This window comes from Paenibacillus beijingensis (assembly GCF_000961095.1).
Classification (GTDB): Bacteria; Bacillota; Bacilli; order Paenibacillales; family Paenibacillaceae; genus Paenibacillus_O; species Paenibacillus_O beijingensis.
Genome location: NZ_CP011058.1, coordinates 2,499,793 through 2,557,463 on the forward strand (window position 1 = coordinate 2,499,793; position 57,671 = coordinate 2,557,463).

Here is a 57,671-nt window from a genome sequence, read left to right on the forward strand (position 1 = left end):
TGCAGCATGGCTCGAAGCTCCAGCGAATAGTGCTTCACAGGTGTTTTAATATCTCCGATAAAAATTTCACCGTAATCATGACTGCTCGTTATTTCGTACAGCTTTTTCCAATCTACAGCGACGCCATGACTTTCTTCAATATCCGCCAATGTTTTGGCATATTGAACGACCTTCCAGGAATGAGCGGATACACTATGCTCCTGAAATTTGAATTTACCCGGGCAGCGGATAATTCGCTCTAAATCGGTTAGCGATTGGAAATAAGTATGAATCCCCATATAGTGAATTCCTTTCATTGGATGAATGAATTGCGCGATGTTATATGCAAAGTATAGACTCCCTTTGTTAAGGGATAATTAACTCCAGCAGGAAGTTATTACATTACAAATATTCGAGTTTAATAGTTTTGGTGACATCAAAACGGTCACTAGCCATGGTTCACCTTCATTAAAATACAAAAGCCTTGACCAAAAATGGTCAAGACCCCATTTAGCGGACAATTAAGAAAAGCCCTACTTGACCATCTGGTATGTTGAATGGGTTTGTTTTTTTGCACTTACAAGGTCGCAAGCAGTTTGACGTTTCAATTGCCCTGCACCGTAATGGAACGGGAATTTTCTCCTATAACCAAAAAATCAAATTGCCGCATCCAATAATAGAGTGGTAATATTATGCAGTATAGCGCTATCAAATGGAACTTGAAAAGAACCTTCAAAGGAGAGCTGGTGTTGTGCGGAAATATGCCGCCTATACGGTAACAACACTGAAAAACACACAGGTTTACAAGTTTGATCTGCTGTTGCGCGTCATCAATTCATTCATTCTTGTTATCGCTTTTCGCGAAGTCTGGAAGGCGATCTACGCGAACGGAGATGGGCTTGCCGTATCGACGGGGGTCACTTCGCAAGAAATGCAGACCTATGCGATGCTGGCCGTCATCCTCTTTGCCATCATCCCTCCCTCCAACGCCTATGAAATCAGCGACAAAGTCAGGGACGGCTCGATCGTATTCGATATGCAGAAACCGTGGGACTTTCAGTTGATGTATCTTGCCAGAGCGGCGGGCTCTTTTCTTTTCGGTATTCTCTATATCATCATTCCTCAAATCATCGCCATCTTTTTGTTTTTTCACATTGACTATCCGACCGGACTGCAGGCTGTCGCTTTCGTGGTGAGCGTCCTGCTCGCTTTTCTGCTGTCCTTCCTGATCAATTTTATCGTCAACATGACCGCGATCCTGTTTACCGAAATATGGGGGATCGAAGTGTTCAAATCCGTCGTCACCGACATTTGCTCCGGCGCGATGGTCCCGCTCTGGTTTTTCCCGGCCGCAGTCGGCCGCGTCTTGGAGTGGCTCCCGTTTCAGGGGATTTTCAACATTCCGCTTTCCTTGTTCATCGGGAAAATAGCAGGCTCCGCCATCTGGGAGCAGATTGCCTTTCAAGCCGGCTGGTGCCTGATCTTGCTGCTGTTCAGCCGGCTGCTTCTCGCCTGGATCGAGCGCAGGCTGGTCATCTCGGGCGGTTAAACCTTTGTAAAGGCGGGGTCTTTGTTGATCGGCAAATATATCAAGTTGTATGTTGAAATTCAGTCGGCCAATTTGCGCTCGCGCATGGCGTATCCGTTAAATTTCGTCATCGGCGTGCTGAGTATTACGTTTCTCGGGTTGTCTTTCATCCTGGTTTCCTGGGTCATCACGCAAAAGGTTCCGATCATCAACGGCTGGGGTACCTACGAGCTTATCTTCATGACCTCTCTCTGGAGGACGACGCACGGCATCTTCGTCGCATTGTTCGTCCAAGTCTGGTGGCTGGACTCGCTGATCCGGGGTGGCGAATTCGACCGCTACCTCGTCAGGCCGCTCAACCCGATGTTCTCCTTCGCCACGCACAGTATCCAAATTTACGGCTTCGGCGATATGCTGGCGGGCATCATCGGACTTGCCATTTCGATGGGACACATTCCCGGCTGGACGCTCGGAAAAATCGCGTATTTGCTCGTCCTCGTGATTAGCGGCGCGGCGATCGAATGGTCGCTGCAGATGCTGATCGGCTGCATCGTGTTCTGGACGCTGCAGGGCGGGGCCATGCGCCATATTCTGGATCTGCTGCTGGCGCAGTTTACCCGCTTCCCGCTGTCCGTCTATAACGGCGGCTTGCAGGTTCTGCTGACGTTCATTTTACCGGTCGCATTTATCAGCTACTATCCTTCTTATTTCTTTTTCGGCGACCGGTCGAGCATCCCGTTTTCGCCCGTGTTGATGTACTTGACGCCGATAGTGGCGCTGCTTCTGGTCTTGATCACCTATTATGTCTGGAAAAAAGGGTTGGACGTCTATAAGGGAGCGGGTACATAAATGGATATTATCGTCGCGAAGAACCTGGTTCGGCAGTTTCATTCCAAACCTAAGCCGACAGGCTCATTCAAGCTGCTTAAAGCCATCTTCTCCTTTCAAAAGGAGACGAAGAACGTCGTCAACAATGTGACGTTTACCGTACGCAAAGGGGATATCGTCGGTTACATCGGTCCGAACGGGGCGGGAAAGTCGACGACGATCAAGATGCTTTCAGGCGTGCTTGTGCCGACCTCCGGAACCGTTCATGTCAACGGAATGGAGCCGCACAAGAACCGCAAGCAGCACGCCAGGCATATCGGCGTCGTGTTCGGACAGCGCACCCAGCTGTGGTGGGATCTGCCGCTCATCGAATCGTTCAAGCTGCTCGGTAAAATTTATGACGTTCCGAAAGAGCGCTTTGAGCGCAATCTGGAGATGTTCACCGACATTCTCGACATGTCGTCTTTTCTCAAGACGCCGGTCCGGCAATTAAGCCTGGGACAACGAATGCGCGGGGACATTGCCGCAGCCCTGCTGCATGAGCCGGAAATTTTGTTTCTTGACGAGCCGACGATCGGTCTTGATATTATGGCGAAGGAGAAAATCCAAACCTTTCTGCAGCAGATCAACAAAGAGAAAGAGATTACGATCATCTTAACGACTCACAACCTGGATGATATCGAAAAATTGTGCCGCAGAGTAATCTTCATCGACAAAGGAAAAGTGCTGTTCGACGGCGGCACGGAGGAACTGGCGGCGGAGTTCGAAGGCCATCGCTACCTCGTCGTTGATGCGCCGAATTGGGATGAAGCCGCCTGGAGCGGGCCGCCCGTCGAACGGAGGGAAAATAACCAGCTGTTCTTCCGGATCGAAGACGACAAGCAGGTCGCCCCGATGATCAAGCAGCTCACCGACCTGCTCGACATCCACAACCTGACCGTCCAGGAGCCGAAGATTGATGATGTAATCAAGCAATTGTATAAAAGAATCGAGCAATAACCGGAAAACCGGAATCCCTTTCTTGCCAAGGGGTTTGGGCCTTTTTTTGGACAGGGGCTCGAAACAGGCCGTTGATTCACAGAACCGGTAATGTTACGATAGCTAACATGACTGGAAAGATAGAGGAATCTATGGGACTGAATTGCGAATCAATAATAGGAGATAGAGATTAATTGGAGGTGAAGGAGGCCGGATGTCGGCATACTACTATCTAGCAAAAATGCGGGTGCTTGCGACATTAGCATACCGCTTTGAAGTATTCGTCTCGATCGGCACGAATGTAATGATGATGCTTGCAACGTTGTTTCTGTGGAAGACAGCGTTTCAAGGAGTTTCGTCCAGCATTTTAAATGAACAGCAAATGCTCGCGTTCACGCTCATCTCGGTCGTTTTGTCATCGATGTTCGTATGCAACGTAGCCAATAAAATCAACCAGCAAATCCGCGAAGGCGATATCGCTCTCGATCTCGTCAAGCCGGTCAGCCTGCTCATGTGCTATCTCGCCGAAGACATTGGCAGTTCCATCAGTTCGCTTGTGAACAAAGCATTGCCGATGTTTCTTATGCTTGCGGTGTTGTTTCGCGTACCGCTTCCAGTCAGTCCCGCTGCTGCGCTTCTGTTTCTGGCAAGCGTGCTGCTGAGCTACGCCATTCTGTGGCTGCTTAGCGCACTTGTCGGTTTGACCGCGTTTTGGGTTACGGAGCTTGGGCCGCTTGAAGTGGTTAAAGATGCGATCGTCCGTATTTTGTCCGGCAGCCTGATCCCGCTGTGGTATTTTCCGGGTTGGGTGCAGCATGTGCTCGCTTTCACACCGTTTCCGTATACATACCAGTCGCCGCTCGGCATTTATGTAGGGAAAATCGATTCGCTCGCCGCGCTGCAATCAATGGGGATACAGGCTGTATGGATCCTTATTTTGGGTTTGACCGTACATCGGGTATGGATCCGTGCCAAGCGTTCGACGATGGTACAGGGCGGTTAGTCATTGTTTGGAAGGGATGAAACCGGCATGTTCGAAATGGTTAGACATCACGCTGTCGTCGCAGCTTTTTCACTAAGAATGGCGATTCAGCGGCAGCTTGAATACCCGCTGTTTATGTGCAGTTGGTTCATCATGAATCCGATTCAATGGTTTTCCGGTATCTGGATATTGCAGATTATCTCGACGCAATTCGCATCGTTAAACGGGTGGGACTTTTCTGAGCTGACCTTCCTTTATGGACTCGGGCTGCTTACCCACGGACTGTTCGTCGCGCTGTTTATTCAAACGTGGCATATTGAGTCGCTCGTGCAGCGCGGCGGCTTCGACCGGATGCTGCTGCGGCCGATGAGTGTATTGTTTCAATTTCTCGTATCGAACTTCAACTTTATCGGGCTGACCGATCTGCTTCCCGGTGTTATCATTTTTGCGATTGGATGCTCGAAGGTGCATTTTGCGTGGACAGTGCCAAACGTGATCATGCTTCTCCTCGTACTAGCTGGAGGAACGTTAATTCGAGCTTCTCTATTTATGCTGATGGGCAGCGTCGCATTTTGGACGAACGCGTCGCGCTCACTGACCAATCTTACGATGATACTGCTGGATCGGACGACTGTATATCCGTTCACGATATATCCTCGTGCGTTCCAGATGCTGCTCACATTCGCGATTCCGATTGGCTTTATCAGCTTCTATCCGGCTGAGGAGTTTCTTGGTCAGCCTCAGTCGATTTCGCTGCCGTTCGGCCTCGCCGTGTGGACGCCGATTGTCGGCGTGTTGATGTTTGCGTTCGCGCAGATCGTGTTCCGCCTCGGATTGAAGCGTTATGAAAGTGCCGGCTCTTAAGACATGGGAGGAGACAAACGACGATGGCTCTAATCGAAGTGCGCGATTTGGTAAAGGAATATGTACTTACGACGAAAAAAACCGGGCTGCGCGGTTCGTTGCAAAGCTTGTTCTTTCCGGACAAACGCAGGGTGCACGGAGTGGACGGCATCAGCTTTGATATTGAGTCGGGTGAGATTGTCGGGTATATTGGCCCGAACGGGGCAGGGAAATCGACCACGATCAAAATGCTGACCGGCATCTTGCACCCGACGTCCGGCACGATCCGGATTAACGGCATTTCGCCGCAGAAGGATCGGAAAGCGGTCGTCTCGCAGCTCGGCGTCGTGTTCGGTCAACGGACACAATTATACTGGGATTTGCGGCTCGGAGAATCGTTTGAGTTATTGAAGCGGATTTACCGGATCGATGATGAGACGTTCCGGATGAATTTGAACACGATGGCCGATGTCCTCGGTATCGACAAGCTTGTCGATACACCGGTTCGCCAACTGTCGCTCGGACAGCGCATGAAGGGTGATCTGGCCGCTGCGGTTTTGCATTCACCGTCGATTCTATTCCTGGACGAACCAACCATCGGGCTTGATGTGGAATCGAAGCATGCGGTGCGCGATTTCATCCGCGAGATCAACCGTCAGCGCGGGACGACGGTCGTCCTGACCACGCACGATCTCGACGATGTAGAGCAGTTGTGTGAGCGGTTAATCGTCGTATCGGGCGGCAAAGTCGTCGAAGACGGCCCGCTGCGCACCATCGTTGGCAGGCTGGCTCCGTTTCGCGTTTTGGAGCTTCAGTTGGAGCGGGCCGCAGCGAATTTGCAGCATTCGAAGGCGGAGATTTTGCGTCAAGACGGGCTGCGAGTGTCGTACCGGTTCGACCGTAACCTCGTGACCGCGGCCGAGTTGATTGCCGATCTGTCACAGCGGTTGCCGATTCAAGATTTGAAAGTGAAGGAGCCGGACATCGAAGATGCGATCCGCGAATTGTATCGCGGAAACGTGGCGTATGGATGACATCATTAATCATTAAGTATGTTAATGTAAATCCACATCCCCACGAGGGTGTGGATTTTGCTATTTTTTCACCATTACATGAAAAAAAGACACCCGATAACCAGGTGCCTTTAGCATTACAGTAATTACCCTCTGCGAATTTGACCGCGAATTTCTCCGTCCGGATTCTGAATCGTGTGTACATTTACATAAGCGTTGCCTCTTCGAATCTCGCGGACTAGATCGGAGATCGTTCTTCCGCTCAATGGACCGACAAGATCCCGGCTGGTCAATACCCCGCGCACAACTCCCCTTCTGGTAGAGATGCCGAACTTGGAGGGACCGAATAAAAAAGCGACGATCGGGCCGTTTTGACCTGGACGTCCAAGATGAATATGGGCTTGAGTCATACGGGTAATATTGCGGACAACGAGCTGAAAACTCAGTCTAGTGCCGCTATCGTTCAGTTGAAAGACGGCATTTCCGGTTGCCACTGTCCGAACAGGGGGCACCTCATTGCGTCCCGATAAAATAGCCCTGAATGTTCTCATTTTATTTGCACTCCTTTAAATGTGGATAGGGTACAATATTCCACTACCTCATGAACGGAATGTGCAGTTACCCAAGGCTTGTTTATTTTGGGGTCAAATGGATGTATTCGAACAGGCGGGGAACCCTATGGTTTTGTTGTTTCGAAGAAAAAGCAGCAATCGCAGAGGTTCTCTGTGACGACTGCTTTTTCATAGATTCAGCATCAAAAGTCCGGGAAATTAATTTCCTTTACAACGTTAATTTGCTTTATAATTAAACATAAATGATATTAATTAATCTCATCATATTCAATAATTACATTTTATGAAAAGGGCGAACCGCATGGAAGAAAAGGACTGGCTGATCCTGAAAACCGTTTATCAGAAAAAGAATATTACAAAGGCTGCGGAACAGCTTTATATCTCTCAGCCTGCACTGACTTACCGAATCCAGCAGCTGGAGAAGGAATTCGGCGCCAAGATCGTTTCCCGGGGTAAAACCGGTGTGGAATTCACTCCTCAAGGCGAATGTCTGGTCAACTATGCCGAGCAAATGCTGCATGAGCTGAGAAAGACCAAGGAACGAATCTTGAACATGAACGATCAGGTCGTAGGCACGCTGCGGCTCGGCGTTTCCGGGAGCTATGCCCGGTACTACCTTCCAACTTTGCTCAAAAGCTTCGTCAGCCAGCACAACGGAGTCGAGATTAATGTGAGAACAGGCTGGAGCTCTCAAGTTTTGTCTCATGTCCAAAAAGAAGAAGTGCATATCGGCATTTTGCGAGGAAGCCATAGCTGGTCCGAGCAATCGCTGCCGCTGACTCGAGAGCCTCTTTGCCTTATAGCTAAAGAACCGATCGATCTCAATGCTCTTCCAAGTCTTCCGAAGATCAATTACGTCATTAACGATCCCCGCTTGAGGCAGGACATCGAGAAGTGGTGGCTGGAAAGGTTCTCCTCGCCGCCTCTTATTACGATGGAGGTCGACAGCATCGAAACTTGCGTTGAGCTGGTGAGCAATGGACTGGGCTATGGAATCGTCCCCAGTATCAGCCTGCAAAACCACAAATCGTTATTTGTTCAGAATCTTCAGACAAAGGACGGTGGACAGATCATAAGAGAAACGCTGCTCGTGTACCGCAACACTTCCCTGGAGCTTTCCGTTGTCAAAGCATTTGTCGATTTTATCAAGAGTAATCTTGAGAATGCTGTCGGTTGAAGGGCTTGCTGAATATTCTTTTTAACACAATCGGTACTATGAACAAGACGAAAAATACCCGAAACAGCTGGTAAGCCGCAACCTTGGAGACGTCGGCATGAATGGCTGCGGCAGTGACGCCCATTTCCGGAAGGCCGCCCGGTGCGATGCTCAGAAACGCCGTCACAAAGCTGATAGGCTGGGTCAAGCTCAGTACATATGAGATCGCGAGCGTCATGCCCACAAGCAAAATGCTTCCGGCAAGACTGTACGGCAGGAGGCGGCGCCAGCCGCTTAACGCCTTAAGCTTGATGCCCTGCCCGAGATAAATGCCGATGCACAATTGAGCGATGATGATAATAAGCTGCGGCAGGTGCGGAAATTCAATACCTGACGCCGAGAAAACGGCGGAGGCAATAAGCGGTCCAATCAGCCAAGGATTCGGAAATTTGAAGCGTACGGCGAAAATGGCCGATAGGCCAACCAGCACGACGGCAGCCGCTATCATGAGCCACGATGGATCGGCGGCCGGCAAGCCGGCAAGTGTCTGGGACTGGGCAAGATTGTCCGCTGCGTCCGCATCGGCCAGCCCGTGTACCGCGAGGAAAGGTACCATGAACGTCACAACCAGCATCCGAATCGTCTGCATGAACGTCACGATCGTCGGTTCGGCGCCTTTAATTTCCTCGCTTAACGGAACCATTTGCGAGATGCCTCCGGGAATGCAGCCCATGATGCTGCTTGGCATGCTGATTCCGGTCTGTCTTGCGATCAAGAAGGCAAACACCAGACTGGAACCGGTCAGCAAAGCGGTAGACATGACCATCGAGGGCAGCGAAGCGGCGATTTGCCGGGCGCTCTCTGCGGTAAACGACAGCCCCATGCTGTAGCCTAACAGTATCTGTCCGCCGTTTCGGAAGCCGGTCGGCCAATACAGCTTTTTCTTGGCGGCAATTTGCCACACCAGAACGGATGTTAGCGGTCCGAGCATCCAGGCGAGCGGAAAATGCAAAAGCGCAAAGAGAAGACCTCCTGCAGAAGCAATGATAACGGATTTGATTAGCTGCAATAAGTGCGTCTTGGTAATGCCTTTCAGACTAAACATGTTGTAAACCTACTTTCACAGTACAAGTAAAATAGCGGGGCCGGAGAAGAAGGGTGCATTGCGGGCGACTGCGGGCGGCACACAGCGTGTCGCATGGTGTGGCGCCCGCATAACGGCGATCGGCCATATGGCTGTGCACCAGTGAGCGCAGGCGCTGCGAACCGGCGGATTCCAGCACGTTACGACATCGGAGTGTAGCGGCAGTGCAGCACAGTATCTCGGTAGCGGTGCACCAGTGGATACCGGCATCAGTGCACCGCCATATCCGCGCATAGCCCCGCTGCCGTCTCGATGAGGGCTTTACAAATTTAATGCGTTTACCGCGCGTTCGATCCGCACTAAAGCCTCCTTCAAGACGGCCTTGCGGCAGCCGATGTTCATGCGCAGGAAGCCTGTTCCTTCGGCGCCGAATATGGTGCCGTCATGCAACCCTACCTTGGCTCGCTCCAGCATAAATGTCCGCAGCTCCTTCTGCTCCATGCCCAGCTGCCTGCAATCCAGCCACATCAAATATGTCGCTTCCGGTTTGATGACTTTGATGTTTGGAATGTTGCGTTCGAAGTAATCCATCATAAAGCGCACGTTTTCAGCCAAATATTCGACCAGCTGATCCGCGTAATAATCACATTCGTTATAGGCCGTTTCAAAGGCAAGCGTGCCGAAAATGGTGCGTCCGTCGGCTTTGTTCGCAATGATTGTCTCATGGTAGGCTTGGCGCAGATCTTCGTTCGGAATCACGATAGCCGCTGTGCGAAGCCCCGGAGTATTGAACGTTTTGCTCGGATTCAGGCACACGATGCAGTTATTTCGGATCTCCTCGGACAAAGTTGGAAAAGGTATATGCCGATGTCCTTCGTACACGATATCGGAGTGAATTTCATCCGACACAACGATAACGCCATGCTGCAAGCACAATTCGCCGATGCGCATCAATTCTTCTCTGGTGTATACGCGCCCTACCGGATTATGCGGATTGCATAACAGCATCAATTTGGTTTGCGGGTCCTTTAGCTTTCGCTCCAGGTCCTCAAAGTCGATTTCATACCTGCCGCTATTGAGCAGCAGATTATTCTGCACTTTGGTTCTGCCGTTGTTGGCAATAATATGGTGAAAAGGGTGGTAAACCGGCGATTGGATCAACACCTTGTCCCCTTGACGGGTAAATGCCTGAATGGCGTTCACCAGTCCGGCAACTACCGCGGGGGCGTACTCGACCCAAGCGGTGTCGATATCCCAATCGAAGCGCTTTTTCAACCAGCGCTGGACGGACAAGTTAAAGTTGTCGGCGCTCGTCGTGTAGCCGTATACGCCATGAGCCGCTCTATCCACTAGCACATCGACGATCGGCTGCGCGCATTTGAAATCGGTATCGGCAATCCACATCGGAATGACGTCCGGCGGGTATAGATTGTGCTTTTTTGAATCGGTTCCTCGAAGCTCGATCACTTCATCAAAGTTATGCTTGATGTTGTTCATGGTCCAATCCCTCTTCAGTAATTTAAATAATTTTCTTAGGAAGCGGAAAGCTGGCTCAGAAATTTTTTGGTGCGCTCGTTTTGCGGGTTGGTGAAAATGTCCTCAGGCGGACCTTGCTCGATTATTTTCCCGTCGGCCATAAAGACGACCCGGTCGGCAACCTCGCGGGCGAACGACATTTCATGCGTGACGATAATCATGGTCGTATCCTTATCGGCAAGCGAACGCATGACGTTAAGCACTTCGCCGACCAGCTCCGGGTCCAGGGCGGAGGTTGGTTCATCGAACAAAATGACATAAGGCTCGACGGCAAGCGCGCGGGCGATTCCAACCCGTTGCTGCTGTCCGCCGGATAACATCGAGGGGTAATTATCGAATTTTCCGGATAACCCGACCATCTCCAGCAGGCGCTCGCCAATCACCTTTGCCTCGCGCTCCTTCATTTTTTTGGCGACAAGGAGCGATTCGATCACATTTTGCAAAGCGGTTTTGTTTTTGAACAAGTTATAGTTTTGGAATACCATGGCGCTCTTTTGTCTCAGCCGGTACATATCCTTCTTGGCCAGCTCCCGCATATTCACCACGACATCGTCGATGACAACCGTTCCTTCCTCGGGCACTTCCAACAAATTCAAGCATCTCAGCAGCGTCGATTTTCCCGATCCGGAAGGACCTATTATCGCAACGACCTCCCCTTTGTTAATTTCCAAATCAATATGATGCAGCACCTGGAGATCATTAAATTTCTTTTGCAAGCCGCTCACTTTAATCACGGGAGGTTCCTCCTAACGGTAAGGTTTGCTTAATTTGACTTCGATCTTGGATTGAATCATCGTAAAAATCACGGTAATGACCCAGTAAACAAGAGCGACCGCCAAAAAGCTTTCGAAAAATTTATACGTGGCTGCGGCGGACATTTTGGCTTGGGCAAAAATTTCGGCTACACCTACGGTGAAGGCGAGCGACGTTTCTTTCACCAGAATAATAAAGAAGTTTCCAGTCGAAGGGATGGCAATTCTTGTTGCTTGCGGCAGCACAATTCTTCTCATCGTTTGCCACTTGGACATGCCGACCGATAACCCGGCTTCCAATTGCCCGCTGTCGACCGAAGTAATCGCCGCTCGGAACACTTCGGACAAATAAGCGGCATTTCGGAAGCTGAGACCAATGATCACCGCCGTGAACGCATTAATGAAGCTCATCGACGGGAACAGCTGGGGAAGTCCGAAATAAAACAGAAAAATTTGCACCAGCGTAGGCGTTCCGCGGAAAAAGGAAATATAGAGGTTTGCCAACGGGCTGATAATTTTGATTTTGCTTTTGGTAATAACGGCCAGAATCAAGCCTAGTATAATGGCAAAGAACATGGCGATCAGCGCCATAATCAGCGTGAGATGGACATACTTGAGCAGCTGCGGAAACAGCTCCAGCATATATTTCAGATCAAAGTTCATGGAATGTTTCACCACCGGATGAGATTTAGATTCAAGCTGATGACGCTTTACGGAGTTTTTGGTTTGCTGATATCCTGCTTGTAATACTTCATCGACAGCGCAGACATCGTTCCGTCCTTTTGCAGCTCTTCAAGAGCTTTGTCGAACTTCTCCTTCAATTCTTTGTTTTTGTCGTTATTTACGAACGGATAAGCGATAATGTAATCCTCAAACGGCTCTCCCGCGAACTGCAGCGGCAATCCGGATTTTTCAATTTTGACAAGACCGCTTGCTTTGTCGACTATGTAGGCGTCTACCCGGCCGTTGGCAACGTCATAGACGATTCCGCTCGGATCCTCGTACGTCACAATGTTCATTTTGACTCCGTTGTCCTGATCAAACTGGCGCAGAAATTTTTCCTTGTTCGTTCCGAGTCCGACCGCTATTTTTTTCCCTTTCAAATCTTCCAGCGATTTAATGGATTCATTCCCTTTTTTGACGACAAGCTGGCCGCCCGAGTATACATAAGGAATGCTGAACATATACTTTTCTTTGCGCTGATCCGATATTTCCACCTGATTGGCAATCGTATCGACTTTACTCGCTTCCAGCATGCCGAACAAACCGCTGAAGTCGGAAACCGTCCATTCCACCTTGTAACCGATTTTGTCTGCGATCGCATTCATGGCCGCAATATCAAAGCCGTCCAGCTCCTGCTTCTCATTCTTGAAGGAGTGCGGCACGCTTCTCCCCGATGTACCGACCCGCAGCACTTTTTCCTCGCTTTTCTCCGCCGCTTGCGCATTCTGCGCTTCGGCTGCCGGGGCGGCGGTTTTCGCACCACACGCGGAGCTTACTAAAACAACGGCGGTTAGCATACTGACAACAAACGACTTTCTAATTTTTAGCATAAGATAATATTCCTCCTATAAGATGTAATGTATTATGACATAAAAAAATGTAATCTCATAATAATACGTATAAAGTCATAAATATAATAGATAATTTTTATTCTCCGAAATAAAAGCAGGTTATGAATACATCGATAAATATGATGAATGTTACTGCGATCGACAGTTGCCTTCTCTAGGTTCACCTTGAAGGATTGATATATCGTTTGGACGAGCTCTTGGCTCCATCACGATTTTTTTTATGACTTAAGAACTAAGTCTTGTGATCTTGCATCCCCCTGATTGTACGATTACTCCAAGTTATATATTTACACCTAATATCAGCTCCCTTTGACAAGAGTTAATCGAAACTATATATTTAATTGCAATTGTGAAGAAAAAAATAACATATTGCCAAACTTCGACATAAACCATTATACTAACCATGTATTCGACATATAGGTATTTTATCCCAAAGATAAAGGCAAAACCTTTGAAAAAAGGTGACGCAAAGCCATGGGTCTAACGTCCTTACGGACCATGATCGCCAGGCCGCCAAGGGACAACCTTAATTCTATTTAAGGTTTTTTTTCCTGGGCTTGCGCGATGCCGCGCACACCCGGGATTTTTTATTTTCTTTTATTGATGGAGGGTACCAGAATGAGTCGTATTGGCAGCAGGATCAAAGCGGTAATACTGAGTGTCATCATTGCCGCAACCGTCTTGTCGGGCATCGGACCGGCAGGGAGGGCATTTGCGGAAACGACTGGAAATCTTGTCATTGGCGGAAATGTGCAGGAGTGGATGTTGGATGAAACGAATCGGTCCATCTATGCAGCGACAGATGACGGTAAGCTATTATTCATCGATTTGAGCGATTTTACGCTTAAGGGCAATGTCGATTTGGCGGGCGTTCCGTCGGATGTCAAGATGGACAACGGTCAATTGTATGTGCCGATTCCGGCATCCAAGCAGGTTCAAATTGTGGACATCGCGTCCCGAAGCATTGTCAATACGGTGACGGCCCCCCATATCCCCCAAAGGGTCGCCGCCAAAGGGAACAAGCTGTACTATGTTGAAAAAGACAGCTTCAGTTTCATTTATTCCTACGACCTTGCTTGCAGTTCCGCCTGCGAACATCAGGTCGATGTTTACCCCCACAATTACTATCAGGCCGATCTTGCCGTTGATCCGGCGGCGGACAGGCTGTATGTCGGTGAATCGGGTTTGAGCGGCAGCGCGTTGGTCGCCTACGACATCGATACCGAGACGATCGTCGATCAGTCAGGGTACAACGACGATTATGGATTTTCTTACCCTTCCCGTACGCTTATCGTGGATGGGCAGCAATTATTTTATGCCGGCAGAGAGTTTAATAAAGCCAATTTGAAAGAAATATACGGCACCTTTAAAGATTTGAAATTGACCGATGTCAATAACCGTTATGCGGTAGGAACAGACCCGGCAGGCTCCTCCGTTGTCGTCTTTGACCGGAACATGTTTCAGAAAGCGGGCTCGGTTCCCGTCAGCGCGAGTAAAGCGCTTATCGGGCCGCAGAATGAGCTTTACACCTTCATATCCTCTTCGAAGTCGATTCAAAAGATTGTCGTATCATTGGCTTTGGATATGGAGCAGCCTGCGAAGGAAGACAACCGCTTAACGCTTCTGAACGAGCTGACAGACTTGGCTTACGATGAAGCACACGATCAGGTCATTGCAGTCAGCCGCGACAGCAACAAATTATTATACATAAACGCTTCTGCGATGACGGTAACGAAAGAAGTTTATATCGGTTCAATGCCGACCGACGTCGATCTGGCGGGCGATAACGTTTACGTGGCGCTCCATGGGGCAACGCATGTGGCTGTGACGGATGCGGTGTATAACGAGGCGTCCTCCGCGGTTCATCTCATCCCGCTGAATGAGGAGCCCAAGTCGATCGCAGTCGTAAACGAAAGCGAATTGTTCTTCACCCGGGATAACGACAACATATCCGGTCACGATCCGATTTTTCACCGGGTGAACGGCACCGTCTCGAAGGTCATGCTGACCGGCAATCCCGTTGCACCGACCTATTACGGCGCCGATTTATTTTATGACGCCGCCTCGGACAAGCTGTTTGTATCCGAAAAGGGGCTTTCCTCTTCGGAAACGGTCGCGCTGCAGCGGAATTCAGGCACGTTCGTTGTATCCGCAACGTCTCCGAGTTTTTCTTATCCGAAACAGGGGCTGATCATGGATGGTGTGTATGCCTACTACGGAAAGACGAAGCTTCAGGCAGACACATTAACGGCGGCGTCTCCCGCCGTCACTTTCGATACGGAAGTACTGGCGGCCAAAGGACAGGATGTCATTACAGCCACATCCGTCTATCGTAACGGTGTGTTATCGTTCAGGCTTCCGTTTACCGCCGATTTCGCGCTTCTCTCGAAAGGCGGCGATGCGGTCTGGTTGTACAGCAAAAATACGAAATCGTTATACCGCTATACCAGCATCGATGAAATCAAAAAGCCGCGCGTTCAAGCGACGAACCTGAGTTTTTCCGATTCGGATCAGACGGTTGGAGAAATAAGCGGAAATGTGACGTTCCGCGGCGCTTCGGACCAGTCGTATGTGACGGGATATAACGTCTATTTGACGGATTCGTCGGGAAAAGCTATCAGCCGGCTCGGTTTCGTCCCGAAAGGCGGAACTGCCGGCGATGTATCGCTTACGGTTCCGGAAAATACGGCTTTGCCGGATCAGACGGCAGCGATACAGGTGAAGGCGGTTAACGAATATGCCGAGAGCGACCGGTTCGTATCGATCCCGCTTTGGGATGCTCCTTTTGGACCGTTAATCGGTTCGTTTACGGACTTGGATCCGGCCGCACATCAAGTTGCAGGGACATTGAAGTGGGAAACGTATAAACCGGAATCGAGAATTGTTGCCGGGTATAAGGTAACGCTGCGAAATGGCACTGAAATCGCGGATATCTCCGCAGGTAAGCCGTATGAGATTGAATTGAACGCGGAGCAAATGCCGGGGACGTCGGAGATGCTTTATGTGACGGCTTATAACGCAGGCGGAGTCCGGGCTCCCAGCTCGCTCGTAATTCTATTCGGAGATCTGCAAACGGCAGAGGCGATCCGTCCTCAGGGCAGCGTATTTATCCCTGCTCCGAACAGACCCGGGTTCACGGATATGGATAACGCCGCGGGCCGGATCGGCGGAACAGTCCATTGGGATCGGAACGATGAACATATGGTTCTTGGATACCGGCTTTATTTCACCGATTCCAAGGGCGGCAAGAAAGCGTTGATCGGTGAAATGAAAGTACTCGGCCTGCCGCTCTATGGATTCGCGCTTCCTTCCGGAACGGTCATTCCGCAAGGAGCCAGCGATATCGCCATCTATCCATATGACACGAACGGAGAAGGGGATGCCGCCTACGTCAACATCCGCGATAGCGGGGACGTCGACACGATACCTCCGACCGTTACCGTCAGTGAAGTTCTGGACAATTCCACCAGCGTCAAGGGTGTTACCGAGCCTTACGCTAAAGTTGAATTATGGAAGACGGACCAGCTGCTCGGATCGGCTCAATCCGATGAAAGAGGCGAGTTTGCGATACCCATTTCGCCCCAGCCGGAAGGAACGAGCCTGACTCTAACCGCGACGGATCAGGCTGGAAACCGTGGTCTCCCGCTGACGATACGGGTCACCGCACATCCGCAAGAAACGGGCAATTCACCGGTTACGGACGGGTCAGTCCCGTCAAGCAGCACGAATCCGGCTGCTCCGCCAACGGGCACCGAAGCAACCGCAGGCACAATCGCTGCAACCACCAGAACGGATCAGTCCGGACGCCTGGTGGTGACCGCTGTTGTTGATGCAAACCGTTTCATGCAGCTTGCTGAAGCAAGCGGAACTTCATCCAGGCTGCTTCTGGATGTAACGGCTCACGGAGACGCAGTGAACACGGAGATAGACGCCGGATCGTTCCAATTGCTCCTTGACCGCAACGGTTCGGCGCTGCTGACCGTAAGAACTTCTCTCGGCTCGGTCGAACTGCCGGCGGAACTTGTCGTGTCAGCGTTAAATCAGCTGAACCTTGCACCCGCTGGCGCCGTGGTAACGATAAGTATAAGCAAAGCGGGCGTGAGCCAGACGGAGGAATTGGATCGAACCATTGGGGCTATGGGGGGAGTGCGGCTGCTTGAGCCGGTCGATTTCAGCGTAACGGTAACGGCAGCGGAAGGGACACCGATCGAAATCGCCAACTTCACAACGTTTGTCGGCCGAACTCTTCAGGTTCCTTTGTCGAATGCCGCATCGTTCGCGAATATGACCGGGGTCGTTTATAATCCCGCAACCCATTCGTATTTTCCAGTCCCGACGATCTTTGCCGATACGGACGGCAACGTGACGGCAACGTTGTACCGTCAAGGCTTCTCCGTCTATTCGGTCGTCAAGAATGAAAGAACGTTCAGCGACTTGTCCGCCGGATATTATGCCAAAAAAGAGATTGAAACGTTGGCTTCAAGATGGATCATCAATGGGTATGCGGACGGATCTTATCGTGCATCGGACGCGGTGACCCGCGCGCAATTCGTGCAAATGCTGACAAGAGCGCTCGGTATATTGCCGAAGCAGACGGCGCCTTCATTTCATGATGTGAAACCGGCCGCGTGGTATGCCGGCGCAATAACGGCCGCTGCCGAGGCTGGTTTGGTGAAGGGTGATTCCGATGGAAGCTTCCGCCCGAACGATCCGATCACCCGCCAGGAGCTTGCCGTTCTCATTGCAGGGGCGATGAAAGCCGCAGATAAGGCACCGGAATCCACCGATGCCGGAGAGCACCAAATGATCACGTTCCAGGATGGGCAGAAGATCGGAACCTGGGCATCGGATGCGGTGGCATACACTGTACAAGCAGGAGTGCTCAAAGGGTTTACCGGAAATACATTCGCCCCGGATCAAACCGCGGACCGGGGGCAAACCGCCATGGCTCTGTACCGGATGCTGAAGGCGCTTGGATGGATGAATTAAACTCGTTTTACACAGCCTGTCGGCAATTGTCGGCAGGCTGGTTTTTTATTCCAGTACTGGGCCAGCGCTTTGGAAGCCGACTCCAGCATGCGGCGTTTCAGATTATCGCCTTCGATGATTTTCACCCGTTTCCCAAGAAAACGGATCTTGGACAGCAGAAACTCGCTCTCATCGGCGAAAAAGGTGACCCGGATCCGGTATGTATTTGCGGTATCGTCGTAGCTTACCGTTTTGTCGAAGCAGGAGAACGCGTACAGGATTCGCGACAGATCGTTGCCATACTTTCACCCTGTTCGCGGAATGCTTATTGGGCGAAAATCAGATTGTGAAGCCGAGGCAGGTTGTTTATTCTATAGCTGACATGCTGTAGGGAAGGATCGGGGCAGCGGGGGTCTTTTTTTGATCCCTTCAAAGTACATATCTAATTAAGATCACAAAGCGGGGTGCGAATGATGAAAAACGGTAAACAATGGCACAATAAGAAAGCTCAGCAGGAGAAAAACCGACAGCAGGCAGATACCCGAGTCACGAAACAACGGAACGGTCGGCCGTATCATTTATCGCTTAGACCCTTGAAGTTGATTGGGCGATGTTGTCCCTTATGTACGTGTATCGTGCTATCTGAACCCGGATTTCTCTTTCCCTGATGAAAAGCAGCGGCGGAACCGGCGACAGATAGCTTTTTATTTTTCCCGCAGCCGTGCCAAATTCCAAAAAGAAAGGAAGAAGCCTGCCTTGCGTTACAGGTGACACTTATGAAAAAACGACAATTCCCTTTTATTCACGAAAAAGTATTCCGGAACTTCTCGGAGAGAAACATGCCGCTAAGCGTGGTGTATGACCGGATTCAGAGCTTCATGCGAACCGATCCGTGTGCGGCATTTAAGCTGATTATCGGAACGGACGCGCAGGTCCATGCCGGGCATACGAAGTTTATTACGTCGATTGTTATTTTTCGCCCGGGTCGCGGCGCCTGGTTCTGCTACCGTCAGGTGATCATTCCAAGGGAGATCCGGTCGATCAGGGAGAAGCTGACGCTGGAGACGACGTTCAGCCAGGAGATTGCCACCTACTTTGACGACGCGAAGCGCGCCATGCTGGAGGACATCATCCTGCCGCATGTCTATCAAGGCGCAGGTCTGCAGCTGTTTATCGATATTGATGCGGGCACGGATGAAAAGCGGAATCAAACGTCTGCGTTCGTGGCGGATATGGTCGGAAGAATCGAGGCCATGGGGTTGTCGGCAAGAGTGAAACCGGACGCGATTGTTGCATCTTCCGTTTCCAACCGTTTTACCAAAATACCTTATCGCGGTCATGCTGCCGCGGTTTCAACTTAACCCCGTTTTTCATCATCGTCATACTTTCGCCCTGTTCGCAAACCCGAAGATGAGCGAATATAAAAGCGTGAAGCCGGCATGGACTGGACAAGATGAGGCGGAATCACTCTGCCTCAATCATTGCCGGCGAGGCGCCGGGGAGGGTTTCTTCGCTACTTAAGCACACCAGTTATTCCAAGGGCATTACGGCAGGTTCGAGTCCTGCAGTCAGCCTTCCCCGTCTATTCCTCGCCGGAAGCGGTTTTGCCTCCGGCAAAACCTAGCAAATCGCTCCGAAAAACCTTCCGATGATCTAACGGAACTGGGTGCTCTTATTTTGCATTAATGAGCCCATTTGGATAGCTAACGGAACTCACAGCTCTTAATCTATTTAAATGGTCTATTTTCAGACCGAAAAACCGAAATAAGGTCCGATACTTCCGTTAGATTTTCAAATCGAACAACATGAGCAGAATAACGTCAACTGCCTCCGTTAGCAGCCAAGAACAACCCGTAATGGCAACGGTTTTTCGGGATCGTTCTACTAGCTTGTGCTCCGCTTGGCGGTTATGGATGCCTGTTCATTCACGGCCGCTTGTCATGATTGGAGTAATGTCGCCATACTTCGGCCATGTTCAATGGACTTGAAATGAGCGAAGATAGAAACATGAAGCACGTCCCGGGAGGAGAAAGAGAATATGAAACTGGCAGAAGCGCTTGTTCTGCGAGCAGACAGCCAAAAGAAAATCGCACAGCTGAAACAAAGACTTGAAAGGGTTGTGAAGGTCCAGGAAGGCGAAGCTCCGTCGGAGGATCCCCAGGCTCTCATCGCCGAACTGGAGCAAACGTTGACCGAACAAACGAATTGGATACGAAAAATCAAAACGAATGCCCTGACTTCCTTCAACAGCGAGCTTAGCATCTCGGATGCTTTGGCCCAGCGGGATCGGTTGATGCAGCATCGGAAAATTTTAAGCGACATCCTCGAGCATGCGTCCATTAAGCATGACCGGTTCAGCCGTTCGGAAGTGAAGTTTGAACGGACGGTAGACGTTGCGAAGATTCAAGCGCAAACCGACGAGTTGTCCAAAGCTTATCGGGAGTTTGATTTTCGCATTCAAGAAATGAACTGGACAACGGATTTGATTGAGGAATAGCTGCGAAGGTAACCCATTTCGGCAAAGGCGAGCATAACCCGCCAACGGGAAGTTGGACCTCCTAGTTAGACGAAGGGCCATGTCTAAAACAATGACCGATGAGCCCAGTATTGTAACAAGAATGCGCCTAAAGCATGGAAGTAATGTGTACCGCTTATTGTAACGACCGTGTGCTGATTTGCCAAGATGGGTGAGGGCGGGGAAGGGGATTTGCAGCTGATAGTATCTATAGAATTGTAGCACTTATATGGCTTATCAAACAATAGATGGCGTGCGCGTCTGGGGCAATCCCGACCCGGGCGCGTTGTCGCAAGCCAAAACATGCGCGGAGCACGGGAATGTTGTTCAAGCGCTGCTTATGGCCGATCATCATAAAGGCTACAGCCAGCCGATCGGCGGCGTTGTCGTGTATGACGGGCAAATATCGCCTTCGGGAGTCGACTACGATATCGCGTGCGGCAACAAAGCGGTTCGGACGAACTAGCTTGCAGCGGATATAAAACCGAAACTGCCGGCAATTATGGACCAGATAGCCCGCAGAGTCTCCTTCGGGATCGGTCGCGTTAACAGTGAGAAGGTGGACACGAGCTGTTCGACGATCCGGATTGGGGTGTGTATGCGGCCATCGGGCGGCAAGAGCACGACAAATTAAAGGCGTTGGTTCGTGACCAGCTCGGGACTGTCGGCAGCAGCAATCATTTCGTGGATTTATTCGAGGAGGTCGGGACGGGACGGCTGTGGATCTGGAACCATTTCGGCAGCCGGGGGTTCGGTCATAAGACGGCAAGCGGGTTCATCAACTACGAAAATCGCGATTCGTTCCACAGCACCGTGCACGGGGCCGGCCGGATCATGAGCCGTACGCAAGCCGCCGGCAAGATGAACTGGAAAACCCGTACCCGCTCCGGCGGGCAGATTTCGACGGAACAAATGATGCAAGCCGTTCGCGACTTCGGCGTCGAGCTTCGCGGGGCCGGGACCGACGAAAGCCCGTTTGTCTACCGTAACCTCCAGGAAGTGCTGGATGCGCATGCGGAAACGATAGAGGTTCTGCATGTACTGAGGCCAATCGGGGTGTGCATGGCGGGGGCGAATGAGTTTGATCCGTATAAGGACTAAAGCAGGAAAGAGACCAGCTGCACTCTCGTTCTTCACCTGATAAGGAAAGGTGGGAGGGCAATCGGATATGACCGGGCTTCACAAAGACCGTAAGCGAATGGGCTTATCATCTTTTTGAAGCCCGCCGAAAGTGCCGTGACCTTACATCACGATCGTCCGCTTCCTGGACAGACGGTTACTGGGCATAATCGCCCGTATAATTAATGAGAGATACATCCGATACGCCTTCAATTTCGGACAGTTGGTTGACGAATGACGTATTGTCGTCACGCAGTCTAAGCTCGACGGTCAGTTCAATCATATCCTTGCGCACCGTTTTGGAACGCAGGGTGTAGGTGAACTTACTCAGCGCCGTCCTGACATTCTGGGCTGCGGCATCCGAATGCCGAATAATGAGCAGATAAGGCTGCTCGCGAAGCTTGCGGCGGGATAGCCAGAGCAGGGCGGCGCCGACGGCCAAAGAGCCGATCAGAGCGACGGGATACAGCTGGGCGCCGGTTGCGATCCCGGCGGAGATCGCCCAAAACATGTAGACGATATCGAGCGGGTCCTTCACCGCGGTCCGGAAGCGGACGATACTGAGCGCGCCGACCATCCCGAGCGACAAGACAATGTTGGTGCTGATCGTCATAATAATAAGCGACGTAATCATCGTCATCAATACGAAGGTGACGTTGTAGTTATAGCTGTACACAACGCCGCGGAATGTTTTGCGGTAAATATAGAAAATGAACAATCCGATCCCGAAAGAGGCCAGCAGCGACAGCAGAATATCGACATACGACACATTGCGGAAGGCGTCGAGATGAAGGACGCTTTTTTTGAATAAGTCTTGAAAATTCGTAACATCGTTCATGATGCAAGTTCCCCTTTACGGTTTAAAGTGAAGCATGGCGGCTTCCCGGCAAATGACATATTTGGAAATGGCGGAACGGTTGCTGGTGCTCGGAGCGGCGAGGGACCGGATCGCATCGGGCAAGTAACGGTCGTATTTCACTTCCAGAATCGTGCGGGACGTGTCCAGTGCTTCCCGCAGCACGAGATGGGGCGAAAACAGGTCGAAGGAGCCGATTCCCGCGCTCAGTTTTTTGTCAAACGTGATGCGCACATTTCCGTATGGGTAAACATAAGCCTCGCGGATGTAATCCACGATGGCTGCCGGACGGAAGCCGCGCTGCGTGATCTCCATATAAAAATCGCGCAGCAGCGGATGTTCCTCATGACGCAGGAGCGAAGCGTCCCCCTCGAGCAGTTTGACATAAGCGTCGCGGGTAAGCGTCGCGCCTTCTTTGTTCACGTAGTCCCCGTATTTGCTTTTCCGCTCCAGCCGGATGATGGAATCATCCTCGTTATAGATACGGATTCGGTATTTGCGCCTGCCGAATATGCCGTCGTTTTTGTCATATAGGGCGTGATCCTGGGGACCGTCGAAATAAAGGCTGCGAATGTTGTACCCTTCCGGGCTCCTTGAGTTGGAGTCCAGAGGGAGCACGGCGGAAATACGCTGGCGGATCGTCAAGTATTCATGTATATGCAGGAAATATTTTAACTCGTGGCGGAGTTTGCGTCCCATAAATTCCATCGGGTCTAGTTCACCTTCACTTCCCGTACACCGAAATATTTAGTCCCCTCGATATCCACATGCGTGTCAAAGGCAATCTGGCTGTGTCCGTTGCCGTCGCTGACGGTAACCTTCCAATAATAAGTTCCCGGCTGGAGCGATTTCAGCTGAACGGCGGTTCCGCTAGTCGTCTGCCGCTTGACGACGGACGTAATGGCGGGATCCTTTGCGAGTGTCCACTCGTAAACGAGATCGTCTCCCTGCAGGTCGAAGGAACGCTCCCATGGAAACGTAACCGTGTCTCCCTTCTGCAGAATATCGCCGAGGAAGAACGGTTTGGGCCGGAGCAAATCCTCCTTGAACCGCTGCATGGAACGCGCCGGCGTGGAGGCGATTTGCCGGTATTGCTCATCCATCCGGCCGAATTGAATCGGCAAGAAGCCGATATCGGGATAATTCTTCATGACAGGCTGGACAACGGGGGCATACCGGGACAGCAGCCTGGAAACCGTTGTTTCATTAATATAAGATTGATAAAGCTCATTCATCTTCGCTTCAAGCAGTCTGACATTCTCTTCGCTGCGGAAGAAGCGGTTGTGCAGCTTGACCCCCCAATAATAGCTGATCCCGGTTGCATAAGGGCTTAATCTTCCCTTCAATCTCTCGAGTTCCCATCCTCCGTCATAATCCCACGGCAGAAAGTACCACTTATTGGAGTTTAAAGGCGAATAGATAAGGAAGTTATGCGAACTCGTATCCATATTGTCCATCAGTATGTTGGAAGCGACCCAAGTCAAATAGTTGTCCAGATCAAAATGCTTCTCCATCACCTGGTTAATCGGGATCGAGAGATTATTGACATCATCCAGCATCCCGAGCAGCTTCTGATGCTCTCCATAACCTTCGATGGACAGCCTCGTTTCGAACTTGGCCTTATTGTAGGCAGGATCGTCATGTGCCTTCAGCTCGTCCGGATAACGCAGAAACTCGAACATTTCGGCCTTGTACAGATAGCCGTACGGGTCAAGCCGATGGGTGCGAAGAAACCGTTTGTTCGGCTGCTCGACATGAGTGAACAGCCCGTAGTCCTGAAAGCCTGTGCCGGCGGAACCCCGGCTGTCGCTCAAATCCTTGACGAACAGACGGATAAACTGGGTGCGCAAACCGGCCATATCCGGGATCGTTTCGAACAGGTCGAAGCTCAGTTTATTGCGCACACGCGAAGGATCGGGAGAATGCTTGTTCAAGTTAAGCGTTCGCTGGCCGCGCCAAAGACCGCCCTGGTCATCGAGCTTGATTTTATAGGACCGTTGCGCTGAGTAGCGGGTGGAGTTCCCGCGCAGACCGATGGTGGCATTGGCTTCCTTTGCGCTGTAGCCGTAACCATCCGCGGCAGGGCCGCTGCCATCCGGCGAGCCCTCCTGCACGACCGCCTTCAGCGTTCCTTCATATTCCCCGCCTTCCATACTGTTAAGCCGATACCAGTCGAACGGATTCGGCCCGCCGCTTTCATCGGGGAGAACCGTCACATAGAAAGCGGTGATCGAGTTGTCCTGATCGCTCTCATAAAGCCGCTTGTCCTCCACCAGCTTGTCCGGCGTAACGGCGGTTTGCGGCGGCTTTTCCGCTTCTGTCGCTTCCAAGGTTTCATTCGTCGCAGAGTCGTTGGTACAAGCGCCGAGAAGCACGGCCAATGCCAGCAACAGCAGCATGGTCATTGGCGATTTGGGCAGCTTGCGGCGCGAGAGGGCGGAAGGCCGTGGCAGTGTTGAAATAGGCTGCGCACAGAAAGTATGGTAATCGATCCGCTCGGCATACCAGACGATTCTTGCGAGCGAGGCGCAAAGCGCGGCCATCGAGGCGGCGAGCATGCCGAAGCCATGAGCCTCCGCATGCATCGTCCATGCGCTTAGGGCGGCGTTTAATATAACAAATGAACTGCTGATCATAAGAACACCTTTCCGGTCGTCGAAGTAAAGAAGTAGAAGCATAATGACAAAAGCGATGATAAACAGATAATAGCTGAGTACGAGCACCATATAGATTTGCAGCTGCCCGGTGGAGAATCCGATCATCGGCAGCAGCTGAAAGCCAAGGGCTACGGAAATAACCGAGAAAATTAACTGCACCTCCATAATGAAGGCAATCTCCCGCATAAGCGTTTGCTGCATTTCCTTGCGGGCGGAAGCAAGGTCCGCAATGGTGCCTCCGGTCAGGATCAAGGTGTAATACTGTTTAAATTTCTCATAAAATGTCGTCTCCACCACCACGACAAACGTAACCAGCGTCGGCAGCACCGTAAGATAAGCATAGAACACCGGCGTATCGTAAAAGGGAGAGATCCGGTAACCGCCGGCGATCGCTTCATTCATCGGTCCCAGCCAGTATACAAAGCTGTGCACATAGACGCCGGCGTAGAAAAAGGTGCCAATCATCATCAAGGAAGGGTACCGGCGGACATAAGCCAGAAAGCTGAAATAAAGGCGGCAGTCGCGAGGCGGCAGATTCTTCTCGAGATGGATGCTTGTCAGCAGAATGACCGGAAAAAAGCCGATATCCATGGCAGCAAGCATGCCGGCCGCTGTCTTCCAGGGCGTAAACTCGGCCAGCAGCCAGGCACAGGCGATGCCTGCCAGCGCTCCGATGAGAAAGCTGCGCGTAATGCGCTTGTAGTCCTTCAGCACGGTCAGGAGCACGGCCTGCAGCCAGAGGACAATCAGCTCGCTGAACAGCAGCAGAGCGGCCATCTTATAGCCGGCGGGTGCCTGCACCCCGTGCAGGAACAGCCAAGCAACCAGCAGGCCGAGCGGCAGGCAAAGGGCGGACGAGCCGTAATAGGAAGACAGCAAATGCTCAGGCTGTTTTTTAAAGAGCATATCCGCCATAAAGCGGCTCAGCGTCATCGACAGGCCGCCGGTTATAAGGACGGAAAAAATGAAAGCGTAGACGACCGTCACCAGGAACAGCTCTTTGTCCGCATAGCTTCCTCCGGCGCGGGTCAGCAGAAAGTTGATGGCGATCACCATAATCATGCAAAGAACCATCGGACCGACGACGGTCATCGATGAGTAGCCGTAAGCCCGGAGCTGCCCGAACAAACTGTCGGAGCGGTATAACTTTCTTAATTCGAAGCCGATTCCCGCCATGCTGCCGCCTCCTCATACTGTTGGTACAACCCGCGGTAGTCACGGATAAATTGCTCATGCGTATACCGGGCCCGCACCCGCTTATAGCCGTTTCGTCCCATTTCTTCCCGCAGCGCGCGGCTTTTGCAGAGCGAGATGACGGCTGCGGCCATCTGGTCATAGTGCATCACCGGGACGACCACTCCGGCTTGACCGAAGTGATCGCTCACGCCGTACAGCAATTCCCGGCAGCTGCCGACGTCGGTCGTGACGCAGGGCTTGCCGGCCGCCATCGCCTCCAGTACGGCAAAAGGCATCCCTTCGCTGATGCTGGACAACAAAATGATATCCATCCGCGGAAGGTACTCCTGAACATTGACCTGGCCCGTGAAGTGAATATCGCGGACGCCAAGGTTCCGGACGAGCTGCCTGCATTCCTCGGAATACGTCTCGTCTTCCTCGGATGGTCCCATAATATATAACTCGGCCGCTGGGATTTGGCGTTTGACGAGCGCAAAGCTGTTGATCATCGTCTTGATGTCCTTGATGGGCACAAGCCGCACAATGGCGCCGATCCGCACCTGCGCATCCTCCCGCTCCGCGGGCGAAGGCGTTTCGTCCGCCATTTTCACCCCGTTCGGAATAATCCGTATTTTATTCGCGTCGCAGCCGATTTCAACCTGGATGGCGCGATTGCGCTCGAACAGCGAAATCACTTGATCGCTCATCGTATAAGCCGCTTCAGATAAATGGTAGAAATACTCGATCCACAGATCCTTGAAATAACCGAGCACCCAATCGGCCTTAATGATTTCCTCCTCCCGTTCCCGGGAGTAAATGCCGTGTTCGGTGAGCAGAAACGGCTTGTTGTACAGATGTTTGGCTAGCGCTCCGATGACGCCGGCATAGCCGGTCGAAACGCTATGGTACAGGTCGGCCTCCGGAATGGCGCTGCGGATCGTAAGAAAGAGCGGCAGCATCATGGAGCGGACGGTCCAGAACATTTCGGTAAAAGGAACCCGTGTGTACCGCTGCTCGCACAGTTCGACCACAAGGTCGAAAAAATGCTCGCTCATCATAATATCGGCGGCGGAAAGCTGCTTGTTCAAGCGCAAAAGGTCAAAAATCCCGGGCCAATCCACCGGTCCGTCTCCGCTGATCAGCGAACGGAGCGATTCCTGCTCACGGGCGTTCGGCCGAAACCGGTGCCGTTTGCTGCGCTGCTCATGCAGGTAACCGTCCAAAAAAATTTCGTGCACCTCCGTCAGGTTGGAAGGCAGCTTGTATTTAAACTTGCCGCGCTGCTTTTCCTCCGCGCCGATGGCAAACATAATAAACTCATGCTCCGGCAAATTTTGGGTAAGCGAGTGGATCCAGCTCGATACCCCGCCGGTGACGTACGGATAAGAACCTTCGGCAATCAGACAAATTCTCATGGTTAAGCCTCTTTCAGTTCAATGGTAAACGTTGGCTCCGATGCACGTACAAGGTAGACGCCGTCATCAATTTTGCGCACCTCGCAGTCGGAGAGACGGGCGATTTTTTTGGTCGTGCGCAGGAAAAACGACAGATTGCCCCCGTTCCCGGACACCGTCCCTTCAATGGAATTGCCGTTATGCTGCAATTGAATGCCGCTCGTCAATACGTTCTCTACAGCCACGGCTGCCTGGGCGGAAGTCTTGGCTTCGAGCCACGGATACGTCATCTGCAGCTCTTTCAGCATATCCGAAAAGTGCTCATATAACGACTCCCATTTCATGTCGTGGTTCCGGTCCTCGTCGATGAGATCGTCGGGATGGACAAAATGGGAAAAGTAGCCGTGCAACGTAAGCGCCGAGGCCGCGAACCAAGTCCCGTAGGGCTCATTCATATACCCGGATGTAATCCTCGGCATTTCCAATACCCCGTCCTTCGCCAATTCGAACTCCTGCACATAAGAGAAGCCGCTGGCATCCTCGCCGTACAGCGAGGCGACGACGGCGACCTCCGGCCAGCTTCGCTTAAGAGCCTGTCGTCCTTCCGGCCCCAATACATTCGAGGGCGGGACATAGGTCGATAACGTGTAATTCGGAAAGGAAGCTTTCGCAAAACGGAGAGCCTCGTCAATCGACAGTGACATATTTTCCGGCGAAGACCATGCTTTGTATCCGTAGTTTCTTGCCGTCGTTTCATCCATCGTAAGCGACTGGTGATTGTAGCCGTGCAGACCGAGTTCTCCGCCTTGCTTGAGCAGTTCGCGTCCAAATGCAATCAGCCCCTCGCGATCCGAATCCTCGGGCGAACTGAAGGGTGCAGCTACATTGTGATTGTAGGACTCGATGATCACTCCGCTGTACTTGACGTTGTATCGGCTCGCGGCCCGCAGCATATCCTTCCACCAGACATTCCGGTAAAATTCGGGCAGATCTCCTTTATAACGAGGAGAGATGTCCAGTTCGGTCTTCGCCGGCAAAGGGGCGGGAAAATCATCGATATACATCACCTTGGCGTTGAACACCGGATAGATAAAATCCGGCTGCAGCATGGAAATGGCACCGGCCAGCAGGCCGCGGTTGATTTTCTCCTGCAGCATCGTCCCGTTGAACACCGTGAAGCTGCCGCTTCCATAGCGGCGGCTCCAGAGCAGCGGTGTTCCGTCCGAAGTGGCGGCATGGATATGGCTGTCGGAATCCAGCTCGACTTGCAGCACGGTATTGGTTATGAAATCATCATCGATATGGAGGCCGGATTGTCCGATAATTACGTTATCATAAAGCCGAATACCAGTTTTCGACACCCAGTTGCCTGTATCCAGAATACCCAGTTTGCGCGACAGAAGGTAGTAGGCATCATCCGGCTCCGGCACAATCGTGAGAAGAACCGAACCTCCTTGCTCCACATAGGATGCGAGCCGATTGATATCTCCGATAAGGCGCAGAGACTCTAAGGAAATAATAACCGCCTGGCAGCCCCGGTAATCTGCACCCGCCTTACGGATGTCGGTCATTTGGACCGGTTTTTTCATATAACCGAGCACCCGGGATGCCTGCCCGTTCACCTTGGAGCTGAAAGCATCCGAACCGTTGTAAACCAGACAAAAAGGAGACCCGCCCGGCTGGGGAATGCCTGCCGAAGCGGCAGCCCGCATGCGCTGAGCCAGATCCCGGTTATCATTTTGGTTGCCGAATTTTTGGAAGAAGCTGGATTGTGTGAGCAGCAGGACGACCGCAATGACGGCAATGCCGCCAATAATCATATAGATGCTCGGGTTCAGCCGTATTTTTTCTCGAGCCATATCCTTTTTTACCCTCCTTTCGACCAATACCGGACAATGGTGATCGACTTATTGGACAACCGGATCGGTGAACGCTTGAGCTGTTCCAATGCCGCTTCAAGCTTATGGGGCAATCGGAGGACATAGTAGAGCTTGATCATGACAAGATAAGCTTCTTCCTTCTCAGGAAAACGTTCCATATATCGACCGGCCGTCTGTTCGGCCGAAGCATAGTCCCCGATTTCCAAATCCGCGTCCAGCTTCTCGATATAAGCGGTCTCCGCTTGCGGATCGGCGTCGATCCAGTGTCCGAGCACCTCCGAATAGGTTTGCCGAAGCTGAAGATAGGTCTGTCTGTCCAGAAAGCCGCTGCGAATATAGTCCCTCAGCACCTCGGCATAGGAGGCAAGCACTTCACGGTCGGTGCGGTTTTCTTCGTACTGAACCGCAAGTGCCTGAATGGTCAGGTTCAGCTTGCGCTTGATTTCCATAATGGCGCTTGCCGCGTAATGAGAGGTTTCGGTATCTTCATTGCTCACGGCAAGACGGAGCATTTCCAGGTGATCCAGCGACTGGGTTTTAAGCATATCGATCACGGCCTGTCTTCTCGAAGGCAGGTCGTTGATTGCAAGCGCCTCTTCAATCGAAACAACGTTCAGTTCCCGTTCCGTTTCCGGAGTATGCAGCTGTATGGACGCTGCTGAAGGAACGTCAAGAGAAGCGGCAGTCAACAATTCATTGAGCTGAAGTTCGCGCTGGGCGGTGTCCGTATCCCGTTGCGGACGCCTCCGGAAGAGCGGCAGCGTAAGGCCGACGACCGGGAAGGCGGCTGCAAACGAGAAGCGAACCCAGGCTTCCCGGGGACTGCGCCGGAAGCGCAGACCGATCATCAGGGCGCAGACGAGCAGATAAGCGATATAAAGGGCTTCAAACATACTCGGGACCTTCTTCGACGACTTTCATGTAAATGTTCTGTTTCTGGAAGCGTTCCAGCACAAATTGCGCTTCTTCCTTGTTTGTGTTGCTGAGCAGCACCAGCAGTTCACCGTTTCGGCCCATCCCCATATAATCGGTTTCGCGCAGCGACGCAACGATCCGGTCGGCGAGTTCGTCGGTACTGGAACCGTCTGCAAGCGACGTCAGCAAAATAAAGTCGAGGCCGTAGCGCGAGCTGGCCTTCTGCTTATTTATCACGATTTCGGCAAACACCTCGTGCCGGAGAACTTTGCCCTGCATCCCATCCACGTAGCGGATGGTGCCGACCGCTTCAATATACGAATGGGCGCGCGTCAACGCGGATGAAATGAGATCGACGGCGACTTTGAACAGATTTTGATAGTAAAGAGTGAACCGCTCGAACTCGATCGTATGGACAGAGACGAGGGCAACCGTCTGCCCGGCGCTGATGACGGGTGCCGCCAGCAGCGGGAGATCGGCCTTAAGGTCTTTGTTGACAAATAGCTGGTGGCTGACCAGCAGCTCGTTCAGATAGGGATAATCCTGCACTTTGACGGACTTCGCCACGTCAGTCATGCCGCTCGAGTGTGCTGCCAGCCGCAGAAAGTTCCCCTGCTTGTTGACCGTATGGATGGTGACGCTGTCCGTATTCATAATGGATTCCAGTACGCCGACTGCAGCGGTAAAAATCTGTTCGGGCTCCAGCGTCTCGAGCTCTTTCGTCACCGCATGCAGCTTGCCGAAGCTGTGGCCGTTCGTCAAAATTTGCTGCTGCAGCTCATCCTTGATGAGGCGTGTTTCATCAAAGATATGATGCAGAAAGCTGTACTTCTCCTCTGCTTCCAGCAGCTTCTCCTCTTGGCTCCGCAGCTTCCGGGTACGATGGTCGATGGAATATCCGACCACGAGTCCGGCAGACAGATAGACGGCAAGCTGAAAGAAAAATTCGGAGCTGTAGGTCAGCGCGATCAAGTCCCGTCCGGATTCCAGTTCCCGGTATATATAAAGCCCGAAGGCGAGTACCGTCGCCGGCATCGATTGGCGGCTTCCGTGCAGAAGGCCGATCAGCAGAATATACAGCAAACTATAGTCAAACGAATAGGATGAGACAGGCTGCAGCTTCAATGTGATCCAGAGAAGCACCGCAAAACAAAACAAATTCTCCAAGGAAGGCAGGAGCGGCTTTGCAAGCTTTGCAAGCTTCGCAAGCCGGTTCTTTAGATCAACACGCGTCTTGGCTTGTTCTCCCGGCTTCGCGTGATCCGCCCTATGGTTCTGCTTGAACCAGTCATAGGTTTTGCGGAGGCCCTCCTGCAGTGAATATTTGGGCACCCAATCGAGACTTTGGAAAATCCGGCGGTTGTCGAGCGCGGAACGGTATATATCACCTTCACGGGGCTGGCTGTAGGAAACGTCGATCGCGCCATGAAGCTGCTGCAGATGCTTGATCAAATCGGTAACCCGGTTTTCGGTACAGGTGGACAAGTTGAAAACGCCGCTCAACGAAGAATAGGAGGCGCGGTAGATCGCATCGGCTACATCTTCCACATAGATGAAATCCCGCGTTTGCCCCCCGTCGCCGTAAACGTGAATTTCTTTCTGAGCCAATACGCGCTCAATGAAGATGGATACGACCCCGCCTTCGCCGCCATTGCCCTGCTTTGGCCCGTAGACGTTGGAGAACCGAAAGCATAAGGTGTCCAGGCCGAACAGGTCCTTCCATTTTTCACAGTAGATTTCTCCAACCATCTTGTTGATTCCGTAAGGGGAGATGGGATTAAGGGCTGCATCCTCACGTATGGGAACCTCATCTGGAGCGCCGTATACCGCCGCGGATGAAGCGAAAATAAACTTCTTTATGCCGTATTTACGGGCCAAAGTGAGCATATTGGCGAGGCCGAGCACATTGGATTTGGCATCCAGCTCCGGCTGAATCATGGAGGTGGCCACACTTACTTGCGCGGCTAAATGGACGACGACATCAAAACGGTGGGCCCGGAAAATTTCGTCGCAGTTTCGATCCTCTACGTTCAATATATATCCCCGATGCTTGAATGGAACGTTGCTTTTGCTGCCGGAGGACAAATTATCGAGGATGAATACCTGGTCCCCCTCTTTATGAAACCGTTCCGCCACGAAAGAGCCGATAAATCCATACCCGCCGGTAATTAATATTTTCATCCATCAATCTCCCTTAAACGGTCTGATGTACTTTCAGGCTAGAATATTCTAGCAGTTATAAACATTTCTTAAAAGTATAAAATAGAAAAAGATGTAATTAAAGAGGTTAATCATTTTATTTACTATTGCTTCTCTATCAGCCTCTATTTACAATCGGATAAAGCATTATCGATGCGGATTGCCGCAGGAACATAAAACGGGGCGAGGACCGTATAACGAATAGAAAAAAGGAGCGCAACATGAATCGAAAATTTTGGTGCCGGACAGCGCTGCTTCTTCTGTCTGTGGGTATCCTGAGCGGTTATTCGTGCACGGTGCCGGCGAAGGAGGAGGCGGTCATCAGCAGTTACCCGTTGGAAACGGATCAGGTACTGAATAACCCTTACATGGGCTTTGTCGTGGACGCCAGAGACAACAATCGGGCAAGCCAGCCGTTCCGGCTTGTGCATGCCAATCTGTTTTGGAGGGAACTGGAGCCGCAGAAGGGGGTCTACAACTTCGAGGAACTGGAGCGGAAGTTCCGGTTCGAATACTGGAGGCAGCAAGGTGTAAAGCTTGTCATGCGAGTTGTGCTGGATTATCCGCGGGAAGAAAGCCATATGGATATTCCCGACTGGCTTTATGAGGAGACCGGTCGTCAGGGCGTATGGTACGCCATCGAGTACGGACGGGGATTCAGTCCGGATTACACCAATCCGCTCCTCATTTCATATCATGCCAAGCTGATCGCCGCTCTGGCAGACCGTTATCGGGACGACCCGTTTGTCGCCTTTATCCAGCTCGGAAGCATCGGCCATTGGGGCGAATGGCATACGATGGATCACGGACCGAACCCGATCGCATTTCCAAAGAGAAGCGTTACCGACCGGTACGTCATTCCATATTTGCAGGAGTTCACCGGCAAACACCTGTTGATGCGCCGGCCGACCGCCATCGCTGCGAAGCATGGAATGGGTCTGTTCAACGACGCCTTCGGCAATGAAGAAACGATTGCCGGCGGATTCCGGGATTGGTACATGAACGGTTACACGTCCTGGCTGACCGGTGAAAAAGAACCGGCAATGCCGGATTTTTGGAAAAAGTCTCCCAGCGGAGGGGAATTTAGCGAGCGTCTGGCCGCTTTTTCGGATGACCGCATTGAAGGGACGCTGCTTCAGGCCAAGCTGACTCACGTGTCCTGGATGGGGCCTTCCGCTCCCTGGAGGGCGGAAGCCGGAGGAGCCTATCAAGAAAATATCAATCGTTTCTTGAACGCAATCGGGTACCGCTTTGCCGTGACCAAAGCCGAATATGAGCAAGAAAGGAAGCCCGGCGAGACGCTGCATGTCAGGTATGTCATGGCCAACCGGGGCGCAGCACCGTTTTATTTCCGCTGGCCGCTGGAATTGAGCCTGTTCGATCAGAACGGCAGTATGGCGGCGTCAGTCCGCAGCTCCGCCGATATTCGCGCCTGGCTGCCGGGATTGCACCGCGGGGCTGTCTATTTAACCGTTCCGGCGGATCTGGCGCCCGGCACCTATGGGGTGCATGTTGCCATTTTGGACCCCGAAACAGGGAAACCCGGCATCGATTTTGCGATGGAGGGCCGTCAGCCGGACGGCCGGTACAGGCTCGGCACCGTAATGGTTGTCCAATAAGGAGAGAGGCATTCCATCCTTCCAGCCGGATGAATGAAGAACCAAGCGCATGGATCACGCGCTTGGTTCCTATAACGGCAGTCAACCGTTGGTTATTTCGGCAAAAATTCCGTTGTGAAGGCTTTTGTAACATCCTGCTCCTTCTTGAGAAGCTTGAGCTCCAACATTTGCTTCATCATCGTTTCCCAATGCTCTTTCGACATGTAGCCGGTTCCATTCACAGCCGCATCGCCGCCGTATACGAGATCCTCCATCGTCTTGGATGCGTAGGTCATCGCTTCCGCATTCAGATCCGGATTTTTCTCTTTAATAAACGGATTTACTTCTTCATAGTGGTCTTTATAGTAGTCCCAACCTTTAATGGAAGCTTCAACATACGCTTTCACGATATCGGGATGGTCTTTTATGTATGACTCGGTCGTAATCAAGATGTTATCGTAGGGTGCATAGCCGGAATCGGCGATCCATAGCAATCCGACTTCGACGCCTTCCTGCATGACATAAAAGGGCTCGTTTGTTCCATAGACCTGCGTGACAGACTTTTTGTCTGCGGTGAAGTTGGCCATCTGGCCGTTATAGACCATGTCTTGAACTTTGTCGAGCTTGTACCGGTTTTTAATATATTCCCAGTATGCAATACCGGGTTGCGTGTACACTTTGCGCCCGTTCAGGTCGGAGAAATCTTTGATCGGTTCCTCTTTGTGGTACATCAGAGCTTGAGGCGTTTTTTGAAAAATACCCGCCAATCCAACGACAGGAACCCCTGCCTCTCTCGCCATCAATAAGTCATCCGCCTTCATCATAGCGAATTGCACTTTACCCGAGGACAACAGTTGTACGGGATTGATTTGCGGGCCGCCCGGCTCGATCGTCATATCCAGCCCTGCATCTTTATAAAACCCTTTCATTAAAGCTGCAAACTGTCCGCCATGCTCGGGTTGAGGAAACCAACCTACGATCTGCGTCACCTTCGTCAATGACTTGCTCGCGTCGTCAGAGCTGGATGCAGAGGTGGTTGGTTCATTCGACGGGGAAGCACTCGAAGCGGGGGCGCTTGATGATGGAGCACTTGAATTGTTGGAGCCGCACGCCGTAACTGCAATTACCGTAAGAAGAATCAAGCCGGTCAAAAAAAATGATTTGTGCATTTCATGTCCTCCTCGCAGGTTTGTGTGACCTATCATAACTTCGCGTCTTTCAAGGTGTCAATTAATGATGTTATAGTTTATAACATAAAACTGTATCTTTGTTTTAAATTCCAAAAAATCCTCGAATTTTGTTTCCTGATACGAAAGACTTTCTAACACTTGTAAAAGCTATTAAATTGTGTTGTTGTTATTAAGTGAATTTGTGTAAATTATGAGTTATACTTCATAACATAAAAGAAAGGTTGTGGAATTAAATGAAAAAGCGAACCGTTTTGATTACCGGCGGCAATCGTGGAATTGGGCTCGCAATCGGTAAAAGATTTCAATCGGAAGGAGATCGGGTTGTGATCCTGGATTTACCTGATGTGCCAAGCCCAGAGGCATTAAACTTGGTTTCCGAGAACGGAGGCGCATACTTTACCTGTGACATTTCCAATAAATCGGATGTCGACCGCGTTGTTCCCCGAATATTGGACAGTTTCGGCTTTGTAGACGTTCTGATCAACAATGCAGGAATCCTTAAATGGGCCTCTTTTCTGGAAACGACGGAAGATGATTTCGATTCCACCTTTAATGTCAATGTAAAAGGTATGTATCTGGTCACCCAGCCGTTCGCCCGCGAAATGGTTGCCAGGAAAGAAGGAAATATCATTAACATGGCTTCCATGGGAGGAAAATGGGGGGCTACGCTTCAGTCCGCCTACTGCGCAAGTAAAGCAGCCGTTATCGAACTTACAAAAGTCATGGCTATGGAGCTCGGCCCCTATAACATTCGGGTAAACAGCCTATGCCCGGGAATCATCAAATCCGAATTAGGGAAGGGCTCGCCAAGGTCTGCGGACAGCTGGTTGGATAAAACGCCATTAGGCCGGCTCGGGCTTCCGGAAGATGTGGCGGACGTCGCTTATTTTATCGCCTCCACGGAAGCCCGTTACATGACGGGGCAGGCCGTAAATGTAACCGGCGGGATGATTATGTATTAACCAAACCGGCACTCAACCCGAGGAAAGGGAGGATATTCATGAATCTCACTGTCGAAGAAGCCCTTCTTCTGTATCCTTTATCCAAAGCGAAGCTCGTTGCGGGCGCCAAAGGCGCGAATCGCGTCATCAGATCGGTTAATATGATGGACGCTCCGGATGTTTTCAACTGGGTAAAAGCAGGAGAAATGCTGTTCACTACGGCGTTTGCCATCAAAGACACACCCGACGATTTCCTGTTGATGCTGCGTAAGCTGAACGAACGGGGATCGGCCGGTCTTGGGATCAAACTTGGGCGCTACTGGTCCCAAATCCCCTCTATCGTGATCGAAGAAGCCGACCGCCTTCATTTCCCCGTCATTGAATTGCCATTCGAGTTTACGTTCTCCGATCAGATGAACGCTTTAGTTAAAGCTGATATCGAGAAAAACACAAAGCAACTGCACGATACGCTCAACAAACAGAAAAATCTGATTCGCTTTGCCATTCAGCCGGGAGATTCGCCCAACCACTTTCAGAAGATCGGGGAAGTTTTAGCGCATCCGATCGTAGTCATCGGGGCGCGGGGACAAATCCTTTACTGCACTAGCGATTGGCCGGAAGCCGCGATCCTGAAAGGATGGCCTTGGAGTCCGAAATCCGAGAAAGCCCGTACACCCAACGGTTTGCGCTACACGGTCCCTTTAATGCAAGAGGGGGAATGCTGCGGTTTTCTTCTTGTTATGCCGCCTGATGCAGCCATTGCCCAAGAAGACGTAGGACTCTTCCATCAAGCCGCCGAAATATTATCCTTCCATATGAACCGCCTGCAAGATGAACGCCAAACCGTATCCGGATATCGCTGGACGTTAATACTGGAGCGTTATCTCCAGGGGGAAATGACGCCGGAGCGCTTTCTTGAACAGGCCAAAGCGGCCCGCAATAAGATTGAAGCGGCCGCTTACCTAAGCGTCAAGACCATTCCTATACTTGAGTTCCATCCGGAAACAGATATCAATAAGGGACTCCATAAAATCCGTCGGGATTTGATGTACCATCCTTATCTGACGGGAATCGATTCCCATCACTTGTTTCTCGATTCCGGAATGGTATCCCTCTTCTCCATCCCGGAAGGGGACATTTCCGTCTCCGAATGCCTTCACCGGATTACTAAGATATACTCGGAAGTGTTGGAACTAACGGAAGATCCCGGTTTCCGTTGCGTGATCAGCAAACCCAAATTTAGGCTGGAAGCGATACGGGAAGCATACGAGGAGTGTAATGAAGCGATAGCTATCAGTGATCGTTTGTCGATAGACAATAGAGTCACGATGTTCTCGGATCTTGAATTTAATACACTCTTCCGGCATATTCCCAGAGAAGCAATGAAAAAGTATTGCACGAACCTGCTTCAACCCCTTCTGCAGAAGGAGGAATACTACGTTACCGAGATGCTGCATACACTTGAGGCTTATTTTGCGAACGAAGGATATATCAACGATGCGGCGAAGCAATTGTTCGTTCACCGCAATACAGTGCTTTACAGGCTTGAAAAAATTAGCGAGTTGCTGGACGTGGATTTGCGAAAAACCAGCGATCTGTTGCAACTGAAACTGGCTTTTATCTTTAGAGAACTTCTGCAAGCGGACGAATAAAATCATGCTCGATAGGCGGTCAGTTCATTATTGTCCACATTCTCAATATTATCAGTTGTTTCGTTTAGGTGCACAACTGCTATGATGGAATTGGAAGCGCGCTTAAGCCAACTGAAGAAGGGGGAATCAGCATGCACAGCTTTAAAGGATTGGCGCATATCGGGCTGTACTCGGGCGATGTCGAAGAGACAATAAATTTTTACACGAGTAACTTCGACTTTCAAGTGGTGAATGAGAGGACCATCGAAAAACCTGACCATCAATGGGTCAAGGTAGCCATGCTCGCCCTGAACGGCATGACGCTTGAAGTGATTGAGCACTCCGACAAGTCGCTGCATAAGACGGGAAACGGCGGCTGCGTCGATCATGTGGCGATCGAAGTGGAGAACTTGCCTGAAATCGTCACCGCGATACGCGCCAAAGGACATCAGTTTCGAACGGAAGAGCCGGTTGTAAATATGGAAATGCTCGGCGGGGCCAGGTATATTTACCTGTCGGGTCCAAGCGGTGAAAGCATTGAATTGTTCGAGTTATTAAGTCGGAACGTCCATTGACGGTCAGATAATTAGCTGTGAATTTTTCTTCCAAGTGCTTGGAGACTGGTTCGTCACCTGTTTAAACACTCTCGAGAAATACCGGGAATCGTTAAAACCTGCCGCATACGACACATCCTGAATACTGGCATCGGTGGAGGTCAGCAGTTTTTTGGCGTAGTTGATCCGTGCCTCGTTCAAGTAATGAAGAGGCGTACTTCCCGTGTAAGTTCGAAAAACCTTATGAAGATACGATTTGCTTACATTCATGATCGAGGCCATTTGCTCGAGCGTAATGTCCAGGCTGCAGTTATGGGTGATATAATGCAGTAATTCATAGAACGTTTCTTGCAGCGAAACATTGGAAGCGGTTTTATAATGGCGGATAATGTGGAGAATAATGTTCTCGGCATAGTTTCGGATCATGCGGTCGCTCCCGACCCGCTTGTTGCTGTGCTCGTAGTCAATTTGTTCGAACAGCCAGCGAATGATCCCTGATTTGTCCCTGAGCTGGAAAGAACAGCCTTGCACCAGGGAACGGTACTTGATATCAAGCTTGATGGTCAGCACCTCTTGCGGAGTCAATACGCCCTGATGCTCGCAGCCGGGTTGGTAGCCAACCAGATCATATACCCGGGACTCAATCGTTTTGTCGTTCAAACTGATGATTTGCTCGCCTTTCAGGAAATAACTGAGCTCCAATGTGTTGTGGCTGTGCCTTGACGTATTGGTCGTCTTGGCGTCGTATCGGCGGCAAGATTCCAGTGCGATGGAGTCCATATCGATGCTCGTCAGGAAATCCAGTATTTTGAGCTGCGATTCGCTTGTCACCATAGTCAATTCCCCCTGAAATTTATGATAACGCTTACTTTTATTATACGAAACAGGAGTGATTTGAAAATGGGATTTACGATGAAAAAATCCTCTGCCAAGGCCATCCTGAGCGCAACCGTCCTCTTGCCGCTGGCTGCCGCCGGTTGCGGGCAAAATGCACCGTCTGAAGCAAATCGCGCGTCATCCCCGGGAGCTTCACAAACGGCAGTAAGCAGCAGCGGCGTTACTTTGTCCCGATCTAATGAGGGAGAAACGATCACCTTTCTGACTTCCGGCACGCCATGGATGACCCCTCTGATCGAGAAAATTCCGGAATTTGAAAAGCTTACGGGCATTACCGTTGACGTGCAGCAAATGGTCGATACGCAATTATCCAACAAAGTTTCTGTAAGCGCTTCAACTGGCGGGCATGACCTCGATCTGATCTATTATCGGCCGCTGCAGGAAGCGCTGCTTTTCATCAAAAACAACTGGCTAGAGGACTTGAGCGGATATATTCAGCAGGACCCGGACTTCCACTACGAAGACTTCTTCCAAGCCGGGCGGGACATCACCAGCAAAGACGGCAAAGTTTACGGCATTCCGACGATGAGCGAACGCACGATGTTTTTCTACAATACCGAAATGTTCAAGGATGCCGGTCTAAGCGGCACGCCGAAAACGTACGAGGAGCTGGAGGAGTACGCCAAGAAGCTGCATGATCCGGACAATAACCGGTATGCGTTTGCCGTTCGGGGCGAAGGCAACAGTGCGGTGACCCAATTCGCGGCTTTCTTGCGGGGCTTCGGGGGCGACTTCATCAAGGACGGCAAAGCGGCGATCAATACGCCCGAAGCGATTAAGGCGTTCGAGTTCTATGGCAAATTGGTACGGGAGTACAGTGCGCCCGGCGCGATCAGCAATATTTGGTCGGATTCCCTGGCACTCTTTACGCAAGGACGTGCGGCGATGTACATCGATGGAGACGTCCATTATGCCGAAACGGAAGATCCGGAGAGCTCCGTCGTGGCAGGCAAAGTCGGCTTCGGTCCATTCCCCGCAGGTCCGGCAGGTTCAACCCCATCCAGCATTATTCCGTGGGCGATCGGCATCAGCAGCGGGTCGAAGCATAAGGAGGCAAGCTGGGAATTTATCAGGTGGGCAACAAGCAAAGGCGTAGATCTTGAACTGGAATTGCAAGGCAACTCCAGCGCCCGTGATTCGACATGGAAAAATCCGAAGGCCGAGGCGGTATTCCCGAGCGGAATGGTCGAAGTGATCAAGGCGAGCGGCGCTTCCGGCAATCCGATCGACAGGCCGTACCTCATTAGCGGGGGCGAGGCAAGAAGCATCGTTGCCCAGGTGCTAACGGCGGCGATTGCCGGCAAGAAAGAGCTGCAGCCGATTGCGGACGACGCCAATGCGCGGCTTCAGACGCTGGTCGATAAAGAAAAACAATAGACGCTGTTGTTTCTTGGCCGAGGAAAGGGGTTCCCTATGCTGGCGTGGATCGATAAGCATCTGAAATATATTTTCACGGTACCGACCATTATTTTCGTTCTGCTCATGATTATATATCCGATTGGCTATACCCTTCAGCTCAGCTTCTTTGAATGGAGCATGTCCAACACGGTACCGAAGACTTGGGTCGGCCTGTCGAATTACATCTTTTTCTTCAAGGATGAGCGATTTGCCGCCGCATTCCGTTTCACCGTCTGGTATACGGCGGTTGCCGTCTTCATCGAGACGGTATTGGGGGTGGCCATCGCCCTGTTGATCAGCAAGATAAACAGGGGGGCGACACTGATCAAAACCGCATTTATCTTTCCGATGGTCGCGACGCCGGTAGCGGTTGGAATGGTCTGGAAGCTTATCTATGAGCCGACAATCGGCGTCGCCAACTATTTGCTGGAGAAGCTTCGAATTCCGGAATCGCTCTGGCTCAGCTCAACCGGTTCCGTGTTCGGTTCCCTGATTATGATCGATATCTGGATGTGGACGCCGCTCATCATTCTGATCGTTTTGGCAGGGATCACCTCCTTGCCCAGCGAGCCACACGAGTCCGCGCTGGTGGACGGGGCCGGATGGTTCCGCACGCTGACCAAAGTGACGCTGCCGCTGCTAAGCTCCTCGATTTTGGTTGCCGTGCTGCTGCGGCTCATTGACTGCCTCAAAACGTTCGATATCGTCTATGCAACGACGATGGGCGGTCCGGGTTATGCTTCGGAAAACTTAAATATATTGGCCTACCGGTACGCCTTTGAATATTTTTATTTCGGCAAATCGTCCGCGCTGTTGATTCTCTTCATCCTTCTGGTTCTGATCCTTTCCATTCTGTTTATATTCGTGAAAAAAAGGGTGGAGGTGGAATATTGATGGGAACCGTCAAAGCAATGAGACGTGCCGGAATCATCGTCATTCCGGTGATCATCGTCCTAATTCTGTGCGCCACCTCCCCTTTTATTTGGATGATTATGGCTTCGTTCAAGAAAAACGCGGATATTCTGAACCCGGACAGGATGCTTCTGTTCGACCCGACGCTTAAAAATTATATCAGCGTGTTTACAACCTACAGCCTCATTAAGCCCATCATGAACAGCATCCTGATCAGCGTCATCTCAACGGTTGTCGCCTGCGTATTCGGACTTCCGACCGCTTACGCGATCGCGCGGTGGAAGATGAACTTCTTTGCGTCCATCATCCTTGTGATCCGGATTATTCCCGCCATTTCCTACCTGGTGCCGTGGCACATCATGTTCGCGCAGATGAAATTGTCGGGAACCTATACGGCGCTTGTGCTGGCGTACACGCTCTCATCGCTGCCGCTCATCATTTGGATCATGATCCCTTACTTCTCCATGATTCCGAAGGAGCTGGAGCAGTCCGCCGTCATCGACGGTTCGTCGTTGATCGGATCGTTTGCGCGCATCGTGCTGCCATTGTCTATGCCGGGCATTCTGACGTCTGCGATTTTGGCGCTCATTTTCGCCTGGAACAACTTTCTGTACGCGCTCGTGTTGAGCGGCAAAAATACCGGAACGCTGCCGATGGCGATCTTTAACTTCATCTCCTACACGAAGATTGAGTGGGGCGGTTTGATGGCGGCCACAGTCGTCATCACGCTGCCGATCATCGTCATTTCATTGCTGCTGCAAAAATATGTCGTCAGCGGTTTGACCGCCGGAGCGGTAAAGGGCTAATCTTAAAGGAGGAACAAATCATGCATCAGCCGATGGAAGATCTGAAAAGAAAGCTTGGACGGGAAGAGGTCGTCGTGGGCACCTGCGTCAGCCTGGGCGACATGATGGTCTCGGAGCTGCTGGGCTATGCGGGCTGTGATTTTTTGTGGATCGACATGGAGCATTCGGCAAATGACAAGCAGCAAATATTGCGGCATATTGTGGCTGCGAGAGCGGGCAAAGCCGCCGCTTTCATCCGTATTCCGTGGAATGATCCCATCCTCGTCAAACCGATCTTGGACATGGGACCGGACGGAATCATCTTTCCTTTTATCCGCAGCGCCCAAGAAGCCGAGCAAGCCGTGCTAAGCAGCCGTTATCCGCCGCGTGGCATCAGAGGTTTCGGCCCCAACCGCGCCAACGGCTACGGCGCTGCGGAGACGCCGGCCTACCTCGCCCAAGCCGACGATCTGTTCCGGATTATTCAAATCGAGCATATCGATGCGGTAAACAGCATTGAGGAGATTTGCCAGGTCGAAGGCATCGATTGCCTCATGTTCGGATCGATGGATCTGTCGGGTTCGCTTGGGCGTCTCGGCGAGACGGATACGCCCGAATTTATTGAGGCCGTCGACCGCGTTGTAGCCGCTGCGGGCAAACATAACAAGATGCTCGGATGCTGCATCGGATACTCCCAGGAAACGATCGCCTTTTTTCTGGACCGGGGGATCAAGGTTTTTACGTGCGGGATGGACTCGTACATGCTGCGCTCCTATACGGAGCAAATGGTGCTGGACGTGCGTACTTATGCGAAGAGCCTTTCGTTGTTAAAATCCGAATAGAAAAGGATGCGGTACGATGAAAACCAATTTCAGACTGAGGATAACGGGGGCGCTGGGATTTCCGATCGACGAGAATCCGTCACCCGTCATGTTTGAAGCCGGCTTTGCGAGTTTGGGCCTGGACTGGAGGTACCAGCTAATCGAGGTCCGTCCGGAACATCTGAAGGTGGCGCTGCAAGGCGTGCAGGCGATGCAGTTTGACGGTCTGAATCTGACGATCCCCCACAAGGTGGCGGCGATTCCGTATATGGACGATTTGTCCAAGAGCGCAAGCATCATCGGCGCGATCAATACCGTTCTGTTCCGTGACGGCAGGATGATTGGAGAGAACACGGACGGTAAAGGCTTTGTCATCAGTATGGAGAAGAACGGAATTAACCTGCAGGGCAAAAGACTGGTCGTACTTGGCGCGGGCGGCGCTTCGAGAGCGATCTGTGTGGAGTGCGCTCTCGCGGGATGCGATTCCATTACGATTATTAACGGCACGATCGAGAAAGCGAAAGAGCTGGAAACGCTGATCAATGAGCAAACGTCATGCCGGGCAAGCGTGATCGAATGGACGCCGGGCGTCCGGATTCCCGAATGCGATATTCTGATTAACGCGACGCCGGTCGGACTGTATCCGGACCCGGGCATGCCGGATATTTGCTACGACGATATCCGTCCGGGCATGATCGTACAGGACATCATCCCGAATCCGGCTCATACTCCCTTTTACAAAAAGGCCAAGGAGCTGGGCGCGACAGTTTACGACGGACAAAGCATGCTTGTATATCAAGGGGCGCTTGCGATTGAGCTGTGGACGGGCTTGACCCCGTCCGATGAGCAGATGAAGGATGCGCTTCACCGCCTCTTTGCCGAATAACGGATACTGCGATGAGCTTGTGGATTTTGAGCATATAGGAAGGGAGCGGCGGTAACATGAGTTATTTTGCCGTATTTCTGAAGATGGTCGATCCCGAGAAAAGCGCTGCGCACCGGCCCGAACATCTGGCGTTTCTGGCCCGGCTGCGCGACGAAGGAATCGTATTTGCGAGCGGCAGATTTTCGGATGGGTCCGGCGGCCTCGTCATTTACAAAGCCGATTCGCTCGAAGCGGCCGAGAAGTGGGTCTCAAAGGACCCTTATCTCATCCATGGAGCCCGAAGGGCTGAGATTCACGAGTGGGAAATGGTCACGAATGCGGTACTGCCGCAATGATGCACATGGCTGGAGGACGATGCTTTTTGCTATAACAGTTAAGGTTCCCGACCGTCGCGGTCGCGACGGTCGGGATTTTCGTCCAATTGCTTTGGACGACTCCCACCAATGACCTGCTCCACATTTTTTAAAATTGTGCTGTGTTAATCGTTCAGTTGGACTTTCTGGTTATTCTTAGAATTGCCTGCATAAGCAAAAAGCGGTTCACTAAGTTTGAATTCAAACGCTTCTCTGTCAACTCTGCCAACAGTCATGTTGCTATCATAAAGCTGCAAGAGAAAATGGGCCATTTCATCGCTTGTATGGTATGTACCGAAAGTTTTGTCATAGTCATACTCGCTCGTATTGTTGGCCACTTTTCCAAATTCGGATTTGGTTGCCGCCGGTGCCAAAACTTTAGCTTGCAATTTTGCATTGGCGGCTTTCAGTTCATGGGCCAATCCCTCGGTAAATGCACTGACAAAAAACTTGGTAGCACAGTAGGTAACGGCCGTAGGCACGATTGTGTATCCGCCAGCTGAAGATATATTGATTAATTGGGTACCGTCCACGTCTCTATAATCACGTACATACAAGGACGAAAAGATAGTCAGGGCTTCCACGTTTAGGCGCAGCATGGTTTCAATCTTTTCCAAGTCTTGACCGGACACACTTTCATAGCTGCCGAAACCTGCATTATTAATCCATGTATCGATTTGATACGGATTTAACTCCCGATAGAGCTGATGGGCGTTTTGACTGACGGATACATCGACTGCTTTTACCACAATATCCAGCTCAGGAACTTCCTGCAAAATTTCTCTTTTCAGTTCGTTCAGATTATTTTCACGGCGAGCAACAAGTATGATATTTTTCTTACGTTGGGCGAAAGCCTTTGCTGTCGCGTAACCTATACCGGAGCTTGCTCCGGTAATAACTGTATATTTCCCTTGTGCATCCATTTGTAATCTCTCCTTTAACTTGGCATACTGACCCCATAATTTTTGCGATCATAATAAAGTTAAGGATCAGCTTCGGCATCCTTATTATGCAACAAATGAACAGGCGACCGTTATCCCATTCTTCTCAAATGATAGCCTAATCCTCTCACAGCCATTTACGTTGCGAACAAATATGAATTATGATGGAACTATCAAGGATGGAGGAACAAGGAGGATCTTATGTCTGAACGAATATATAGACAGCAGGAGGAGCTTGCCAAACTCATTGAGTGTTATTCAGGCCGGGACGGTGTTCATGCGACTGCTATTCCGTCTTTATTTTTCACTCGTCGATCTAAGGTTTCCGGATCAAATTTTGGAGTTTACAATCCTTCCTTTTGCATTGTCGTTCAAGGTGTGAAGGAGGTATTGCTGGGACAGGAGCGCTTTAGGTACGGTCCTGCCGACTACCTTGTTGCATCCGCCCACTTGCCGGTTACCGGCCAAGTCATGGAAGCCTCTTCCCAAGTTCCGTATTTGTCTCTCAAACTTGAATTTACCCCGAGTCAAATCTTAGAGATTTTAAGCGATTCTGAAATTCGGGTTGGCCCGAAAGAAAATGCTAAGCGAGGTATTTTTGTCAGCCGGATGGAATTATCTTTGTTGGATGCGGTTATCAGGTTAGCTCGTCTGCTGGACAATCCTAAGGATATCCCGATACTTGCTCCTATCTTCACGAAGGAAATTCTCTACAGGGTTCTGCAAGGGCAGTACGGGGTTGTGCTGGAACAAATTGCAATCGAAGGAAGCAGTGCCAAACGAATCAGAGACGTTATCGAACATATCATGAATAACTATGTCAGGTCTTTTCGGATTGAGGAGCTTGCGGAAATAGCGAATATGAGCGTTCCTTCGCTTCATAGGCACTTTAAAGAGGTAACCGCCATGAGCCCTATTCAGTTCCAAAAACAACTGAGACTGCAGGAAGCACGGCGTCTGTTATTATCCGAGTCAACAGATGCCGCGGATGTCGCATTCCGGGTAGGCTATGAAAGTCCGTCGCAATTCGGCCGTGAATATTCCCGAATGTTTGGTTTATCACCTATACAAGATTTAAAGCGCCTGAAGGCAATAAACGCATGAATCCATTACGAAGGGTGAGCTTCAATACCGCCGGAACACCGGCTCTTCATGAAACGGATGAAATTTTGCACTTGATTCGGCATCACATCCTCATTCCGGTAAGCCAGGCAGATATACCTTCGGTTTACGCGGCCGGGAAGGTCGCGCATGATGAGCTCGCCCCGCTCGATTTCCTTCATCACACTGCGTAATGGCAGAATCCCGATTCCGATCCCGTGCTTCACCGATTCCTTGATCGTCTCGATGGCCCCAAGCTCCATCCGAATGTTCCATGCCAGACCGTTCTCCCTCGCCCAATCCTCCGATAGCTCGCGGGAAGTGGAGCCGTGCTCGTGAACGAGGAAAGGCTCTTTGCTCAAGTCGGCAATGGTGAGGCTTTCTTTCTCAGACAGCGGATGCCCGGGAGGCAGCAGCAGCTTCAATTCATCCTGCACGAGCGGAACGAGACGCAGTCCGTCCTTAACGGTATCCGGCAGCGAAACGACAGCGACGTCGACTTCATATTCCGTTAGAAGCGTCAGTATGCTCCCGGCCTGCTTGACGGTCAATGTCGGCGTCACGAGAGGAAACTGCACCTGGAAGTCCGACAAATAAGGAGGCATAAAATAGGTGGCGGGCGTGTAGCTCGCGCCAATCTTGAGCAGCCCTCTTCCTTGCTCCCGATGCTCCTTCATCAACCTCTCGGCCTCGTCCATCAAGGCATAAATCCGCCTCGCATAAGGAAGAAGCTCTTTGCCGGCTTCGGTCAGCTGCAGGTAGCGCAGCTGTTTGCGGAACAATTCGACGCCAAGCTCCTCTTCCAGCTTCTTCAAATGAAAGCTTACCGTCGGCTGCTTCAACTGCAGCTGCGCCGCGACCTCCGTCAACGTGGAGCAGCGGACGGCTTGGACAAATACACGCAATTGCTGAATGTTCATGAGATTTCCCCCCTGGCTTCAATATAGATAATATCTATAATTACATCAATACTTATAGAGGTTATTTAATTTTATCTTATCATTCCGTTAACCTTTAAATGACAATTGGAACTTAATCTAAAGACATGAATTGAAAATATTGGGAGGTTGAAAAATAATGCTGTTGAATCGTCCGGGGAGCAAAAAATGGATGACGTTCGCTGTCATGAATGCCCTTGTCCTGACCACCGTTGCCTGCGGCAGCAAGGAAGAAGCTGCGAATAATAATGCGGCTTCCGCTGAAAGTACAAGCCCTTCGGCGGCAAGCACCGCTCCGACAAACACTGCTTCGGCAAGCGAACAGCCGGCCGCTGCACCGGCCAACCAAGGTGAACCCCTTGTCGTCTACTTGAACGATTTCGACGAAATCATCAAGCCGATGTTTGAGGAAGCGACGGGCTACAAGCTTGAATTGGTGACCGGAAACGGCGCGGAGCTCGCTTCGCGGATCGAGGCGGAGAAAGGCAACCCGCACTGGGATGTCGTGTGGATGGATTCGATGCCGACCATCGACCAGATGGGCAAACAGGACCAGCTGCTGGCAGACTGGACGCCGAAAGATATCGACAATCTCACGGATTTCGCCAAACAGTTTGTCCCGGCTAGCCATGCTTATTTTCCGACCGGGGCACACGCCGCTTCCGTCATCATCTACAATACGAAAGCGATCGATGCAAACAGCGCGCCGAAGACGTGGAAGGATCTTGCGGATCCCAAATTTAAGGGAGCCGTCGGCATGGCGGATCCGGCAGTAGCCGCTCCGGCCTACCCGTTTGTGTCCTGGTTTTTCGGGGCGCAGGGAATGGATGCCGGCAAGCAATATTTTGAAAGCTTGATCAAGAACGGCGTACATGTGTACCCGAAAAATCCGAACGTCGCCAAAGCGTTGACCGGCGGCGAAATCAAAGTGGCCGCACTGCAGGAGAGCAACGCGTACACGCTTAAAAACAGCGGGGAGCCGGTCGAGATCGTATGGCCGCAAGAAGGGGCGCCGGCATCGGTTCGGGTAGCGGCGATCCAAAAAAATACGAAGCATGCCGACGCCGCAAAAGCATTTGTTGAATTTCTGCTTGATCCGAAGACGCAGCAAGCATTGATCGATCAAGGCGAGGAAAGCTATTTCGAGCCTTCTGCCAAAGACGTGCAGCCCAAGAAGGACCGCGCTGCAGACGCCAAGCTTGTCGCCGCGGAAGCCGGCTGGGCGGGAGAGCATGAAGGCGAGATCAAGCAATGGTTCGCCGACCAAGCGGTGAAATAATCCGATGCTCCGAATGTTGACTTACGGGAACAGGACCGGCTGGCTTGTGCTGGCCGTCCTGTTCCTCCTTATTCTGCTCCCGCTCGCCGCCGTCATCATACAAGTGCTGCTTCCCGGCGTTTTTTTCGGAAAGCTGGTCATGGGCGATATTTCACTGCTGCTCGACGTCTTCCGCAGGCCGTTATGGCTTGCTTCACTGAAAAACTCGGTACTGCTTGGCACCGGCACAACTATTATAGCCACTATTATCGGCGGAGCGATTGCGATAGTTCGCGCGCGGTGGTCGTTCCCGACCGCCAAGCTGCTGGATATGGCCGTCTGGCTGCTGATCATTACCCCGTCGTTCATTCTCGCACAGGGCTGGGTCATGTTCGCTTCCGCGGACGGATTGGCGGCCCGGTGGCTCGGCTGGACCTGGCTTCATTCGCTCATCTTTCAGCCGGCAGGCCTGATCGCGGTTATGACGCTAAGCAAGTTTCCGCTCGCTTATTTGACGGTCTACACCGCCTTGGAATGGAAGGTGGACAGACTGGGCGAAGCGGCAAGGCTGTCGGGGGCTACGCCCTGGACCGTATGGCGCACCGTTCAGGCGCCGCTACTGCTTCCTGCATTTTGCTCCGGGGCGATGCTGGTGTTTATGGATACGGTCGGCGATTTCGGTCTTCCCGCTTCCATTGCCGCCGTATTCCGTTTCCCGACCTTGCCGTATTCCGTCTATTCGGCTCTGTACACATCACCGATCCGGTTCGATATGGCCGGAGCGCTATCCTTTTATCTCGTCCTGCTGATCGCACTCGCGATGGCGGTACAGCTTTATGCGATGCGCAAGTCACGGTTTGATTTTCTGACTTCGCGCGCGACCCGTTCAGTAGCCAAAAGGCCGGCAAAAGGCACCTACGTATTCGTTCTCGGCAATATCGCGCTGCTGCTGATCGTGATCGGAATCCCGCTGGGCTCCAACTTCCTGATGTCGGTCTCCGAGACCGCTTCCGGCGCGGGCGGTTTCACCCTGCGGCATTACCGTGAATTGTTTACAGGCGACGGGACGCTTCTCAGCGGGCTGCTTCATTCGCTTGAAATCGCCGCTGCTGCTGCCGTCCTGGGGCTGATTGTCGGCTTTCTGATCGCTTATGTTCTCACGTATTCGCAGTTTAAGTGGCGCAAGGCGATCGATGTCATCTCGCTTGTATCGCTCGCCGTTCCGGGCATTGTCCTCGGAATCGGATATATTTTCATCTGGAATCAGTCCTGGTTGGAGCACATCGGCCTTCTGCTCTACGGAACGCCGTGGATTCTCATTCTGGCCAGCGTTGCAGGAGCCATTCCCGTTATTACGCGGATCATTGTCGGCGCCATGGCGAAAGTTCCGGCGCAGCTGCTGTCGGCTGCGCAAATGCAAGGAGCCCCGTTTACGCAGCGCGTGACGACCATTCTTGTTCCGTTAGTCAAAGGAGCGCTGCTGTCCGCTGCCCTCGCCGCCTTCGGTGCAAGCGTGTTTGATCTGGCCATCGCTTCCATTCTGTACCCGCCGAACTTCATGACGCTGCCGGTTGTGATCAACAAGGCATTCGAGGACTTGAACTTCGGTTATGCGGCAGCGGCGACACTGACCGGCGGCGGACTGGTCGTACTGATCATGGCCGTTCTGGAACTGCTGTTCAGGCCCAAAAAGAAACGCGTAAGGAGCTCTGCCTATGAATCCCATACTTGAAGTAAAGGAGCTAGGAAAATCGTTCGGTTCGAGCGCCGTCCTCCACAGCATCAGCTTTACCGTCCATTCCGGCGAAATTATTAGCGTACTCGGTCCTTCCGGCTGCGGAAAGTCGACCCTGCTGCAGCTGATCGCCGGGCTCCAGCAGCCGGATGGCGGCGAAATCAAGCTGCGGGGAGCCGTTGTTTCGAGCGGGTCGCAGCTCGTACCGCCGGAGAAGCGCCGCATCAACATGGTGTTTCAGGATTATGCGCTGTGGCCGCATATGAGCATTTATGACAATATCGCCTATGGCTTGCGCCGGCAAAAGGCCTCCGCAGCCGCAATCCGCGACAAAATCGCGGAACTGGTCGAATTGCTTCGCCTGCACGGCCTGGAAGAGCGCCTGCCCGCTCAATTATCCGGCGGCCAGCAGCAGCGCGTCGCCATTGCCAGAGCGCTCGCCACACAGCCCGATGTGCTGCTGCTTGACGAGCCGCTCTCCAATCTGGATATGCGGCTGCGTGTCGAGATGCGCGCGGAGATGGCCTTCTTGTTTCGCCGGCTCGGCACGACCGTATTCCACGTTACCCATGATCCCGATGAGGCGTTTGCGATGGCCGACCGCTTGATGATCATGCGCGCAGGAGCCGTCGATCAGATTGATCATCCGCAATTGTGCTACCGTCGGCCGGCCACTCTTTCCGCCGCCATGCTGCTCGGAGCGGGCAACAGGCTGAAAGGGCAGCGGACCATCCGGAACGGAGAGCCGGCGGTTCGCATCGGCGAAACGACGATCATCGGGGTGTCGCCGGGAGCGGAGGAACTGGATTCGCATCTGGCGCTGGAGCTTTTGTTTCGTCCGGATGCGGCCTTATGGCTGGCCGCGCCGATTGATAGCGAATCGAAGCTGGAGACAGCGGCAGCGTCTGCGTTCACACCAGCGGCGGTGGCATTGTCCGAATCCATCCCGGCAGAAGGCGCCGCGGAGCCGAACCGCTTGCCGATGCGTATTCTGCACAGCGTATTCGAAGGCAAGCATTGGCGCGTGCTCGCCCAAACCGAGGATGGTCAAAAGCTGTCGTTCCTGCACGATGATCAACTGCAATCGGGTATGCAGGGATACTTGCTTGTTAACATTAAGGATGCTTTTCTATATCCGTACCGCAACGAAAGGTAGATTGCCATGTCACGCATCTTTGTTATATCCGACATCCACGGGCATATCGAAGGCGCCCGCCTGCTTTTGAATCAGGCTTCCTATCAACCAGGAACCGATCTGCTGATCCTTCTCGGCGATTTCATGAATAACGATCCGTCCGCTTGGAACGTATTGCGATTCATTCGCGCTTTGACAAAGGAAGGAGCAGTCGCCATTGCCGGCAATATGGAGCGGTCTCTGCTCGAATCGGCCAAGCTCAAAGGCGTTAAGTCCTCCGATCATCGAGCCGACATCGAGTTTGTCCGGCAGCTTCCGCTTTTCTTCATTAAGGAGCCTTACTTGTTCGTACATGCAGGACTCCGGCCGGGGGTGTCGCTTGAGCATCAATCTGCAACGGATTTGACAACGATTCGCGAGGAATTTTGGAATAGCGACAACCCCGCGATTCCGTATACGGTTGTGTTCGGCCATACGCCCACCGTCCGTCTGGGGGCTCATCCCGGCGAGCTGTGGCACGGTCCCGGGCGGCTCGGCATCGATACCGGCGCTAAGCATGGCCTTCGTCTAACTCTGGTTGAATTGACCGGCCGGCTTGCCTACTCCTGCTCAACTCATCCATCAACGCAATACCAGGATATCCGTCAAACGAGTTGGCCTGCAGAGGCCATGATCCAAAGGAGGAACTAGCGATGGTTCATGACAAACGTTTAAGGAGCACGAAATTCCTCAGAGCGATAACCGCTTGTGCCGTTCTGTTCACCGCGTTGAACTTTTCCGTGAACAGCGGGGCGGCTAATGCGTCGCCGCAGCCTGCCGTGCCTGATTATGAAGTAAAGCTTTTTCTCGATCCGAATGACGTGCTCGATTCCGATCATAATCTGACAAGCAGCGTCCGCAGCTATTTCGGCATGCCCAGCACCAAGACAAAAATGAGCGTCGAATATCTCGATACGGCTGATTTGGATATCGATGACGAAGGTTGGAACGTCCGGGCCCGAAAAATGGAAGATTTCGATGACGATGAGTTCGAATTGACGTATAAGAAGCGTTATCCGATCACCGGCGGCGATATCGACGCAGCCTTGGCCACCGCCGCACTCGACGGCTTTGATGCGGATGAGGACGATTACGAAGCCCAGGTCGATTGGGGCTATTCGAAGCAAACGCTCAGCTTCAGCAATAAGAAAACGGTTCATCATGGAGGATATGACGGTATGGAGTTGCTCTCCGAAGTCGATGCAATCGAAGAAGCCGTCGACCATGCACCGGGAAAATTCGAGGATTGGGGCTCGGCCAATTGGGGAACCGATCTTTTGAATGATTCCAAGGCCTACGGTCCGGTCGATGCCAAGCGCTGGATTGGAACGTGGCAGAACAAAACGATTTACATTGAGGTATGGAAAATCATCAATGAAAGCGGCAGCGGCTACGATTATGTCGTGGAAGCATCGTTCAAAACGTCAAGCCGCACCGACGCCTCCGCCGGCATCGCGCAGCTGGAAACCGCTCTGACGCAGCAGGGATGGTTCTTGCCGACCGACGAACTGAAGACGCAAATGATACTTGACCGTTATTAAAGAAAAGAGGCTGATCCAGAGTCAATAAGACCGGATCAACCTCTTTTTCAATGCAACCGGATCAACCGGCTGAGCTTCTTAGTATTCGTTGAAAAAGGATTGAATTTCTTTCGCGTCGTTCGTTTTGGTCAACGCCAGCATAAGCAGGATGCGTGCTTTTTGCGGATTCAGGGAATCGCTTGAGACGAACCCTTTATCGTTCTCGCCGGGATTAGGAGTGACGGTGCCGCTGCCCGTGCGGGTTGATCTCACGATGACGACGCCCTGCTTGAACGTCACCTTCTCCAGCTGCTTTTTCGCCCAGCTGCCTGCACCGCCGCCGGCTTCCACCAATTTCCGCAAATACTTGTATTGGTTTTTATCCATATTGGTAGGAATCTGAGCCGCATCGGCAGCCCCGGCCTTCGAAAGTGCAGAAAGTGTGCCGTTGCCGGAACCGGCTACGACAATACCTTTTGCCCCTGCCTGAACGGCGGCGTCATAAAAAATTCTTCCGTTATTCTGATATTCGTATAGAATGTCCACCTGCGGAAGGCTGTCGAGATTATCGATGTTGAAGACGGTCTGGGTCGTATGCTTGCGCGCCGGTTCATTGTAGAAATAAACGCGATTCCCGGCGATCGTGCCCAGATAACCTTGTTCAGGGGATTTGAACGTATCGGTCGCCGTTGTATTCGTCTTCGTAATGTAACGCGCCGCTCCGATTCGATCGTTTAACTGAATGAGGACGCCTTTGCCTTTCGCCTCGGGTGTGCCGGCAAGCTGGACGGCATTGTATAAGTTAAAGGGGCCGTCCGCGCTCATCGCAGAAGACGGTCTCATGGCACCGACGATGACAACCGGCTTCTCGCTCTTCACGACGAGGTTGAGAAAATAAGCGGTTTCTTCCAAAGTATCCGTACCGTGCGTCACAACGATCCCATCCACATCGTCAGATGCAAGCAGTGTATTGATCCGCTTGGCCACTTTCAGCAGAATCTCATTGTTGATGTTGGAACTGCCGACATTCGCGATTTGTTCGCCGCTCACATTGGCGATTTGCTTCATCTCCGGAACGGCGTTGAGCAGCAGGTCGATCCCTTGGGTTACCTGATAGTTGGTCACTTCCGTGTTGGAAGCGGCAGAAGAAGCGATCGTGCCTCCGGTAGCCAAAATCTTAATGTTTGGAAGTTTTTTGACGACTTCTTGTGTTGGGGCTGCTGTTTCGGCATGAGCGACCGAATAAGGCAATACGGCGGCAGGAGCGAACAATAGGGCTGCAGATAGAGATGTGGAAAGCAGTGCGACTGAAATTTTTCGTTTAAGTACCATAATTAATTCCCCTTTCAAATCTATGAAGTTATGAATGTCATGAATTGTGACATCACGGAGTATATCGACTCTCTTATATGTTGTCAATGAATAATATGTAAAAAAATATAACATTTAGAAATCTGCTATATTACTAGTCATATAATCGCAACAAATAAAAAAGGTTTACTTAGGGTATTAGTCTTATGAATCTCTATTCTTTAGGAGAGAAATGAACGATTTAAAAAAATAGTATGAAAAAAATTTGGAACCGCGCAAACGGATTAACTAAAGGAGATTGTAATTTGGCGTCGTTGTCCGGCGTTAGACGGTTTATTGCAACCGAGAGCTTACTGGGAGCCGGGGTCGGCATATTTAGCCTCATATTGAATCTGCATTTGCTCGATCGAGGGACTGGTCTCCATTCCGGCAAGGTTTACTTTGCGGAAGCTGTTCGGAAAACGCGTGCTCATTATCGGGCTGTGGCCAGACAGACCAACATGACTTTGTAAAAAAAGTGCGCGAATCGACGTGTCCAATGTGTGCGCACAACATACTGATGCTAAGGAAAGGTTCTATTATTGCTCGTGATGCTGAAATGACCCGCAAGAAGGCCGCTTTTTTCAAAGCATCCTTCTTGCGGGTCACCATTGTCTTGTTAAATAATGTCTGCTAAAAGCTTAGTCTCTGCCGGCTGCAACAATTTTTTCGGCCAGCATCTTCGGTTCGGTGTAAGCGGTAGTCATGTGATCGCCTTCGCCGGTAATGAGACGGAACAGGCCAAGATGGCTCGATTGAGCCGGGTGCCAACCGTAGGGACCTTGCGGGAGCGCGGTATCCGAAGTTAAATACAAATAGCTTTTCGGAATATTCAGGCTGTAAAATTTCTTGAGATCCAGCTTCTCGAACAGCGGCTCTGCCGGTTCGGGCTTGGCGCTCTCATAAATTCGCTTCGCGAGGTCCAGGCTTGCTGTATTGACGATCGTGTCGCGGAATAGTGGGAAAGGCATCGTAAGCGTGTTGTTGCCCGAAGCGTCTTTCAATTGTTGGAACAAATCTTGAACTTCCGGCGGAGTCTGATCCACAAGGCTTTGGCCGTCAAGCGATACGAAGGCGTTAAAGAAGACGAGACGTTTGATGCGGTCAGGAATTTGTTCGGATACTTTCTGGATGACGGTACCGCCAAAGCTGTGTCCGACGAGCACGATATCTTTCAGGTTTTTACCTGTAATGAAATCGACAACCGATTTCGTAATTTGCTCATGCGTCACTTTCGGATCGTATTGGTCGCCATGTCCGGCATATTCAGGCGCATACACGGTATGCCCGGCTTTGCGCAGCTCGGCGGCCGTTTTGTCCCAGAAGCTGGCGTCAGCCCACGCGCCATGAATTAGCACGAAGGTCAGCTTCTGCTCGGTGCCTGTCTTGGCGGCGGCTGCAAGCGTTTCGGCTGTATCATAGGCGGTGCCGGCTTTGACCGATTTCGGCTTGAACATATCCCTGCCGTCGATTTGTATAAAGCCGTTGTGCGCATTAACAGTGATGCGGCTGGAATCGATATGGTACTGGGTGACCAAAGTTTGACGGACCGGAAGAAGCACAGTTTGGGCTGCCGCTGCTTGTGCGGTTGCGGCCATACTGCCGAGCTGCAGGCCGATTAAAGTCAATACGGCGACTAGAAAGGGGATGGCGATTTTGTTTTTCAGCAATTTCATGATTGAATTCTCCTGTTTTGCGTGATTAACGAATTTTGCAAGTATTTCGTCCAAGCAGCTTATTAATGGCGCATCGCTGAGTCAGCCCTGGAATAAGGACCGAAAGCGAGATGGCGAGCCCTAATAACTTCCAGTATCCCGGTAAAAAGTAAAGTAACGACAACAGCGCTAAACCGAGCACAATGCGAACCGCACGATCGGCTCCTCCGACATTTTTCATAACTTAAATCCCTCCATATTGGTTTGTTTGGCAGATTGAATTCCTGAGTACGATATTAACAGAGGCAAGTCGCAGCAACCGTAACTTAGTCACACAGCAGCAAAAAAATAGAATGGAGCGAAAAAAAAAGCCAAGCCATAGGCGGCTTGGGGCAGAGATGGAAGTTATGGGGAAGGAGGTGCGGTTAGCGGCTTAAAGTTCCATATATTTTTCCAGACCACGACGCTGTATATTGGAGATCCGGCCTCTGGATAGTTGGAGCAGCCCTTCATTTTCAAGCGATTTCAGCGTTCGGCTGATCACTTCCCGTGCGGTTCCGAGCTCGATCGACAGCGTATCGTGGGTAATGGCCAAGGTATCGTTTCCGTCCTCGGTTAACCGGACAAGATATTCCGCTACCCGGGCGCGAATTGATTTGAAGTTGATACTGTCCAGCAGGTTGGACATAATGATCAGCCTTTTGGCGAACGTTTGGAATATGTACTGGCGGAAGCTTTTGTAGCGGTCCATCCAGTCTCTGAATACGTAAACCGGAATGACAAGCACGGCGCACCGCTTCTCGATCCATGCGGAAGCTTCATATTCGGTCTCGCCGAGGATGCTGGACATCATGAGCGGACAGCACTCCCCGCCGTTAAGCCGGTACAGGGTGATCTCTCTTCCGCTGCCGCTGATTCTGTACATCCTTACCGTTCCTTCCAAAACGAGAACGGCATGGTCCAGAAACTTGCCCTCCTCAAAGACATGGCCCGGCTGCAATTCCATAACCGTTATGCCTTCATGGCTCCAGTCCTGCTCGGTAATACCGGACAAGCTCGGAAAGCGCTCAACAATGCGGGGGACTTGCTCAAGCACGGTAGAACTCATTCGTGTCATCCTTCCTTGCAAAATGCGGATCTTTCAGCAGCTATAGTATACCATTTGTGATGAACGTATTACTGTGACATTATCACACAAAAAGCTGAACCAACCGTCAAGCGATACCTGACTCGACGGGAATCGTGCTCAATCCCGATGGTTTCGATGCGGTCGCACTGCAAACAATCTAATGTCAGCTAAATGTAATGTATTATCAGCGGAAACCCATATAAACATGCCTTTCCTTAAAATCCTTTGTGTCAAAACACAAAATGACAGGTTCAAATTAGGTCTATGACATGAATGATTACGTATTGTGCAATTCAATCAACTTTGGTATAAATATATTATAAAGTATTTTATAAAATATTTTATAAAATTTGTGCGATTAAGGGGGATGCAGGTGAGTACCAAAACCGTCAGCAAGCAG

Annotated in this window: 49 protein-coding genes, 2 pseudogenes and 1 riboswitch (2 of these 52 only partly in view); of the genes and pseudogenes, 28 read left to right on the forward strand and 23 right to left on the reverse strand. The window is 51.5% G+C overall.

Translation table 11 applies throughout. The features are described 5' to 3' along the window. Window positions 1-278 carry the 5' portion of a YfbR-like 5'-deoxynucleotidase gene (locus tag VN24_RS11300; RefSeq protein ID WP_045670489.1) on the reverse strand. It extends 352 nt beyond the left edge of the window, so 278 of the gene's 630 nt are visible here — the first part of the coding sequence; its start codon is at window positions 276-278; its stop codon lies off the left edge, out of view. Between the two features lie 452 nt (window positions 279-730). Here VN24_RS11300 and VN24_RS11305 point away from each other — a divergent pair, with 452 nt between their 5' ends. The 6 genes from VN24_RS11305 to VN24_RS11330 all read left to right on the forward strand — a co-directional run bounded on the left by VN24_RS11305 (window position 731) and on the right by VN24_RS11330 (window position 6,172). After that, window positions 731-1,528: an ABC transporter permease gene (locus VN24_RS11305; protein ID WP_045670490.1), complete on the forward strand. Its 798-nt coding sequence runs from the start codon at window positions 731-733 to the stop codon at window positions 1,526-1,528. A 24-nt stretch (window positions 1,529-1,552) separates the two neighbouring features. After that, window positions 1,553-2,356 carry an ABC transporter permease gene (locus VN24_RS11310; protein ID WP_045670491.1) on the forward strand — a complete coding sequence of 268 codons (804 nt, stop codon included), beginning with the start codon at window positions 1,553-1,555 and terminating at the stop codon, window positions 2,354-2,356. Beyond that, window positions 2,357-3,334, forward strand: a complete 978-nt coding sequence (locus VN24_RS11315) for an ABC transporter ATP-binding protein (protein WP_045670492.1) — start codon at window positions 2,357-2,359, stop codon at window positions 3,332-3,334. It begins immediately after the preceding gene. A 193-nt stretch (window positions 3,335-3,527) separates the two neighbouring features. Next, on the forward strand, window positions 3,528-4,316 hold the full coding sequence (locus VN24_RS11320; RefSeq protein WP_045670493.1) for an ABC transporter permease: 789 nt from the start codon (window positions 3,528-3,530) through the stop codon (window positions 4,314-4,316). Between the two features lie 27 nt (window positions 4,317-4,343). Then, window positions 4,344-5,159 carry an ABC transporter permease gene (locus VN24_RS11325; protein WP_045673200.1) on the forward strand — a complete coding sequence of 272 codons (816 nt, stop codon included), beginning with the start codon at window positions 4,344-4,346 and terminating at the stop codon, window positions 5,157-5,159. A gap of 23 nt (window positions 5,160-5,182) precedes the next feature. Continuing rightward, window positions 5,183-6,172: an ABC transporter ATP-binding protein gene (locus tag VN24_RS11330; RefSeq protein ID WP_045670494.1), complete on the forward strand. Its 990-nt coding sequence runs from the start codon at window positions 5,183-5,185 to the stop codon at window positions 6,170-6,172. Window positions 6,173-6,297: 125 nt separating this feature from the next. On the opposite strand, the gene VN24_RS11335 is transcribed toward VN24_RS11330, so the two are convergent. Continuing rightward, complete coding sequence (locus VN24_RS11335) at window positions 6,298-6,702, reverse strand: CHRD domain-containing protein (RefSeq protein WP_045670495.1); 405 nt, start codon at window positions 6,700-6,702, stop codon at window positions 6,298-6,300. 322 nt (window positions 6,703-7,024) lie between these two features. Here VN24_RS11335 and VN24_RS11340 point away from each other — a divergent pair, with 322 nt between their 5' ends. Next, on the forward strand, window positions 7,025-7,900 hold the full coding sequence (locus VN24_RS11340) for a LysR family transcriptional regulator (RefSeq protein ID WP_045670496.1): 876 nt from the start codon (window positions 7,025-7,027) through the stop codon (window positions 7,898-7,900). Here the strand turns inward: VN24_RS11340 and VN24_RS11345 are convergent. From VN24_RS11345 to VN24_RS11365, 5 genes are all read right to left on the reverse strand, one after another. Next, window positions 7,869-8,984 carry an AbrB family transcriptional regulator gene (locus VN24_RS11345; RefSeq protein ID WP_045670497.1) on the reverse strand — a complete coding sequence of 372 codons (1,116 nt, stop codon included), beginning with the start codon at window positions 8,982-8,984 and terminating at the stop codon, window positions 7,869-7,871. The genes VN24_RS11340 and VN24_RS11345 overlap by 32 nt on opposite strands. A 300-nt stretch (window positions 8,985-9,284) precedes the next feature. Beyond that, window positions 9,285-10,460, reverse strand: coding sequence for a MalY/PatB family protein (locus VN24_RS11350; protein ID WP_045670498.1), 1,176 nt, complete (start codon window positions 10,458-10,460; stop codon window positions 9,285-9,287). Between the two features lie 35 nt (window positions 10,461-10,495). Further along, a complete protein-coding gene (locus VN24_RS27355; RefSeq protein WP_045670499.1) occupies window positions 10,496-11,233 on the reverse strand; it encodes an amino acid ABC transporter ATP-binding protein in 738 nt (245 codons plus the stop codon). Between the two features lie 12 nt (window positions 11,234-11,245). Next, the gene (locus VN24_RS27360; protein ID WP_045670500.1) at window positions 11,246-11,914 is read right to left on the reverse strand and encodes an amino acid ABC transporter permease; all 669 of its coding nucleotides are present in this window, start codon (window positions 11,912-11,914) and stop codon (window positions 11,246-11,248) included. 47 nt (window positions 11,915-11,961) lie between these two features. After that, on the reverse strand, window positions 11,962-12,804 hold the full coding sequence (locus VN24_RS11365) for an amino acid ABC transporter substrate-binding protein (protein ID WP_045670501.1): 843 nt from the start codon (window positions 12,802-12,804) through the stop codon (window positions 11,962-11,964). A 452-nt stretch (window positions 12,805-13,256) separates the two neighbouring features. Continuing rightward, window positions 13,257-13,343, forward strand: a riboswitch (cyclic di-GMP riboswitch). A gap of 100 nt (window positions 13,344-13,443) precedes the next feature. Here VN24_RS11365 and VN24_RS11370 point away from each other — a divergent pair. Then, complete coding sequence (locus tag VN24_RS11370; RefSeq protein WP_045670502.1) at window positions 13,444-17,814, forward strand: S-layer homology domain-containing protein; 4,371 nt, start codon at window positions 13,444-13,446, stop codon at window positions 17,812-17,814. Here the strand turns inward: VN24_RS11370 and VN24_RS28165 are convergent. Then, window positions 17,811-18,095: pseudogene (locus VN24_RS28165) on the reverse strand (WYL domain-containing protein); the annotation flags it as partial. The gene VN24_RS11370 and the pseudogene VN24_RS28165 sit on opposite strands and share 4 nt — an antisense overlap. Window positions 18,096-18,569: 474 nt before the next feature. On the opposite strand from VN24_RS28165, the gene VN24_RS11380 reads away from it, so the two are divergent. The 3 genes and pseudogenes from VN24_RS11380 to VN24_RS11390 all read left to right on the forward strand — a co-directional run bounded on the left by VN24_RS11380 (window position 18,570) and on the right by VN24_RS11390 (window position 21,409). Continuing rightward, window positions 18,570-19,154, forward strand: coding sequence for a ribonuclease H-like YkuK family protein (locus tag VN24_RS11380; RefSeq protein ID WP_045670504.1), 585 nt, complete (start codon window positions 18,570-18,572; stop codon window positions 19,152-19,154). Window positions 19,155-19,831: 677 nt separating this feature from the next. Beyond that, a complete protein-coding gene (locus VN24_RS11385; RefSeq protein ID WP_045670505.1) occupies window positions 19,832-20,290 on the forward strand; it encodes a DIP1984 family protein in 459 nt (152 codons plus the stop codon). Window positions 20,291-20,537: 247 nt separating this feature from the next. Beyond that, a pseudogene (locus VN24_RS11390) lies at window positions 20,538-21,409 on the forward strand (RtcB family protein). Window positions 21,410-21,584: 175 nt separating this feature from the next. Here the strand turns inward: VN24_RS11390 and VN24_RS11395 are convergent. The 7 genes from VN24_RS11395 to VN24_RS11430 are packed head-to-tail and all read right to left on the reverse strand — an operon-like array spanning window position 21,585 to window position 32,486. Beyond that, window positions 21,585-22,265: a DUF4956 domain-containing protein gene (locus VN24_RS11395; RefSeq protein ID WP_045670506.1), complete on the reverse strand. Its 681-nt coding sequence runs from the start codon at window positions 22,263-22,265 to the stop codon at window positions 21,585-21,587. 15 nt (window positions 22,266-22,280) lie between these two features. Further along, window positions 22,281-22,991 carry a polyphosphate polymerase domain-containing protein gene (locus VN24_RS11400; RefSeq protein ID WP_045670507.1) on the reverse strand — a complete coding sequence of 237 codons (711 nt, stop codon included), beginning with the start codon at window positions 22,989-22,991 and terminating at the stop codon, window positions 22,281-22,283. A gap of 5 nt (window positions 22,992-22,996) precedes the next feature. Next, window positions 22,997-26,116, reverse strand: coding sequence for an exopolysaccharide Pel transporter PelG (gene pelG / locus VN24_RS26300; RefSeq protein WP_052702899.1), 3,120 nt, complete (start codon window positions 26,114-26,116; stop codon window positions 22,997-22,999). Then, window positions 26,092-27,531 (reverse strand): GT4 family glycosyltransferase PelF, encoded by a 1,440-nt coding sequence (gene pelF / locus VN24_RS11415; protein ID WP_045670508.1) that lies wholly within the window; start codon window positions 27,529-27,531, stop codon window positions 26,092-26,094. The genes pelG and pelF overlap by 25 nt, the downstream gene beginning before the upstream one ends. 2 nt (window positions 27,532-27,533) lie before the next feature. Further along, on the reverse strand, window positions 27,534-29,369 hold the full coding sequence (locus VN24_RS11420; RefSeq protein WP_045670509.1) for a DUF2194 domain-containing protein: 1,836 nt from the start codon (window positions 29,367-29,369) through the stop codon (window positions 27,534-27,536). Between the two features lie 8 nt (window positions 29,370-29,377). Next, window positions 29,378-30,283 carry a hypothetical protein gene (locus tag VN24_RS11425; RefSeq protein WP_045670510.1) on the reverse strand — a complete coding sequence of 302 codons (906 nt, stop codon included), beginning with the start codon at window positions 30,281-30,283 and terminating at the stop codon, window positions 29,378-29,380. Continuing rightward, window positions 30,276-32,486 (reverse strand): NAD-dependent epimerase/dehydratase family protein, encoded by a 2,211-nt coding sequence (locus VN24_RS11430; protein ID WP_045670511.1) that lies wholly within the window; start codon window positions 32,484-32,486, stop codon window positions 30,276-30,278. The genes VN24_RS11425 and VN24_RS11430 overlap by 8 nt, the downstream gene beginning before the upstream one ends. Before the next feature lie 239 nt (window positions 32,487-32,725). Here VN24_RS11430 and VN24_RS11435 point away from each other — a divergent pair, with 239 nt between their 5' ends. Further along, the gene (locus tag VN24_RS11435) at window positions 32,726-34,123 is read left to right on the forward strand and encodes a DUF4832 domain-containing protein (protein WP_148505226.1); all 1,398 of its coding nucleotides are present in this window, start codon (window positions 32,726-32,728) and stop codon (window positions 34,121-34,123) included. Between the two features lie 92 nt (window positions 34,124-34,215). Here VN24_RS11435 and VN24_RS11440 read toward each other — a convergent pair whose 3' ends face one another. Next, window positions 34,216-35,271, reverse strand: a complete 1,056-nt coding sequence (locus VN24_RS11440; RefSeq protein ID WP_045670512.1) for an ABC transporter substrate-binding protein — start codon at window positions 35,269-35,271, stop codon at window positions 34,216-34,218. A gap of 254 nt (window positions 35,272-35,525) precedes the next feature. Between VN24_RS11440 and VN24_RS11445 the strand changes: the two genes are divergently transcribed. The 3 genes from VN24_RS11445 to VN24_RS11455 all read left to right on the forward strand — a co-directional run bounded on the left by VN24_RS11445 (window position 35,526) and on the right by VN24_RS11455 (window position 38,439). Continuing rightward, window positions 35,526-36,254 (forward strand): SDR family NAD(P)-dependent oxidoreductase, encoded by a 729-nt coding sequence (locus VN24_RS11445; RefSeq protein WP_045670513.1) that lies wholly within the window; start codon window positions 35,526-35,528, stop codon window positions 36,252-36,254. A gap of 38 nt (window positions 36,255-36,292) precedes the next feature. Further along, window positions 36,293-37,885: a PucR family transcriptional regulator gene (locus VN24_RS11450; RefSeq protein WP_045670514.1), complete on the forward strand. Its 1,593-nt coding sequence runs from the start codon at window positions 36,293-36,295 to the stop codon at window positions 37,883-37,885. 131 nt (window positions 37,886-38,016) lie between these two features. Beyond that, window positions 38,017-38,439: a VOC family protein gene (locus VN24_RS11455; RefSeq protein ID WP_045670515.1), complete on the forward strand. Its 423-nt coding sequence runs from the start codon at window positions 38,017-38,019 to the stop codon at window positions 38,437-38,439. 3 nt (window positions 38,440-38,442) lie between these two features. Here VN24_RS11455 and VN24_RS11460 read toward each other — a convergent pair whose 3' ends face one another. Next, complete coding sequence (locus VN24_RS11460; RefSeq protein ID WP_045670516.1) at window positions 38,443-39,252, reverse strand: helix-turn-helix domain-containing protein; 810 nt, start codon at window positions 39,250-39,252, stop codon at window positions 38,443-38,445. 66 nt (window positions 39,253-39,318) lie between these two features. Here VN24_RS11460 and VN24_RS11465 point away from each other — a divergent pair, with 66 nt between their 5' ends. Genes VN24_RS11465 through VN24_RS11490 form a run of 6 tightly spaced genes read left to right on the forward strand, consistent with a single transcriptional unit; the run spans window position 39,319 to window position 44,452 of the window. Beyond that, window positions 39,319-40,692: an ABC transporter substrate-binding protein gene (locus VN24_RS11465; RefSeq protein WP_052702900.1), complete on the forward strand. Its 1,374-nt coding sequence runs from the start codon at window positions 39,319-39,321 to the stop codon at window positions 40,690-40,692. A gap of 36 nt (window positions 40,693-40,728) precedes the next feature. Next, entirely contained in the window at window positions 40,729-41,607 is an 879-nt protein-coding gene (locus VN24_RS11470; RefSeq protein WP_045670517.1) for a carbohydrate ABC transporter permease, read from the forward strand. After that, complete coding sequence (locus VN24_RS11475; protein WP_052702901.1) at window positions 41,607-42,431, forward strand: carbohydrate ABC transporter permease; 825 nt, start codon at window positions 41,607-41,609, stop codon at window positions 42,429-42,431. Before VN24_RS11470 ends, VN24_RS11475 begins: the two co-directional genes overlap by 1 nt. Before the next feature lie 20 nt (window positions 42,432-42,451). Continuing rightward, the gene (locus tag VN24_RS11480; RefSeq protein ID WP_045670518.1) at window positions 42,452-43,252 is read left to right on the forward strand and encodes an HpcH/HpaI aldolase family protein; all 801 of its coding nucleotides are present in this window, start codon (window positions 42,452-42,454) and stop codon (window positions 43,250-43,252) included. 16 nt (window positions 43,253-43,268) lie between these two features. Beyond that, entirely contained in the window at window positions 43,269-44,117 is an 849-nt protein-coding gene (gene aroE / locus VN24_RS11485) for a shikimate dehydrogenase (RefSeq protein ID WP_045670519.1), read from the forward strand. A 56-nt stretch (window positions 44,118-44,173) separates the two neighbouring features. Then, a complete protein-coding gene (locus VN24_RS11490) occupies window positions 44,174-44,452 on the forward strand; it encodes a YciI family protein (RefSeq protein ID WP_045670520.1) in 279 nt (92 codons plus the stop codon). Window positions 44,453-44,595: 143 nt separating this feature from the next. On the opposite strand, the gene VN24_RS11495 is transcribed toward VN24_RS11490, so the two are convergent. Beyond that, window positions 44,596-45,393 (reverse strand): SDR family NAD(P)-dependent oxidoreductase, encoded by a 798-nt coding sequence (locus tag VN24_RS11495; RefSeq protein WP_045670521.1) that lies wholly within the window; start codon window positions 45,391-45,393, stop codon window positions 44,596-44,598. A 219-nt stretch (window positions 45,394-45,612) separates the two neighbouring features. On the opposite strand from VN24_RS11495, the gene VN24_RS11500 reads away from it, so the two are divergent. Further along, a complete protein-coding gene (locus VN24_RS11500) occupies window positions 45,613-46,515 on the forward strand; it encodes an AraC family transcriptional regulator (RefSeq protein ID WP_045670522.1) in 903 nt (300 codons plus the stop codon). 5 nt (window positions 46,516-46,520) lie between these two features. Here VN24_RS11500 and VN24_RS11505 read toward each other — a convergent pair whose 3' ends face one another. Continuing rightward, window positions 46,521-47,432 carry a LysR family transcriptional regulator gene (locus tag VN24_RS11505; RefSeq protein WP_045670523.1) on the reverse strand — a complete coding sequence of 304 codons (912 nt, stop codon included), beginning with the start codon at window positions 47,430-47,432 and terminating at the stop codon, window positions 46,521-46,523. Between the two features lie 157 nt (window positions 47,433-47,589). Here VN24_RS11505 and VN24_RS11510 point away from each other — a divergent pair, with 157 nt between their 5' ends. From VN24_RS11510 to VN24_RS11530, 5 genes are read left to right on the forward strand one after another with little or no spacing between them, the layout of a single operon-like run. Continuing rightward, window positions 47,590-48,729, forward strand: coding sequence for an ABC transporter substrate-binding protein (locus VN24_RS11510; RefSeq protein ID WP_052702902.1), 1,140 nt, complete (start codon window positions 47,590-47,592; stop codon window positions 48,727-48,729). 4 nt (window positions 48,730-48,733) lie between these two features. Next, window positions 48,734-50,440 carry an ABC transporter permease gene (locus VN24_RS11515; RefSeq protein ID WP_082083723.1) on the forward strand — a complete coding sequence of 569 codons (1,707 nt, stop codon included), beginning with the start codon at window positions 48,734-48,736 and terminating at the stop codon, window positions 50,438-50,440. Next, window positions 50,424-51,599 carry an ABC transporter ATP-binding protein gene (locus tag VN24_RS11520; RefSeq protein ID WP_045670524.1) on the forward strand — a complete coding sequence of 392 codons (1,176 nt, stop codon included), beginning with the start codon at window positions 50,424-50,426 and terminating at the stop codon, window positions 51,597-51,599. The genes VN24_RS11515 and VN24_RS11520 overlap by 17 nt, the downstream gene beginning before the upstream one ends. 6 nt (window positions 51,600-51,605) lie before the next feature. Further along, window positions 51,606-52,268: a metallophosphoesterase gene (locus VN24_RS11525; protein WP_045670525.1), complete on the forward strand. Its 663-nt coding sequence runs from the start codon at window positions 51,606-51,608 to the stop codon at window positions 52,266-52,268. A 2-nt stretch (window positions 52,269-52,270) separates the two neighbouring features. Continuing rightward, window positions 52,271-53,158, forward strand: coding sequence for a hypothetical protein (locus VN24_RS11530; RefSeq protein WP_052702903.1), 888 nt, complete (start codon window positions 52,271-52,273; stop codon window positions 53,156-53,158). Between the two features lie 78 nt (window positions 53,159-53,236). Here VN24_RS11530 and VN24_RS26910 read toward each other — a convergent pair whose 3' ends face one another. From VN24_RS26910 to VN24_RS11555, 4 genes are all read right to left on the reverse strand, one after another. Then, a complete protein-coding gene (locus VN24_RS26910) occupies window positions 53,237-54,469 on the reverse strand; it encodes a type II asparaginase (RefSeq protein WP_045670526.1) in 1,233 nt (410 codons plus the stop codon). 659 nt (window positions 54,470-55,128) lie between these two features. Beyond that, a complete protein-coding gene (locus VN24_RS11545; RefSeq protein WP_338012230.1) occupies window positions 55,129-56,163 on the reverse strand; it encodes an alpha/beta fold hydrolase in 1,035 nt (344 codons plus the stop codon). A 25-nt stretch (window positions 56,164-56,188) separates the two neighbouring features. Continuing rightward, window positions 56,189-56,383 carry a YgaP family membrane protein gene (locus VN24_RS11550; protein WP_045670528.1) on the reverse strand — a complete coding sequence of 65 codons (195 nt, stop codon included), beginning with the start codon at window positions 56,381-56,383 and terminating at the stop codon, window positions 56,189-56,191. 192 nt (window positions 56,384-56,575) lie between these two features. Continuing rightward, entirely contained in the window at window positions 56,576-57,250 is a 675-nt protein-coding gene (locus VN24_RS11555; protein WP_045670529.1) for a Crp/Fnr family transcriptional regulator, read from the reverse strand. A 394-nt stretch (window positions 57,251-57,644) separates the two neighbouring features. Between VN24_RS11555 and VN24_RS11560 the strand changes: the two genes are divergently transcribed. Continuing rightward, window positions 57,645-57,671: the 5' portion of a GntR family transcriptional regulator gene (locus VN24_RS11560; protein WP_045670530.1), read on the forward strand. It continues 660 nt past the right edge of the window; only the first 27 of its 687 coding nucleotides appear in the window; the start codon lies at window positions 57,645-57,647; its stop codon lies off the right edge, out of view.

Bases quoted from the DNA above. Each gene is read 5' to 3' on its own strand.
- VN24_RS11315 (WP_045670492.1), top strand. From the start codon at position 2,357: ATGGATATTATCGTCGCGAAGAACCTGGTTCGGCAGTTTCATTCCAAA.
- VN24_RS11320 (WP_045670493.1), top strand. From the start codon at position 3,528: ATGTCGGCATACTACTATCTAGCAAAAATGCGGGTGCTTGCGACATTA.
- VN24_RS11325 (WP_045673200.1), top strand. From the start codon at position 4,344: ATGTTCGAAATGGTTAGACATCACGCTGTCGTCGCAGCTTTTTCACTA.
- VN24_RS11330 (WP_045670494.1), top strand. From the start codon at position 5,183: ATGGCTCTAATCGAAGTGCGCGATTTGGTAAAGGAATATGTACTTACG.
- VN24_RS11335 (WP_045670495.1), bottom strand. From the start codon at position 6,702: ATGAGAACATTCAGGGCTATTTTATCGGGACGCAATGAGGTGCCCCCT.
- VN24_RS11340 (WP_045670496.1), top strand. From the start codon at position 7,025: ATGGAAGAAAAGGACTGGCTGATCCTGAAAACCGTTTATCAGAAAAAG.
- VN24_RS11345 (WP_045670497.1), bottom strand. From the start codon at position 8,984: ATGTTTAGTCTGAAAGGCATTACCAAGACGCACTTATTGCAGCTAATC.
- VN24_RS11350 (WP_045670498.1), bottom strand. From the start codon at position 10,460: ATGAACAACATCAAGCATAACTTTGATGAAGTGATCGAGCTTCGAGGA.
- VN24_RS27360 (WP_045670500.1), bottom strand. From the start codon at position 11,914: ATGAACTTTGATCTGAAATATATGCTGGAGCTGTTTCCGCAGCTGCTC.
- VN24_RS11365 (WP_045670501.1), bottom strand. From the start codon at position 12,804: ATGCTAAAAATTAGAAAGTCGTTTGTTGTCAGTATGCTAACCGCCGTT.
- VN24_RS11370 (WP_045670502.1), top strand. From the start codon at position 13,444: ATGAGTCGTATTGGCAGCAGGATCAAAGCGGTAATACTGAGTGTCATC.
- VN24_RS11380 (WP_045670504.1), top strand. From the start codon at position 18,570: ATGAAAAAACGACAATTCCCTTTTATTCACGAAAAAGTATTCCGGAAC.
- VN24_RS11385 (WP_045670505.1), top strand. From the start codon at position 19,832: ATGAAACTGGCAGAAGCGCTTGTTCTGCGAGCAGACAGCCAAAAGAAA.
- VN24_RS11395 (WP_045670506.1), bottom strand. From the start codon at position 22,265: ATGAACGATGTTACGAATTTTCAAGACTTATTCAAAAAAAGCGTCCTT.
- VN24_RS11400 (WP_045670507.1), bottom strand. From the start codon at position 22,991: ATGGAATTTATGGGACGCAAACTCCGCCACGAGTTAAAATATTTCCTG.
- pelG (WP_052702899.1), bottom strand. From the start codon at position 26,116: ATGGCGGGAATCGGCTTCGAATTAAGAAAGTTATACCGCTCCGACAGT.
- pelF (WP_045670508.1), bottom strand. From the start codon at position 27,531: ATGAGAATTTGTCTGATTGCCGAAGGTTCTTATCCGTACGTCACCGGC.
- VN24_RS11420 (WP_045670509.1), bottom strand. From the start codon at position 29,369: ATGGCTCGAGAAAAAATACGGCTGAACCCGAGCATCTATATGATTATT.
- VN24_RS11425 (WP_045670510.1), bottom strand. From the start codon at position 30,283: ATGTTTGAAGCCCTTTATATCGCTTATCTGCTCGTCTGCGCCCTGATG.
- VN24_RS11430 (WP_045670511.1), bottom strand. From the start codon at position 32,486: ATGAAAATATTAATTACCGGCGGGTATGGATTTATCGGCTCTTTCGTG.
- VN24_RS11435 (WP_148505226.1), top strand. From the start codon at position 32,726: ATGAATCGAAAATTTTGGTGCCGGACAGCGCTGCTTCTTCTGTCTGTG.
- VN24_RS11440 (WP_045670512.1), bottom strand. From the start codon at position 35,271: ATGCACAAATCATTTTTTTTGACCGGCTTGATTCTTCTTACGGTAATT.
- VN24_RS11445 (WP_045670513.1), top strand. From the start codon at position 35,526: ATGAAAAAGCGAACCGTTTTGATTACCGGCGGCAATCGTGGAATTGGG.
- VN24_RS11450 (WP_045670514.1), top strand. From the start codon at position 36,293: ATGAATCTCACTGTCGAAGAAGCCCTTCTTCTGTATCCTTTATCCAAA.
- VN24_RS11455 (WP_045670515.1), top strand. From the start codon at position 38,017: ATGCACAGCTTTAAAGGATTGGCGCATATCGGGCTGTACTCGGGCGAT.
- VN24_RS11460 (WP_045670516.1), bottom strand. From the start codon at position 39,252: ATGGTGACAAGCGAATCGCAGCTCAAAATACTGGATTTCCTGACGAGC.
- VN24_RS11465 (WP_052702900.1), top strand. From the start codon at position 39,319: ATGGGATTTACGATGAAAAAATCCTCTGCCAAGGCCATCCTGAGCGCA.
- VN24_RS11470 (WP_045670517.1), top strand. From the start codon at position 40,729: ATGCTGGCGTGGATCGATAAGCATCTGAAATATATTTTCACGGTACCG.
- VN24_RS11475 (WP_052702901.1), top strand. From the start codon at position 41,607: ATGGGAACCGTCAAAGCAATGAGACGTGCCGGAATCATCGTCATTCCG.
- VN24_RS11480 (WP_045670518.1), top strand. From the start codon at position 42,452: ATGCATCAGCCGATGGAAGATCTGAAAAGAAAGCTTGGACGGGAAGAG.
- aroE (WP_045670519.1), top strand. From the start codon at position 43,269: ATGAAAACCAATTTCAGACTGAGGATAACGGGGGCGCTGGGATTTCCG.
- VN24_RS11490 (WP_045670520.1), top strand. From the start codon at position 44,174: ATGAGTTATTTTGCCGTATTTCTGAAGATGGTCGATCCCGAGAAAAGC.
- VN24_RS11495 (WP_045670521.1), bottom strand. From the start codon at position 45,393: ATGGATGCACAAGGGAAATATACAGTTATTACCGGAGCAAGCTCCGGT.
- VN24_RS11500 (WP_045670522.1), top strand. From the start codon at position 45,613: ATGTCTGAACGAATATATAGACAGCAGGAGGAGCTTGCCAAACTCATT.
- VN24_RS11505 (WP_045670523.1), bottom strand. From the start codon at position 47,432: ATGAACATTCAGCAATTGCGTGTATTTGTCCAAGCCGTCCGCTGCTCC.
- VN24_RS11510 (WP_052702902.1), top strand. From the start codon at position 47,590: ATGCTGTTGAATCGTCCGGGGAGCAAAAAATGGATGACGTTCGCTGTC.
- VN24_RS11515 (WP_082083723.1), top strand. From the start codon at position 48,734: ATGCTCCGAATGTTGACTTACGGGAACAGGACCGGCTGGCTTGTGCTG.
- VN24_RS11520 (WP_045670524.1), top strand. From the start codon at position 50,424: ATGAATCCCATACTTGAAGTAAAGGAGCTAGGAAAATCGTTCGGTTCG.
- VN24_RS11525 (WP_045670525.1), top strand. From the start codon at position 51,606: ATGTCACGCATCTTTGTTATATCCGACATCCACGGGCATATCGAAGGC.
- VN24_RS11530 (WP_052702903.1), top strand. From the start codon at position 52,271: ATGGTTCATGACAAACGTTTAAGGAGCACGAAATTCCTCAGAGCGATA.
- VN24_RS26910 (WP_045670526.1), bottom strand. From the start codon at position 54,469: ATGGTACTTAAACGAAAAATTTCAGTCGCACTGCTTTCCACATCTCTA.
- VN24_RS11545 (WP_338012230.1), bottom strand. From the start codon at position 56,163: ATGAAATTGCTGAAAAACAAAATCGCCATCCCCTTTCTAGTCGCCGTA.
- VN24_RS11550 (WP_045670528.1), bottom strand. From the start codon at position 56,383: ATGAAAAATGTCGGAGGAGCCGATCGTGCGGTTCGCATTGTGCTCGGT.
- VN24_RS11555 (WP_045670529.1), bottom strand. From the start codon at position 57,250: ATGAGTTCTACCGTGCTTGAGCAAGTCCCCCGCATTGTTGAGCGCTTT.